The organism is Amycolatopsis sp. EV170708-02-1 (assembly GCF_022479115.1).
Classification (GTDB): domain Bacteria; phylum Actinomycetota; class Actinomycetes; order Mycobacteriales; family Pseudonocardiaceae; genus Amycolatopsis.
In genome coordinates, this window is the sequence record NZ_CP092497.1 from 9,559,993 (window position 1) to 9,615,356 (window position 55,364).

The 55,364-nt window shown below is 68.7% G+C and carries 54 protein-coding genes and 1 pseudogene (2 of these 55 only partly in view); 38 read left to right on the plus strand and 17 right to left on the minus strand.

What is annotated here, in order from left to right; genetic code table 11:
• A protein-coding gene (locus tag MJQ72_RS44045) for a DNA polymerase III subunit gamma and tau (protein ID WP_240596846.1) crosses the window boundary here: on the plus strand, positions 1–440 show its 3' portion. The gene continues 1,591 nt to the left of window position 1, outside the view; 440 of the gene's 2,031 nt are visible here — the last part of the coding sequence; its start codon lies beyond the left edge, outside the window; its stop codon occupies positions 438–440.
• Between the two features lie 58 nt (positions 441–498).
• On the opposite strand, the gene MJQ72_RS44050 is transcribed toward MJQ72_RS44045, so the two are convergent.
• Both MJQ72_RS44050 and MJQ72_RS44055 read right to left on the minus strand, forming a co-directional pair.
• Entirely contained in the window at positions 499–1,260 is a 762-nt protein-coding gene (locus MJQ72_RS44050) for an endonuclease/exonuclease/phosphatase family protein (protein WP_240596848.1), read from the minus strand.
• Complete coding sequence (locus MJQ72_RS44055; protein WP_240596850.1) at positions 1,257–2,237, minus strand: helix-turn-helix transcriptional regulator; 981 nt, start codon at positions 2,235–2,237, stop codon at positions 1,257–1,259. The genes MJQ72_RS44050 and MJQ72_RS44055 overlap by 4 nt, the downstream gene beginning before the upstream one ends.
• A 249-nt stretch (positions 2,238–2,486) precedes the next feature.
• On the opposite strand from MJQ72_RS44055, the gene MJQ72_RS44060 reads away from it, so the two are divergent.
• Positions 2,487–4,046, plus strand: coding sequence for a helix-turn-helix domain-containing protein (locus MJQ72_RS44060; protein ID WP_240596852.1), 1,560 nt, complete (start codon positions 2,487–2,489; stop codon positions 4,044–4,046).
• A 130-nt stretch (positions 4,047–4,176) separates the two neighbouring features.
• Here MJQ72_RS44060 and MJQ72_RS44065 read toward each other — a convergent pair whose 3' ends face one another.
• Positions 4,177–5,013 carry an N-acetylmuramoyl-L-alanine amidase gene (locus MJQ72_RS44065; RefSeq protein ID WP_240601591.1) on the minus strand — a complete coding sequence of 279 codons (837 nt, stop codon included), beginning with the start codon at positions 5,011–5,013 and terminating at the stop codon, positions 4,177–4,179.
• An 89-nt stretch (positions 5,014–5,102) separates the two neighbouring features.
• On the opposite strand from MJQ72_RS44065, the gene MJQ72_RS44070 reads away from it, so the two are divergent.
• Both MJQ72_RS44070 and recR read left to right on the plus strand, forming a co-directional pair.
• Positions 5,103–5,459, plus strand: coding sequence for a YbaB/EbfC family nucleoid-associated protein (locus MJQ72_RS44070; protein WP_007035126.1), 357 nt, complete (start codon positions 5,103–5,105; stop codon positions 5,457–5,459).
• 1 nt (position 5,460) lies between these two features.
• On the plus strand, positions 5,461–6,057 hold the full coding sequence (gene recR / locus MJQ72_RS44075) for a recombination mediator RecR (RefSeq protein WP_005166260.1): 597 nt from the start codon (positions 5,461–5,463) through the stop codon (positions 6,055–6,057).
• Between the two features lie 151 nt (positions 6,058–6,208).
• On the opposite strand, the gene MJQ72_RS44080 is transcribed toward recR, so the two are convergent.
• On the minus strand, positions 6,209–7,321 hold the full coding sequence (locus MJQ72_RS44080) for a UDP-N-acetylglucosamine 2-epimerase (RefSeq protein ID WP_039924333.1): 1,113 nt from the start codon (positions 7,319–7,321) through the stop codon (positions 6,209–6,211).
• A 61-nt stretch (positions 7,322–7,382) separates the two neighbouring features.
• On the opposite strand from MJQ72_RS44080, the gene MJQ72_RS44085 reads away from it, so the two are divergent.
• The 12 genes from MJQ72_RS44085 to MJQ72_RS44140 all read left to right on the plus strand — a co-directional run bounded on the left by MJQ72_RS44085 (position 7,383) and on the right by MJQ72_RS44140 (position 20,900).
• Positions 7,383–8,399, plus strand: a complete 1,017-nt coding sequence (locus MJQ72_RS44085; RefSeq protein ID WP_240596853.1) for a glycosyltransferase family 2 protein — start codon at positions 7,383–7,385, stop codon at positions 8,397–8,399.
• Complete coding sequence (locus MJQ72_RS44090) at positions 8,396–9,694, plus strand: hypothetical protein (RefSeq protein ID WP_240596854.1); 1,299 nt, start codon at positions 8,396–8,398, stop codon at positions 9,692–9,694. The genes MJQ72_RS44085 and MJQ72_RS44090 overlap by 4 nt, the downstream gene beginning before the upstream one ends.
• 72 nt (positions 9,695–9,766) lie before the next feature.
• Positions 9,767–11,743 carry a DUF6541 family protein gene (locus tag MJQ72_RS44095; RefSeq protein ID WP_240596855.1) on the plus strand — a complete coding sequence of 659 codons (1,977 nt, stop codon included), beginning with the start codon at positions 9,767–9,769 and terminating at the stop codon, positions 11,741–11,743.
• Positions 11,744–11,802: 59 nt separating this feature from the next.
• Complete coding sequence (locus MJQ72_RS44100) at positions 11,803–12,504, plus strand: glycosyltransferase family 2 protein (protein WP_240601592.1); 702 nt, start codon at positions 11,803–11,805, stop codon at positions 12,502–12,504.
• Positions 12,505–12,516: 12 nt separating this feature from the next.
• A complete protein-coding gene (locus tag MJQ72_RS44105) occupies positions 12,517–12,954 on the plus strand; it encodes a DUF2304 domain-containing protein (RefSeq protein ID WP_240596856.1) in 438 nt (145 codons plus the stop codon).
• Complete coding sequence (locus MJQ72_RS44110; protein WP_240601593.1) at positions 12,951–13,499, plus strand: uridine kinase; 549 nt, start codon at positions 12,951–12,953, stop codon at positions 13,497–13,499. The genes MJQ72_RS44105 and MJQ72_RS44110 overlap by 4 nt, the downstream gene beginning before the upstream one ends.
• A gap of 713 nt (positions 13,500–14,212) precedes the next feature.
• The gene (locus MJQ72_RS44115; RefSeq protein WP_240601594.1) at positions 14,213–15,754 is read left to right on the plus strand and encodes an ABC transporter substrate-binding protein; all 1,542 of its coding nucleotides are present in this window, start codon (positions 14,213–14,215) and stop codon (positions 15,752–15,754) included.
• Between the two features lie 86 nt (positions 15,755–15,840).
• Positions 15,841–16,842, plus strand: a complete 1,002-nt coding sequence (locus MJQ72_RS44120) for an ABC transporter permease (protein WP_240596857.1) — start codon at positions 15,841–15,843, stop codon at positions 16,840–16,842.
• Entirely contained in the window at positions 16,839–17,774 is a 936-nt protein-coding gene (locus tag MJQ72_RS44125) for an ABC transporter permease (protein ID WP_073845730.1), read from the plus strand. The genes MJQ72_RS44120 and MJQ72_RS44125 overlap by 4 nt, the downstream gene beginning before the upstream one ends.
• A 7-nt stretch (positions 17,775–17,781) precedes the next feature.
• A complete protein-coding gene (locus MJQ72_RS44130) occupies positions 17,782–18,777 on the plus strand; it encodes an ABC transporter ATP-binding protein (protein ID WP_240596858.1) in 996 nt (331 codons plus the stop codon).
• Positions 18,774–19,892, plus strand: coding sequence for an ABC transporter ATP-binding protein (locus tag MJQ72_RS44135; protein WP_240596859.1), 1,119 nt, complete (start codon positions 18,774–18,776; stop codon positions 19,890–19,892). The genes MJQ72_RS44130 and MJQ72_RS44135 overlap by 4 nt, the downstream gene beginning before the upstream one ends.
• A gap of 366 nt (positions 19,893–20,258) precedes the next feature.
• Positions 20,259–20,900, plus strand: a complete 642-nt coding sequence (locus tag MJQ72_RS44140) for an SDR family oxidoreductase (RefSeq protein ID WP_240596860.1) — start codon at positions 20,259–20,261, stop codon at positions 20,898–20,900.
• On the opposite strand, the gene MJQ72_RS44145 is transcribed toward MJQ72_RS44140, so the two are convergent.
• Positions 20,869–21,456 carry a CGNR zinc finger domain-containing protein gene (locus tag MJQ72_RS44145; protein ID WP_240596861.1) on the minus strand — a complete coding sequence of 196 codons (588 nt, stop codon included), beginning with the start codon at positions 21,454–21,456 and terminating at the stop codon, positions 20,869–20,871. The two genes, MJQ72_RS44140 and MJQ72_RS44145, sit on opposite strands and share 32 nt — an antisense overlap.
• 87 nt (positions 21,457–21,543) lie before the next feature.
• Between MJQ72_RS44145 and MJQ72_RS44150 the strand changes: the two genes are divergently transcribed.
• Both MJQ72_RS44150 and erm read left to right on the plus strand, forming a co-directional pair.
• Positions 21,544–22,242, plus strand: a complete 699-nt coding sequence (locus tag MJQ72_RS44150; protein ID WP_240596862.1) for an SDR family oxidoreductase — start codon at positions 21,544–21,546, stop codon at positions 22,240–22,242.
• A gap of 183 nt (positions 22,243–22,425) precedes the next feature.
• Positions 22,426–23,160, plus strand: coding sequence for a 23S ribosomal RNA methyltransferase Erm (gene erm / locus MJQ72_RS44155; RefSeq protein ID WP_240596863.1), 735 nt, complete (start codon positions 22,426–22,428; stop codon positions 23,158–23,160).
• Here the strand turns inward: erm and MJQ72_RS44160 are convergent.
• Positions 23,063–23,986, minus strand: a complete 924-nt coding sequence (locus MJQ72_RS44160; RefSeq protein ID WP_037334961.1) for an EamA family transporter — start codon at positions 23,984–23,986, stop codon at positions 23,063–23,065. The genes erm and MJQ72_RS44160 overlap by 98 nt on opposite strands.
• Positions 23,987–24,073: 87 nt before the next feature.
• Between MJQ72_RS44160 and MJQ72_RS44165 the strand changes: the two genes are divergently transcribed.
• The gene (locus tag MJQ72_RS44165; RefSeq protein WP_240596864.1) at positions 24,074–25,033 is read left to right on the plus strand and encodes a LysR family transcriptional regulator; all 960 of its coding nucleotides are present in this window, start codon (positions 24,074–24,076) and stop codon (positions 25,031–25,033) included.
• On the opposite strand, the gene MJQ72_RS44170 is transcribed toward MJQ72_RS44165, so the two are convergent.
• Entirely contained in the window at positions 24,969–25,574 is a 606-nt protein-coding gene (locus MJQ72_RS44170) for a TetR/AcrR family transcriptional regulator (protein WP_396426916.1), read from the minus strand. The genes MJQ72_RS44165 and MJQ72_RS44170 overlap by 65 nt on opposite strands.
• Positions 25,575–25,632: 58 nt before the next feature.
• Between MJQ72_RS44170 and MJQ72_RS44175 the strand changes: the two genes are divergently transcribed.
• Positions 25,633–26,271 (plus strand): peroxiredoxin-like family protein, encoded by a 639-nt coding sequence (locus MJQ72_RS44175; protein ID WP_240596865.1) that lies wholly within the window; start codon positions 25,633–25,635, stop codon positions 26,269–26,271.
• Between the two features lie 160 nt (positions 26,272–26,431).
• On the opposite strand, the gene leuA is transcribed toward MJQ72_RS44175, so the two are convergent.
• Positions 26,432–28,189 carry a 2-isopropylmalate synthase gene (gene leuA / locus MJQ72_RS44180; RefSeq protein ID WP_240596866.1) on the minus strand — a complete coding sequence of 586 codons (1,758 nt, stop codon included), beginning with the start codon at positions 28,187–28,189 and terminating at the stop codon, positions 26,432–26,434.
• 244 nt (positions 28,190–28,433) lie between these two features.
• Here leuA and MJQ72_RS44185 point away from each other — a divergent pair, with 244 nt between their 5' ends.
• The 3 genes from MJQ72_RS44185 to MJQ72_RS44195 are packed head-to-tail and all read left to right on the plus strand — an operon-like array spanning position 28,434 to position 31,257.
• Positions 28,434–28,799, plus strand: a complete 366-nt coding sequence (locus tag MJQ72_RS44185) for a hypothetical protein (RefSeq protein WP_240596867.1) — start codon at positions 28,434–28,436, stop codon at positions 28,797–28,799.
• Between the two features lie 23 nt (positions 28,800–28,822).
• Entirely contained in the window at positions 28,823–29,416 is a 594-nt protein-coding gene (locus MJQ72_RS44190; RefSeq protein ID WP_240596868.1) for a chemotaxis protein CheB, read from the plus strand.
• Positions 29,413–31,257 carry a CheR family methyltransferase gene (locus MJQ72_RS44195; protein ID WP_240596869.1) on the plus strand — a complete coding sequence of 615 codons (1,845 nt, stop codon included), beginning with the start codon at positions 29,413–29,415 and terminating at the stop codon, positions 31,255–31,257. The genes MJQ72_RS44190 and MJQ72_RS44195 overlap by 4 nt, the downstream gene beginning before the upstream one ends.
• On the opposite strand, the gene MJQ72_RS44200 is transcribed toward MJQ72_RS44195, so the two are convergent.
• Entirely contained in the window at positions 31,190–31,966 is a 777-nt protein-coding gene (locus MJQ72_RS44200; protein ID WP_240596870.1) for an ANTAR domain-containing protein, read from the minus strand. The genes MJQ72_RS44195 and MJQ72_RS44200 overlap by 68 nt on opposite strands.
• 117 nt (positions 31,967–32,083) lie before the next feature.
• Here MJQ72_RS44200 and MJQ72_RS44205 point away from each other — a divergent pair, with 117 nt between their 5' ends.
• Positions 32,084–32,977, plus strand: coding sequence for an ANTAR domain-containing protein (locus tag MJQ72_RS44205; RefSeq protein ID WP_240596871.1), 894 nt, complete (start codon positions 32,084–32,086; stop codon positions 32,975–32,977).
• Here the strand turns inward: MJQ72_RS44205 and MJQ72_RS44210 are convergent.
• Both MJQ72_RS44210 and MJQ72_RS44215 read right to left on the minus strand, forming a co-directional pair.
• The gene (locus MJQ72_RS44210) at positions 32,970–33,563 is read right to left on the minus strand and encodes a hypothetical protein (RefSeq protein ID WP_240596872.1); all 594 of its coding nucleotides are present in this window, start codon (positions 33,561–33,563) and stop codon (positions 32,970–32,972) included. The two genes, MJQ72_RS44205 and MJQ72_RS44210, sit on opposite strands and share 8 nt — an antisense overlap.
• 9 nt (positions 33,564–33,572) lie before the next feature.
• Positions 33,573–34,412: a helix-turn-helix transcriptional regulator gene (locus tag MJQ72_RS44215; RefSeq protein WP_240596873.1), complete on the minus strand. Its 840-nt coding sequence runs from the start codon at positions 34,410–34,412 to the stop codon at positions 33,573–33,575.
• Positions 34,413–34,515: 103 nt separating this feature from the next.
• Between MJQ72_RS44215 and MJQ72_RS44220 the strand changes: the two genes are divergently transcribed.
• A complete protein-coding gene (locus MJQ72_RS44220) occupies positions 34,516–35,976 on the plus strand; it encodes an MFS transporter (RefSeq protein WP_240596874.1) in 1,461 nt (486 codons plus the stop codon).
• Here MJQ72_RS44220 and MJQ72_RS44225 read toward each other — a convergent pair.
• Complete coding sequence (locus tag MJQ72_RS44225) at positions 35,937–36,533, minus strand: nitroreductase family protein (protein ID WP_240596875.1); 597 nt, start codon at positions 36,531–36,533, stop codon at positions 35,937–35,939. The two genes, MJQ72_RS44220 and MJQ72_RS44225, sit on opposite strands and share 40 nt — an antisense overlap.
• 281 nt (positions 36,534–36,814) lie before the next feature.
• Here MJQ72_RS44225 and MJQ72_RS44230 point away from each other — a divergent pair, with 281 nt between their 5' ends.
• Together MJQ72_RS44230 and MJQ72_RS44235 are read left to right on the plus strand one after the other, a co-directional pair.
• A complete protein-coding gene (locus tag MJQ72_RS44230; protein WP_240596876.1) occupies positions 36,815–38,080 on the plus strand; it encodes an aspartate kinase in 1,266 nt (421 codons plus the stop codon).
• The gene (locus MJQ72_RS44235; protein WP_240596877.1) at positions 38,080–39,120 is read left to right on the plus strand and encodes an aspartate-semialdehyde dehydrogenase; all 1,041 of its coding nucleotides are present in this window, start codon (positions 38,080–38,082) and stop codon (positions 39,118–39,120) included. The genes MJQ72_RS44230 and MJQ72_RS44235 overlap by 1 nt, the downstream gene beginning before the upstream one ends.
• A gap of 305 nt (positions 39,121–39,425) precedes the next feature.
• Here the strand turns inward: MJQ72_RS44235 and MJQ72_RS44240 are convergent, their stop codons facing one another.
• Together MJQ72_RS44240 and MJQ72_RS44245 are read right to left on the minus strand one after the other, a co-directional pair.
• The gene (locus MJQ72_RS44240) at positions 39,426–40,526 is read right to left on the minus strand and encodes a DUF4034 domain-containing protein (protein WP_240596878.1); all 1,101 of its coding nucleotides are present in this window, start codon (positions 40,524–40,526) and stop codon (positions 39,426–39,428) included.
• 9 nt (positions 40,527–40,535) lie between these two features.
• Positions 40,536–42,035 (minus strand): M48 family metallopeptidase, encoded by a 1,500-nt coding sequence (locus MJQ72_RS44245; protein ID WP_240596879.1) that lies wholly within the window; start codon positions 42,033–42,035, stop codon positions 40,536–40,538.
• Positions 42,036–42,275: 240 nt separating this feature from the next.
• Between MJQ72_RS44245 and MJQ72_RS44250 the strand changes: the two genes are divergently transcribed.
• Both MJQ72_RS44250 and MJQ72_RS44255 read left to right on the plus strand, forming a co-directional pair.
• Positions 42,276–43,466: an RtcB family protein gene (locus MJQ72_RS44250; RefSeq protein WP_038521118.1), complete on the plus strand. Its 1,191-nt coding sequence runs from the start codon at positions 42,276–42,278 to the stop codon at positions 43,464–43,466.
• A 115-nt stretch (positions 43,467–43,581) separates the two neighbouring features.
• Positions 43,582–43,953: a hypothetical protein gene (locus MJQ72_RS44255; protein ID WP_240596880.1), complete on the plus strand. Its 372-nt coding sequence runs from the start codon at positions 43,582–43,584 to the stop codon at positions 43,951–43,953.
• Positions 43,954–44,038: 85 nt separating this feature from the next.
• Here MJQ72_RS44255 and MJQ72_RS44260 read toward each other — a convergent pair whose 3' ends face one another.
• Entirely contained in the window at positions 44,039–45,181 is a 1,143-nt protein-coding gene (locus tag MJQ72_RS44260; protein WP_240601596.1) for an MFS transporter, read from the minus strand.
• 208 nt (positions 45,182–45,389) lie between these two features.
• Here MJQ72_RS44260 and MJQ72_RS44265 point away from each other — a divergent pair, with 208 nt between their 5' ends.
• Both MJQ72_RS44265 and MJQ72_RS44270 read left to right on the plus strand, forming a co-directional pair.
• Entirely contained in the window at positions 45,390–46,832 is a 1,443-nt protein-coding gene (locus MJQ72_RS44265) for a catalase (RefSeq protein ID WP_240596881.1), read from the plus strand.
• A 433-nt stretch (positions 46,833–47,265) separates the two neighbouring features.
• Positions 47,266–47,796 (plus strand): hypothetical protein, encoded by a 531-nt coding sequence (locus MJQ72_RS44270; RefSeq protein ID WP_240596882.1) that lies wholly within the window; start codon positions 47,266–47,268, stop codon positions 47,794–47,796.
• A gap of 102 nt (positions 47,797–47,898) precedes the next feature.
• On the opposite strand, the gene MJQ72_RS44275 is transcribed toward MJQ72_RS44270, so the two are convergent.
• Positions 47,899–48,945 (minus strand): alpha/beta hydrolase, encoded by a 1,047-nt coding sequence (locus tag MJQ72_RS44275; protein WP_240596883.1) that lies wholly within the window; start codon positions 48,943–48,945, stop codon positions 47,899–47,901.
• A gap of 147 nt (positions 48,946–49,092) precedes the next feature.
• Between MJQ72_RS44275 and MJQ72_RS44280 the strand changes: the two genes are divergently transcribed.
• The 6 genes and pseudogenes from MJQ72_RS44280 to MJQ72_RS44305 all read left to right on the plus strand — a co-directional run bounded on the left by MJQ72_RS44280 (position 49,093) and on the right by MJQ72_RS44305 (position 53,116).
• Positions 49,093–49,668 (plus strand): NADPH-dependent FMN reductase, encoded by a 576-nt coding sequence (locus tag MJQ72_RS44280; RefSeq protein WP_240596884.1) that lies wholly within the window; start codon positions 49,093–49,095, stop codon positions 49,666–49,668.
• A gap of 138 nt (positions 49,669–49,806) precedes the next feature.
• Positions 49,807–50,229 carry an organic hydroperoxide resistance protein gene (locus tag MJQ72_RS44285; protein WP_240596885.1) on the plus strand — a complete coding sequence of 141 codons (423 nt, stop codon included), beginning with the start codon at positions 49,807–49,809 and terminating at the stop codon, positions 50,227–50,229.
• 57 nt (positions 50,230–50,286) lie between these two features.
• Positions 50,287–50,763: a Dps family protein gene (locus tag MJQ72_RS44290; protein ID WP_240596886.1), complete on the plus strand. Its 477-nt coding sequence runs from the start codon at positions 50,287–50,289 to the stop codon at positions 50,761–50,763.
• Between the two features lie 71 nt (positions 50,764–50,834).
• The gene (locus MJQ72_RS44295; RefSeq protein WP_240596887.1) at positions 50,835–52,232 is read left to right on the plus strand and encodes a glutamate decarboxylase; all 1,398 of its coding nucleotides are present in this window, start codon (positions 50,835–50,837) and stop codon (positions 52,230–52,232) included.
• A 62-nt stretch (positions 52,233–52,294) separates the two neighbouring features.
• Positions 52,295–52,920 (plus strand): annotated as a pseudogene (locus MJQ72_RS44300) (TIGR03085 family metal-binding protein).
• A gap of 10 nt (positions 52,921–52,930) precedes the next feature.
• Complete coding sequence (locus MJQ72_RS44305; RefSeq protein ID WP_101611157.1) at positions 52,931–53,116, plus strand: 2-hydroxymuconate tautomerase; 186 nt, start codon at positions 52,931–52,933, stop codon at positions 53,114–53,116.
• A 15-nt stretch (positions 53,117–53,131) separates the two neighbouring features.
• Here the strand turns inward: MJQ72_RS44305 and MJQ72_RS44310 are convergent, their stop codons facing one another.
• Positions 53,132–54,976, minus strand: a complete 1,845-nt coding sequence (locus MJQ72_RS44310) for a prolyl oligopeptidase family serine peptidase (protein ID WP_240596888.1) — start codon at positions 54,974–54,976, stop codon at positions 53,132–53,134.
• Between the two features lie 39 nt (positions 54,977–55,015).
• On the opposite strand from MJQ72_RS44310, the gene MJQ72_RS44315 reads away from it, so the two are divergent.
• A protein-coding gene (locus MJQ72_RS44315) for a methyltransferase domain-containing protein (RefSeq protein ID WP_240596889.1) crosses the window boundary here: on the plus strand, positions 55,016–55,364 show its 5' portion. The gene runs 332 nt beyond the window's last position; only the first 349 of its 681 coding nucleotides appear in the window; its start codon is at positions 55,016–55,018; the stop codon falls past the right edge of the window.

Below are 55,364 nucleotides of genomic sequence, written 5' to 3' on the forward strand. Positions count from 1 at the left end.
CGGAGCCGCTGGCTCGCCGGCTTTCCGAACCGCACAACGCGGAGCGGGTCGCGGCCGCGTTCAAGGAGGTCTTCGGCGGCGATTGGCAGGTGCGCTGCGTCCACGGCGCCGCGCAGGCCCGGCAGGCCGCAGCTCCGAAGGCCGCGCCGCCACCACCCGCGCCTGAGCGATCCTTCACCCGGCGGTCCGCCGAAGCGCCCAGTGCCCCTCCGGCGGCTCCCACGCCGAAGCCGGAGCCTCAGCGGCCGAAGGTGACGACGAGCGAGCCGGACATCCCGCTCCCGCCCGAGCCGGTCGAGGAGGACGAGGACCTCTACAACGAGGACGCGAGCCCCGCGCCGCCGCCTCCGCCGCTCCCGCCCGAGCAGGATCCGGAAGAGATCGCCCGGAAGCTGCTCGCCGACCACCTCAACGCCCGTCCGCTCGACGAGCGCAAGTAGTCCTCTGGATGCGGTAATTGCATGCGCAAGTACCGCATTCAGAGGACGAAACGCGGGGTCAGCGGGTCAGGGCGACCCGCCAGGCCGGGTGGTCGGTGCCGGGGATCGACGTCTTCCCGGAGCTCCCGAAGCCGAAGGCGCCGCCGGCGATGATGTGCTGCACGCTGCCGTCGCCCTTGCGGAACGAGCCAGCCGGAACGCACGCCTGCGCGCTCGGATCGCCCGGATAACGCAGGTTCAGATCGCCGCCGAACACCGTGCCGGTGCCGTACTTCGCCAGCAGCCCCTTCAGGTCCCGGCACTGCTGCTCGACCGCGGGCCGTTTCGTCGAGAGGTGCGTGGTGCACGCGTTCACCGTGCCGAATTTCGCGCACAGATAGGCACGCTGTTCCGCGCCGCCGTCCTGAGGCCCGTAATAGCCGCCTTCGCGTGCCTTCACCGCTCCGAGGTCCTGCCTGGCCAGCACCGCGATGCCGTACTCGCCGCGCCCTGACGTGCACGGATACGGGGTCGTCCGGCCGTTCTCCTTCTTGCCGACGGGCTGCCACACGACCGTGTACGCCCGGCCCGACTGCGCCTTGACGTCGGCAGCCAGCTTCGTCGTCTCCGACGAACAGGCCTCGTTCAGCGTCACGACGGCCGGGTTCACCGAGACGATCGTGCTCGCCGCCTTCGCCATCGGGTTCGTCCCGCCCTGGTTGAAGCAGTTCGCGATCCCGCTGCGGCAGAGGTTCATCTGCAACACCGGGAAATCCGTCGCCGCGACGGCGGGTGCGGCCGTGCCCAGGAGCAGAGCGGCGGCGGCGAGTACCGATTTCATGGAGCGGTCCCTTCGTCGAGTTCCCCGGTGAGCAGCGCGGTGCCGAGCCGGGTGAGGTGGTGCAGGATGGCGCTGCCGTGCCGGACGCTGGTGACGAGCCCGGCCTCGCGCAGCACGGCGGCCTGTTTGCTGGCCGTGCCGATCGAGGTGCCGAGGCATGAGGCCAGCTTGCTGGTCGTGCGCGGGACGCGCAGCGCGCCGAGGCTTTCGGCGCGGGTCCGGCCGAGGAGCGCCACCAGTTCGGGGGACACGTCCACCGGGCGGGCGCTGGTCACACTGGCGGGGTACAGCAGCACGGGCGGCAGCGCCGGATCGATGAAGGTGACCGGCGTGTTCGCGCAGAACCGGCTCGGGATCAAGGTCAGTCCCCGGCCGTCGAGATGGACGGTCCGCTGCCGGGGGTAGGCGATCTCCAGCACCTCGCCGTCCCAGCCGCGGACGCCGGGGATGCCGCGCATCATCGCCCCCGCCCCCTCGGTGGCCAGCGTGCGGACCCGCCGGGCCCGGTCGGCGGCGACGGTCTCGCGCATGCTGTGCCAGAACGGCTCGATCATCAGGTCGTACGCGTCGCGCAGCGCGCCGACGACCCCGTGGACCTCGTCGCGGTCGCCGTCGGCGAGCCGTTTCACCCAGGTCGGGGCCGGGCCGGTGAACACGGTCCGGAGATCGGCGCACAGCCGTCCGCGAGGGGTGCACGCCACCGCTTCGAGCCCGCTTTCGAAGGAGCCCGCCGACGTGGGCGGGGTCAGGAAGTCGGGAAAGTTCCCCTTCGGCGGAACGAGGGTGAACAGCGTCTTCAGCGACCGTGTCGCGCCTTCGTTCTGACGCAGGTTCAGCCGGACCCGGTGCCGCCAGGCCGACGTGCGGTCCTCCCTCAGCTGATGCGATCCGAGGACCAGCTCCCACAGCGGATCCGGTGCTTCGGCTATCCGGATCCCCTGGAGATCCTTGCGATCGAAGATCATGCGCAGAGTCATGCCTCGTCCCCCTCAAGACGGCATTTTCTTCTCCGGCGGTAACTCAAACGCGCCGGACGCGCTGAGACAAGCCGATCGGACTAATCCGGGAGGGTGGGACGGCGAACCGGCGCTGACCTGCGGGGACGCGGCCGCGTGAGACGTTTCGGAGACGCTCGGGGGCGGTGGTGTTTTCGCTGGGACGAAAAGGGGTGTCCCGCGCGCGGGCGATCGGTGACGCTTCGTGGGCAACACCCGGGGGAGGGACCCATGGCAGGAGGAGAACACGGCCGGGCCTTGGCGGAACTGCTCGAAGGGCTGAAACGGCGTAGCGGGCACAGCTACGAACGGATCGGCGCCAAGGCGCATCTGAGCCGATCGACCGTCCACCGCTACTGCAGCGGTGTCAGCGTGCCGGCCGCGTTCGGCCCGCTGGAACGGATCGCGACGGTCTGCGAGGCCGAGCGTGACGAACTGTCGAAGCTCTTCCGGCTGTGGGAACGCGCGGACGCGGCACGGGGAGAGGTCGCGTCCGCGCCTCCCGCCCCGCGTCCGGTGCCCGAGCCGAGGAGCCGGAACCGGATCGGCTGGTGGCCGTTGCTGGCCTCGCTGGTCATGGTCACCGTGGTCGGGGCGAGCGCGGTGCCCGCGGCGGAACCGGCCGCGCCGGCACTCCACGCCCCGATGTGGACCGAGTTCCCGTCCCCTGTGGACAGTGCGTTCTTCGGGGTGACGGCGAACAGCGAGACCGGGCTGATGCCGACGTTCGGCGTCGGTGCCGTCCGGCTCTGGGATTCGGAAACCCGCTGGCAGAACCTCGAACCGGACCGCGGCAGGCCGGTCTGGTCCACTTTGGACAGGCTGGTCGACGGCGCGAACCGGGCGCGGCTCCCGGTGCTGTACGTCTTCGGCGGCACCCCTGGCTGGGCGGCGCCGGGCGGACCGCCGTCGGCCTACCCGGACGGCTCCCGGGCGGCGCCGCCCGACGACCTCGCGGACTGGGACGCGTTCGTCGGGAAGGTGGTCGAGCGGTATCGCGGCCGGATCGAGTCCTACGAGCTGTGGGATATGGCCAACCACCCCAAGTACTTCACCGGTCCGGTCGAACGGCTGGTGGAGATGGTCCGGCGGGCGAGCCGGATCATCAAGGCGGGTGATCCCGGCGCGATCGTGGTCTGCCCGTCGATGGGGCACCTCACCGATCCCGCGTACCGGCGGGTGCTGGAACGGTTCGGCGAACTCCGCGGCTACGAGAGCTGCGACGCCGCCGCGGTCAAACTGCATCCGGGCAGGATGGCGGACCCGCCGGAGACCATGCTCGCCGTCGCGGACGAGATCCAGCGGAGCTTCCACCGCACCAACGGGCACGCGAACCTGTGGAGCACCGGCCCCGATTTCGACGTCCCGCTGCAGCCGCCGGTCGATCCCGCCGTCGCCGCGGACCACGCCGCCCGCTTCTTCCTGACCGGCCTCTACGCGCGCTTCAAGCGGATGTACTTCTACAACTGGGGAAGCGACCGCGTGCCGATCGTGCTCCAGCCGGCGGGCGGACCGCCGACCCGCGCCGCCGCCCACGTCGAACGGCTCGGCCGCTGGCTCGACGGCGCGAAGATCCGGTCCTGCGGCGAGGGCACGCGCGCGGGGCTGCCGGAGAACCTGTGGCGTTGCCGCTTCACGCGGAACGGCATGGAATTCCGGGTCGCGTGGGCCCCTTCGGGCACCGCGAGGCTGTCCGCGCCGGGCAGCGCGGAACGCCTCGACGGGACACGGCCGGAGATCGAGTCGGGCTCCGTCGAGGTCGACGGCAGCCCGGTGTTGCTCAAGCCTTAACCCTGTTGGCGTGTCGCGAAAGCCACTTTCAGGACATCAGACGTGGGCGGGGTCGGGGTGGGCTGAAAGCTCCCTTCGCCGCGTCTAATGCGACGAAAGGAGCCTTCAGCCCGGCGGCGAGGCTCAAGCCTCAACCCGCGAGGTAGTCCTCGATCGCCTTCGCGATGACGGCGGCGTACTGCTGACGGCCCTCTTCGCTCGCCATCGCCGCGGCTTCGGCGGCGTTGCGCATGTTCCCGCATTCGACGAGCGCGGCGGGGCGGGTCGAGAGATTGAGCCCGCCGAGGTCGGCGCGCGGGGCGAGCCCGTTCGAACCGAGGTACGTCGAGATCGGGAAGCCGCCCGCGCGGAGGCCGTCCCGCAACGCGGTCGCGAGTTTCACCGAGGGCTCACCCTGCTGGGCGTTCAGCGGCGGCGCCGAGTAGGCGACGTGGAAACCGTGCGCTCCGGCGGAATTCGAGCCGTCCGCGTGGATCGACACGACCGCGTCCGCCGCGGCGTCGTTCCCGATCGCGGCGCGCTCGTTGACGCACGGCCCGACGCCGGTGTCGTTCTGCCGGGTGAGGATGACGCGGATTCCCTTGGCCGCCAACGTCTGCGAGATCCGCTGGGAGACGTCCCAGGTGAACGCGTGCTCGGTGTAGCCGGAGTTCGTCGAGGTTCCGGTGGTGTTGCACGGTTTCGTCTTGCCCCGCCCTGCCGGGACCTGCTTGTTGATCTCGCCCGGCTTGCCGGAGTTGCCGCCGTTGTGACCGGGATCCAGCACGACGACCTTGCCGGTCTTCGGCGGCCGCGTGCTCGAAGACGGCGCGCTCGAAGGCGGAGCGCTCGTCGTGGGGCTCGGCTCCGGAAGGGTGGTGAGGACCGTGGTGGTGCCGGGCGGGGGCGGGCTCGACGGCGACGACACGGGGGTGTCCACCCCGCACGCCGTGAACAGCGTCAATCCGATCGCCACCACAAGGCCCATCCGTCGTCGCACGGCGCCCACGGTGCCACACGGGTGACGGCTAGGCTGGTAGGCGGCACGGGATTTTCCAGGAGAGGACCGATCGGATCATGGTGCAACCCGGTGGCGGCTTCGACCTGTCGCAGATCATGCAGCAGGCACAGCAGATGCAGCAGAAGCTGGTCGAGGCCCAGGAAGAGCTGGCCAACACGGAGGTGACCGGTACTTCCGGCGGCGGCCTGGTCACCGCGACCGTGTCCGGCGACAGCCAGCTCAAGTCGCTTTCCATCGACCCCAAGGTGGTCGACCCGGACGACGTCGAGACCCTGTCCGACCTGGTCGTCGCGGCGGTCCGGGACGCGTCGGCCAACGCGCAGAAGCTCACCGAGCAGAAGCTCGGCCCGCTCGCCGGCGGCCTCGGCGGCGGCATGCCGGACCTCGGCGGCTTCCCCGGGCTCGGCGGCTAGCTTGTACGAGGGTGTCGTCCAGGATCTGATCGACGAGCTCGGGCGGTTGCCCGGCGTCGGTCCCAAAAGCGCGCAACGGATCGCCTTCCACCTGCTGGCCGCCGATCCCGCGGATATCGCGCGTTTGCAGGAAGTGCTCGGCAAGGTCAAGGAAGGCGTGCAGTTCTGCGAGGTCTGCGGCAACGTCTCGGAGCAGGAGACCTGCCGGATCTGCCGCGACACCCGCCGCGACCTCACGGTCATCTGCGTGGTCGAGGAGCCGAAGGACGTGCTCGCGGTCGAGCGGACGCGCGAGTTCAAGGGCCGCTACCACGTGCTCGGCGGCGCGCTGGACCCGTTGTCCGGCATCGGGCCCGAGCAGCTGCGCATGCGTGAACTGCTCGCCAGGATCGGCGGCGCGGAGATCAGCGAGATCATCATCGCGACCGACCCGAACACCGAAGGCGAGGCGACCGCGACGTACCTCGTGCGGATGCTGCGCGACTTCCCCGGCCTGACCGTGACGCGGCTGGCGTCGGGGCTGCCGATGGGCGGTGACCTGGAGTTCGCGGACGAGCTGACGCTGGGGCGCGCCCTCTCCGGACGGCGGGCTCTCTGAGAAGTACATGAAGGCCCCTTCCTTGCGCCAGGCGCAAGGAAGGGGGCCTTCATGTACTTGGGCCGCGACACGGTCGTCGGGCTAGCCGGCGCTAGAAGGTCCCGATGCAAGGAACGGCCCGTTCATAGCGTTCAGAAGCGAGCGAGAAGCGTCAGCAGTAACCCAGCCGGGCGAGCGTGTCGACGATGATCTCCGACGGGTGGAACTTGTCGACCCAGGACTCGCCACGGCGGTTCTGGTAGGTGTCGAGGAAGTTCTGCAGCTTGTCCCCACGCATCTCGGTCAGCACGACGGTCTCGCCGAGGTGCTGCGGCGTCTCGGTGCGCTCGCGGTGCACGGCGCACGGCAGGCCGAGGTAGTAGCACTCGGCCGACAGGCCGCCCGAGTCGGTGACGACGTACTCGGCGCGCGCGACCAGCGGCAGGAACTTCAGGTACCGCATCTTCGGCTGGATGATGAAGTTCTTCTCGTCGAACAGGTTCGCCAGCCCCAGCGAGCGGATCTTCTCGCGCTCGGGCGCGCCCGCCATGTAGAGGATCGGCATCTGCTTGCTCTGCTCGCGCAGGATCTCCAGTGCCTCGCGGTACTTGTCCGCGCGCGAGACCAGCTCGAAGCGGTGCAGGGTGGCGAGGCCGAACTTCTCCGGCAGGCCCTCGACGTCGAGCGGACCGTTGATGGCCATCCGCATGGCGTCGATCGCGGTGTTCGCCTCGGTGTCGACGACGACGCCGCGGGCGTTGCGGAGGTTGTTCACCTCACGCGCACTGGGCGCGAAGTGCATGTCGACGATCTTCGCGGCGATCTTCCGGTTCAGCTCCTCCGGCAGCGGCGACATGATGCTGCCCGATCGCGCGCCCGCCTCGACGTGCCCGACCCGCGACTTGAGGATCCGCTTCCCGATGAGCGAGCCGTACGGCGTGGTGAAGGTGTCGCCGTGCACCAGCACCAGCGGCGGACGCCCGTCCTCGACCAGCGCGGCCTTCAGCTCGGCCCGGCGGCTCCACGCGGTCCGCAGCACCTGCGCGGCCCAGCCCGGCACCTGCGCGGGCGACTCCAGGTTGTGCGCCTTCTCCTTCGGCACGAGCCAGACGTCGGGCTCCGGGAGGTTCAGGTCGGCGAGAACGTCCGAGACCTCGTCGACGTGCTGCGCGGTGAACCAGATCTTCGGCCGGACCCCGCGTTCGAGGATGCCGTGGTAGACCGGCGCGATTTTGATCAGTTCCGCCGTGGTGCCGAGAATGAAGGAAATCACCGGAAGAGCCATTCTGTCGGGGTCTGCGGTGCCCGAAGGATACTGGTGGGCCGCGCAAGGTAGCCTCGCCGGGGTGAGTGCGAATTCGCTCCTCCCAGCCCTGTCCGTCGTGATCCCGGTCTACAACGAGCAGGACTGGATCGACCGCAGTGTCGGCGCGCTGATCGCGTCGGCACAGGTGGCGAACTGGCCGGTCGAGGTCGTCGTGGTCGACGACGGCAGCACCGACGGCACCGGCGCCAAGCTCGCCAAGCTGCAGGAGCTGTACGGCATCACCGTCCTCACCCAGCCGAACAGCGGCCGGTTCGAGGCCCGCCGCGCGGGGATCGCGAAGGCGTCGGGGCGGCAGATCCTGCTGCTCGACAGCCGCGTGATCGTGGACTCCGGTTCGCTCACCTTCCTCCGCGACCAGCTCGTCGACCACCCCGAGCGCACGGTGTGGAACGGTCACATCAACGTCGCGTCCGAACACAATCCGTACGCGGGATTCATGGCCGGGCTGGTCAAGATCCCGTGGCGCCGTTATTGCGCGAACCCGAGGTTGATGTCGTTCGGTATCGACGAGTTCGACGTCTTCCCGAAAGGCACCGGATTCTTTTCCGCGCCGAAGGACGTTCTCGAGGATTCGTCCAACGCGTTCGAGTCGCTCTTCGAAGACGTCCGTTTCGCCAGTGACGACACGGGAGTTCTGCGCTGGATCGCGGAACGCCACCGCATCTTCCTCGCCCCGGACTTCTCCGCGACCTACCACGGCCGCGATTCGTTCAAGAAGTTCGTCGGGCAGTCGTATTTCCGTGGCACCACGTTCGTCGATTCGTATCTCGCGTCGCCAGGGCCCGCGCGCAACGGCCTGTTCGCCGCGATGGCCGTCGGCGTGCTCGGCCTCGGCGTCGCCGCGAAGCGCCCGAAAACCGCCGTCGCGCTGGCCGCCGCGGGGTCGACGGCCGCCGGGTTCGCGGTGACGAAGTTCGGCGCGACCAAGGCCGAGGCCAAGGCCGTCGCCCAGCTCACCCCGGTCTTCGCCGCCGGTTTCGGGGCCGGGGCGCTCCGCGGCCTGTTCATGGCGCTGCGGGCCCGGCTGCGTAAATGAGCACCAAGGTGAGCAGCGAAAAACTGGCCAAGGACACCGGGAAATCCGCCGGTCGTATCGGTGTCTACCTGCTGATCGCCATCGCGCTCGGCTACGTCCTCACCGTGGTCTGGGGCCGGACGCTGTCGCCTGCCGACAACGCCGTCCTGTTCTCCTTCTGGGGCATGCTGATGGGGCTGGGCGCCGCCCTGTCCCCGCTCGAACAGGAGATCTCGCGCCAGTCCGCGCACGCCGCGCTCGAAGGCCGCAAGGCGGGCCGTCCCGCGGTGATCGCCTTCGTCACCAGCCTGGTCGCGGTCGCCGTCGCGGCGCTGTTCACGCTGATCCCGGCGGTGACCGGCAAGGTCTACGGCGGCCAGTTCGCGCTCGCCGTGATCGTGCTCGCGGGCGGGCTGTCGTTCGCCTTCCAGTTCGCCGCGCGCGGTCTGCTGATCGGCCAGGACCACGTCCGGTCCTACTCGTGGCTGATCCTGGTCGAGGCCGCGGTGCGGATCCTCGTGGTCGCCGCGCTGGTGGTCGCCGGGCTCACCCAGCTGTACTGGTTCGCCATCGCCGCCGCGACCGGCTCGTTCGCCTGGCTGCTGTTCGCCCGCGGCGCCGCCAAGCTGGTGGACCCGAAGCTCGAAGCCGACGTGCCCGCGAAGCCGGTCGTCACGAACATGCTGATGCTGCTGGCGGGCGCGGGGCTCACCGCCAGCGTCATCACCGGCTACCCGGCGCTGGTCAGCCTGCTCGCGCCCGGCGGTGACAAGGACGCGCTCGGCGTGCTCTTCCTCGCCCTGTTCGTGGCCAGGACGCCGCTGACGCTGATGGCGCCGGTCCAGGCCCTCGCGGTCCCGACCGTGGTGCGCCTGTCCAGCACCGAGGAGGGCAAGCACCGGCTGCGGAAGCTGCTTGCGCTCGGGTCGATGGGGGCATTGGCGCTCGGGGCGCTCGGCGCGCTGATCGGCTGGCTGATCGGCCCGTGGGTGGTGCGCCTGGTCTACGGCGCCAATAACGATCCCGAGGCCTGGTGGATGGCCGGGCTGGTCTGGTCGTCGGTGCTGCTGGCCGCGATGCAGCTGCTCGCCGCCGTCCTCGTCGCGCAGGCCAAGGCCACGAAGGTGCTGATCACCTGGGCCGCCGTGGTCGTCGCGACCGCGCTGGTCCTGTTGTTCTTCCCCGGCGACACGGTCGTGCGCGCCGTGGTCGGGCTCGCCGCCGGACCGACCGTCGGGCTGCTGGTCGTGATGGCGTTCGTGGTGCGCGGCACGCCCGAGCCGGGCAACGCACGACCATCCGAAACGTCTCGATAGTGTGGCCGCGCCATCGCGCGCCGCGAACGGGGTGGCGTTCCTAACGCCGAATAGGGTTGGACAGCGAATTCGATGAACGTTCTTTTGGTCTTGCTGGCGTTCTGGCTGCCGGGGCTCGTCTTCGGCGCCGCGATCAGGCTGCGCGGCTGGACCCTCGCCGCCGCGGCCCCGCTGCTCACCTTCGGCCTCGTCGCCATCGGCATCCCGATCCTCGGCCGCTTCGGCATCCGCTGGACGATGCTGAACGTCGGCCTGTGGGTGCTGCTGCTGTCCGTCGTCGGGTTCGCCCTCTCGTTCCTCGTGCTCCGCTTCACCGCGAAGCGGCACCCGGACTGGGCCGAGGACGAAGACGACGACGAGTCGAAGCGTTCCCTTCGCGATCACCTGCTGATCGGTGCCGGTGTCCTGGTCGGACTCGGCGTCGGCACGGTGACCTTCCTGCGCGGCTCGCATTCACTGGAGAACGTCCAGCAGGGCTGGGACGCCCCGTTCCACGGCAACCTGGTGCGCTGGATCGCCGAACACGGCGACGCGCGCGCGTCGACCGTCGGCACCATCGCGAACCTGCCGAACCAGCACGACTACTTCTACCCGGACACCTACCACGCGCTGCTCGCCCTGGTCTTCGGCAAGGGCGGCCTGACGATGATGCCGACGCTGAACCTGGCGGCGCTCATGGTCGTGCTGACCGTCCCGGTCGGGGTCGCGGCGATGTGCCGCGCCTGGCGGATGCCGGTCCTCGCGACCGCGGCCGCGGCGGCCGTGTCCACCTGGTTCACCGCGTTCCCGTACGACTCGCTGTGGCGCGGCCCGCTGTGGCCGTACGTCGCCGGGGTGGCGCTCGTGCCCGCGATGCTCGCGCTCGCCCGCCTGCTGCTCAAGCCGAACGGCGTCGCCGGACCGCTCGCGATCGGCGTCGGTGTCGCCGGGCTGGCCGGCCTGCACACCAGCCTGATCTTCGTGATCATGGTCTACTTCCTGCTGATCCTGCTCGCGGTGCTGTTCCGCTTCGAGAAGATCGGCTGGCGCCGCAGCGCCGCCTCGCTGGTGGCCACGATCGTGATGGCGGTCGTACTCGGCGTGCCTCAGGTCCTTCCGGCGCTCTACAACGCCGGCGGCGTGACCAGCGCGTTCTGGGCCTCGGAGACCAGCGTGTCCGGCGCGCTCGGGCAGACGATCACGTTCTCGCCGATGGCGTCGTTCCCCCAGTGGTGGATCGGCATCCCGGCGATCATCGGCGTGTTCTTCCTGGTCAAGCACCGGCGGATGCTCTGGATGGTCGGCGCGTACGTCGTGCTCGGCGGCCTGTTCGCCGCGACGATCTCGCTGGAGACCCCGCTCATCCACACCCTGACCGGCGTGTTCTACAACGACCACTGGCGCATCGGCGCGCTCGTGCCGCTGGCCGGCGCCGTCGCGTTCGGCGAGTTCGTGCACACCGCGTCGGGCAAGTTCGCCGAGAAGCTCGGCCGGCGCAAACCGAACCTGAACCCGGTCACCGCGGCCATCGCGGGCGCGCTGGTGGTCGGCCTGGTGGTCACCGTGCTGAGCCGGGGCGGCTACATCGGCCGCAACTCCGCGCGGCTCGCGATGAACTACGGCGAGGGTCCCTCGGTCAGCAAGGGCGAGGAAGAGGCCTACGCCTGGCTCGGGAAGCACGTCGTGCCGGGCGAGCGCGTGATGAACGACAAGGCCGACGGCTCGGTGTGGATGTACGCCCTCGCGGGGGTCCAGCCGGTCGAGTGGACCAACTACGGCGCCGAGTTCACCACCAAGCCCGGCTGGCTCAGCGTGTTCCTCAACGACATCAACCGCGATCCGCGGGTGCGCGAGGCGCTCACCGACCTCAAGGTGCGCTACGTGCTGGTCGGCAAGGGCAAGGTGGCCCCCAACGCGCAGTCCGCGGTGGGTCTCCAGCGGCTCGACATCACTCCGGGTTTCAAACGCGTCTTCCACAACCTCGACGCGTCGGTTTACGAAATCGAAGGTCAGCAAGGTGTGGTCGCCGACGGCGCCCCCGCCGGGTCCGACACCGCTCACGGCCAGTAAGAAGATAGAGTGATCCAGTGTCCAGTACGTCCGTGACCACCCGTCGCGTACTCATCGTGATGCCTGCCTTGAACGAGCAGGCCAGTGTCGGCGCGGTCATTTCCCAGGTCAAGCAGTCCTTGCCCGGCATGGACGTGCTGGTGGTCGACGACGGCTCGTCCGACGACACGGCCAAGCTCGCCCGCGCGGCGGGCGCGGAGGTGGCCCGTCTGGCGGTGAACCTCGGCGTCGGCGGGGCCATGCGCACCGGCTTCCGGTACGCGGCCGCCCGCGGCTACGACGTCGTCGTCCAGGTGGACGCGGACGGTCAGCACGATCCCGACGAGGTCGCCGCCCTGCTGGACGCGCTCGACGACGCCGACATCGCGATCGGCTCGCGGTTCGCGGGCAAGGGTTCGTACAAGGCGAGCGGCCCCCGGAAATACGCGATGGTCGCGCTCTCGGTCGTTTTCTCCCGGCTCGGGAAGACCAAGCTCACCGACGTGACCTCAGGGTTCAAGGCGATGGGCCCGCGCGCGATCAAACTGTTCGCCGCGTACTACCCGGCCGAATACCTCGGCGACACGGTCGAATCGCTGGTGCTGGCGATCCGCGCCGAACTGAAGATCAAGGAAATCCCGGTGATCATGCGGGAACGGGCGGGCGGGACGCCGAGCCATTCACCGGTGAAATCGGCCGTCTACCTCGGCCGCGCCGGACTCGCCCTGCTGCTGGCGCTGGTGCGCCGCCGCCCCGCCGTCGACTCGTCGGATTCGGCGTAGAAGGAGCTGATTATGGACGGCTGGCGCGTTCTCAGCATCGTCGTCGCCTGTCTGGTGCTGTTCGTCGTCCTCGAGATGATGCGGCGGCGGAAACTGCGCGAGAAGTACGCGGGTGTGTGGCTCGTCCTCGCCATCGGCGTGATGGTGCTCGCGCTCGTTCCGCAGGCCGCCGACTTCATGGCGCGGATAACCGGCGTGCAGACGCCGTCGAACTTCGTATTCCTCTTGGCCGGTGTCGTGCTGGCGCTGGTCGCTTTGCATTTGTCGACCGAGGTCGGTCACCTCGAAGAAGAGGTCCGGACCTCCGTCGAGGAGATCGCGCTGCTCCGCTGCGAACTCGCCGACGCCCAGCGTGACCTGGAAGAACGCGTCGCGGCCCTCGAAGCCAAGACCGCGGCTCCCGACAACGTCGACGGGCTCCCCGAAGTGAGCCCCGCACGCGCACGCTGATCGACGCCCTTTTCGCGGCCCCGCCGAGGTTGGGAGCCGTCCGCGTGCTCGCCGTCGACGGTCCTTCCGGCTCCGGGAAGTCCACGCTGGCCGGGAAGATCGTGGCCGAACTGGCCGGTCGCGGTGCCCGGGTGGCGCTGGTGAGCACCGACGAGTTCGCCACCTGGGACGAACCCGTTTCGTGGTGGCCGCGGCTGGAGACCGGCGTGCTGGAACCGCTGCGCGCGGGCAGGCCAGGGCGCTATCGGCGAGTGGACTGGTCCAGTGGCGGCCCGCTGCCTGGTGCAGAGGTCGAGATCCCCGTCCCCGAGGTCCTGGTGCTGGAAGGCGTTTCCAGTGGCCGCGCGCGGATGCGGCCCTCGTTGTCCCTGCTGACCTGGCTCGACGGCGGCAGCGAGGCCGAACGTCTCGACCGCGCCGCCGAGCGGGACGGCGAAGGGTCCCGGGCGGACCTGCGGCGCTGGCAGCTGTTCGAACGAGGGTGGTTCGCCGTCGATGGGACCCGGGCGGCGGCGGATCGTGTGGTCCCGTCTCGTGAGTGGTAAGGACGGTTAGAACCGTCGTTACCACTCACGAGACGGGACCGAGACGGCCGCTTCGCGTGATCGGCTGGACGGCACACGTGATCCGATGGACGACACACGTGACCGGGTGGACGACACACTCGCGAGCGGCGCCGGCCGCGAGCCGTCCGACCAGGCACGCTTGGCGTCCATCGGATCACGCGAGCCGTCCGCCGGAGCACGCTTGGCGTCCATCGGATCACGCTGGACCCGGCCCCGTATCGGTTCCCCGGGACTTTCGGCTTAGCACTCACGAGAGCGGTCCCGATACCCGCGAATGTCCTGTTTTGTCAGTGACCCATTGGTTGTAGTGGTGGACACCCATTTGAGTCAGTGACCCGGCACTCTGCGCGTTAGTGGTCCGGAATTGATTACACTCCGTCCGGAATTGCGGACACTTTGCGGTCGTATTGGCCGTCGTGTAGCGCGATCGTAACCTCGCGTGCTTAAGTGCGGGCTGAGTTCCCGCTAGTGTCGGCGGGCACACCGATCGTCCGTGGAGTTCGAGTTTCCGACCGACCGGACGGTGCCTAAACACCGAAAATCTCCTCAAGGGGTGCCAGATGCAGCAACTGCGGGTGACCCGAGCACGCCGTGTGGCCCTGATCGGGCTTGCCGGCGCACTCGCGGTCTCCATTTCCGCCTGTGCCGAATCGAAGCGTGAAGAAGGCGCAGGGGGTGGCTCGGGAGGCACCATGGTCTTCGGCGCCGCCGGTAACCCGAAGACGTTCGACCCGCTCTTCAACGACGACGGTGAGACCTTCCGCATCATCCGCCAGATGATGGACACCCTGATCATGAACAAGCCGGGGACCGCGGACCTCGAGCCCGGCCTGGCGGAGAAGTGGGAAGGCAGCAACGAAGGCAAGACCTGGACCTTCACCCTGAAGAAGGGCGTGAAGTTCCACGACGGCACCCCGTTCAACGCCGAAGCGGTCTGCTTCAACTTCAACCGCATGTTCAACATGAAGGGCGCCGCCGCCCAGAGCCAGATGATCTACTACGGCGACGTCTTCGAGGGCTTCGCCAAGAACGAGGGTGACGCCTCCGGCGCCCCGGTGTTCAAGGACTGCCAGGCCAAGGACGAGTCGACCGCCGTCCTGAACCTGAACAAGGCCAAGGGCGCCTTCCCGGCGGCCTTCACGCTGCCGTCGTTCTCGATCCAGAGCCCGGACGCGCTGAAGAAGTACAACGCCGACGCCGTCACCCAGAGCGGTGACTCGTTCTCCTACCCGGAGTACGCGCTGAAGCACCCGACCGGCACCGGCCCGTTCAAGTTCGAGAGCTGGGACCAGGCCAAGGGTGAGATCACGCTGGTCAAGGCCACCGACTCGCCGACCCAGACGGCCAAGCTCGACAAGCTGGTCTTCAAGGTCATCCCGGACGAGAACGCCCGTAAGCAGGCGCTCAAGGCCGGCGACATCCAGGGCTACGACTACCCGTCGCCCGCGGACTACGGCCTGCTGCGCAACGACGGCGAGCAGGTGCTCATCCGCCCGTCGTTCAACATCCTGTACCTGGGCATCAACCAGAAGAACAACCCGAAGCTGAAGGACCTCAAGGTCCGCCAGGCGCTGGCCTACGGTCTCAACCGCGACCAGTTCGTCAAGTCGAAGCTCCCCGAGGGCGCCGAGACCGCGTCGCAGTTCGTGCCGAAGGCGATCGACGGCTACAACGAGAACGTCACCAAGTACGACTACAACCTTCAGAAGGCGAAAGACCTGCTGAAGGAAGCCGGCGCCGAGGGCATGACCCTGAAGTTCTATTACCCGACCGAGGTCACCCGGCCGTACATGCCGAACCCGGCCGACATCTTCACCTCGCTGTCCGAGGACATGAAGGCCATGGGCATCAAGGTCGAGCCGATCGCCAAGCCGTGGAACGGTGGCTACAAGGACGACGTCCAGAAGGCGGGCAAGCACGACGTGCACCTGCTCGGCTGGACCGGTGACTACAACGACGCCGGTAACTTCGTCGGCACCTTCTTCGGTCGCGAGAAGCCGGAATTCGGCTTCACCAACGCGGAGCTCTTCTCGGCCATTTCCGCCGCGGACGCCGCGCCCGCCGGTGAGGCGCACACCAAGGCGTACCAGGAAGTGAACCAGAAGATCATGGAGTACCTGCCCGCCATCCCGATCTCCTACGGCCCCCCGGCGATCGTCGTCGGCCCGAAGGTGAAGGGTCTGGTGGCCAGCCCGCTGACCGACGAGCGCTTCTACACCGTCACGGTCAACTGATCTACCACCACTAAGCCACCAGGGGGTGGGCGCTACCGCGCCCGCCCCCTGTGGCCCATTCCCGGGCTGGCAACAAAGGAACGCACGTGCTCCGTTTTCTCGTGCGTCGGCTGCTACAAGCGATACCGACGCTCTTGATCCTGTCCATTTTGATCTTCGCCTGGCTCCGGTCCCTGCCCGGTGGCCCCGCCGGCGCCCTCCTGGGTGACAAGGCGACCCCGGAGAAGATCGCCGACCTGAACAAGCTTCTCGGCCTCGACGATCCGATCTTCGTCCAATACTTCAAGTTCCTCGGCCGGGCGATCACCGGCGACTTCGGCAACTCGCTGGTCTCCGCCCAGCCGGTCATGTCGGAGATCGGGAACTTCCTCCCCGCCACGATCGAGCTCGGTTTCTGCGCGATGCTCATCGCGGTGGGCCTCGGCATCCCGTTCGGTTACCTGTCCGCGCGGTTCCGCGGCGGTGCCGTCGACAACGTCATCATCGTGCTGAGCCTGGTCGGCGTCGCCGTGCCGGTGTTCTTCCTCGGCTACATGATGCAGGACGCGCTGGCCGCTCCGCTGGGACTTCCGTCGCAGGGCCGTCAGATGGCGGGCCTCGACGCCACCACCGTCACCGGTTTCGCGGTCTTCGACGGCATCATCACCCAGGAATGGGACGCCGCCTGGGACGCGATCACCCACCTGATCCTTCCCGCGTTCGCGCTCGCCACCATCCCGCTCGCGGTGATCGTCCGGATCACCCGCGCGTCGGTGCTGGACGTGCTGAACGAGGACTTCATCCGCACCGCCAACTCGAAGGGCCTGACCCAGCCGATCGTCCGGCGCCGTCACGTGCTCCGCAACGGGCTCCTGCCGGTGGTCACCGTCATCGGCCTGCAGACCGGCGCACTGCTCGGTGGCGCCGTGCTGACCGAGCGGGTGTTCAACTTCCGCGGCCTGGGCTTCCTGCTCGCCGAGGGCATCGAACGGCGTGACTACCCGCGTCTGCAAGCGCTGCTGCTGTTCGGCGCGCTGGTCTACGTGCTGGTGAACACGCTGGTCGACATCTCGTACGGGCTCATCGACCCGAGGGTGCGTGTCCGATGAACACATTGCTGAACAAGAAGAAGGAACCGATCGACAAGCTCGCCGCGACGTCGGCGAAGGGGCACAGCCTCGGTGGCGAGGCGGTCCGCCGCATGCTGCGGAGCCCGGTGGCGATCACCGGTGGCGTGATCACCCTGCTGTTCCTGCTGCTGGCGATCCTGGCGCCGTTCATCGCGCCGAAGGACCCGTACGAGCGGTACCTGCAGAGCGAGGTCATCCTCGGCCAGGGCATCATCCCCGGCGCGCAGGCCGGTTTCCCGCTCGGTGTCGACGACTTCGGTCGCGACTATCTTTCGCGGCTGCTGGTCGGCGCGCAGAACACGCTGCTGGTCGGTGTGCTCGCGACGATCATCGGCGTCGTGGTCGGCATGATCATCGGCGGCCTCGCCGGTGCCTTCGGCGGCTGGGTCGACACGGTGCTGATGCGCCTCGTCGACGTCATGCTGTCCGTGCCGTCGCTGCTGCTGGCGATCTCGGTCGCCGCGCTGTTCCAGAAGCCGAGCCAGTGGACCGTGATCGTGGCCGTGTCGATGGTCGGCGTGCCGATCTTCGCGCGGTTGCTGCGCGGTTCGATGCTCGCGCAGAGAAACAGCGACCACGTGCTCGCGGCGACGTCGCTCGGCGTCAAACGCGGGGCGATCGTGTTGCGGCACATGCTGCCCAACTCGCTCGGCCCGGTCATCGTGCAGGCGACGCTGACGCTGGCCACCGCGATCCTCGAGGCGGCGGCGCTGTCGTTCCTCGGTCTCGGCGACCCGGACCCGAACCGGGCGGAATGGGGCATCATGCTGAGCCGCAGCGCTCGGCAGTTCCTCGACATCCGCCCCGAGCTGGCGTACTACCCGGCCATCGCGATCATCATCGTCGCGCTCGGGTTCACGCTGCTCGGCGAGTCCCTGCGGGAAGCCCTCGATCCGAAGAACAGGCGGTGATTTTCTGATGGCACTCCTCGAAGTACGCGACCTCAAGGTCGTTTTCTCCCGGCGCGGCGAGAAGCCGTTCACCGCGGTGGACGAGGTCAGTTTCGACGTCGAACCCGGCCAGACGGTCGGTCTCGTCGGTGAGTCCGGTTGCGGCAAATCCGTGACCTCGCTGGCGATCATGCGGCTGCTCGCGAAGCGCGGCAACCAGGTCAGCGGTTCGGTTTCGTTCGAAGGCACGGATCTGCTTCGCCTGTCGGATAGGGAAATGCGGGACCGCCGTGGCCGTGACCTCGGCATGGTGTTCCAGGATCCGCTGTCCTCGCTGAACCCGGTCATCCCGATCGGGCTGCAGATCACCGAGGTGCTGGAGCGGCATCGTGGGATGTCGCGCAAGGCGGCGTCGGTGGAGGCGGCGGAACTGCTGGACAAGGTCGGCATCCCCGACCCGGCGCGGCGGCTTTCCGAGTACCCGCACCAGCTTTCCGGCGGGATGCGGCAGCGTGCGCTGATCGCGATCGCGCTGGCGTGCCGTCCCCGGCTGCTCATCGCCGACGAACCGACCACCGCGCTCGACGTGACGATCCAGGCGCAGATCCTCGCGCTGCTGCGGGAACTGGTGCAGGACACCGGGACCGCGCTGATCATGATCACGCACGACCTCGGTGTCGTCGCCGGTCTCTGCGACCAGGTCAACGTGCTCTACGGCGGCAAGATCGTCGAGCGCGCCGAGCGGCACGCGTTGTTCGCCGAGCCGCGGCATCCCTACACGCACGGCCTGCTCGCCTCGATCCCGCGTCTCGACGCGGGCCGCGGCGAGAAACTGATCCCCATCAAGGGATCCGTCGCCGACAACATCCCGTGGGACGGCGGCTGCGCGTTCGCGCCCCGCTGCCCGAACGCTCTCGGCGTGTGCCGGGAGGTTTCACCGCAGCTGACCCCGGATCGCAACGGGCTGCTGCGCTGCCACAACCCGGTGATCCCGGCCGTGGCCGCACGAGGAGGGGCCCGATGACCCACACGGTACCGCCGCAGGACGTGCTACTGGAGGTCGACGACCTCAAGGTGCACTTCCCGATCAAACGCGGCATCGTGGTCGACCGCACGGTCGGGCACGTGTTCGCCGTCGACGGCGTCGATCTGGCCATCCGCCGTGGTGAGACCTACGGCCTGGTCGGGGAATCCGGCTGCGGTAAGTCCACTTTGGGCAGGGCGATCCTCCGGCTGACCGAGCTGACCGACGGCAAGGTCGTCTTCGACGGCACCGACGTCGCCGGGCTCAAGGGCGAGGAACTGCGCAAGGCCCGCCGCCGGATGCAGATGGTGTTCCAGGACCCGATGTCCTCTTTGGACCCTCGGCAGTCGGTGGAATCCATTCTGACCGAAGGGATGAAGGCGCACGGCCTCGCCGACGACAAGGAGACGACGGCCAAGCGGCTGCGCGAACTCCTTGCCGCCGTCGGTCTTCCGGAGTCCTCGCTGCGGAAGTACCCGCACGAGTTCTCGGGCGGTCAGCGTCAGCGCATCGGCATCGCGCGGGCACTGGCGGTGGAGCCGGACCTGATCGTCGCCGACGAACCGGTGTCCGCGCTGGACGTCTCGGTGCAGGCTCAGGTGGTCAACCTCCTGGAGGATCTGCAGGAGAAGCTCGGGCTGACGTACCTGGTGATCGCGCACGACCTCGCGGTGGTGCGCCACATCTCCGACCGCATCGGCGTGATGTACCTCGGCTCGCTGGTCGAAGAGGCCGACGCCGACACGCTGTACGAGGACCCCCTGCACCCGTACACGCGGGCGCTGCTCTCGGCGATCCCCGTGCCGGACCCGACGGTGGAGGACAGCCGCGAGCAGATCCTGCTCGCCGGTGACCTGCCCTCGCCGGCGCGGCCGCCGTCCGGCTGCCGGTTCCACACGCGGTGCCCGTGGAAGCAGCAGAGCCTGTGCGACACCGACCGCCCGCAGCTGCGGGAGATCGGCGCCGGGCACCGGGTCGCGTGCCACTACGCGGAGGACATCCGCGACGGGCGGATCAAACCGCACGAGGTCAAGGCGGAACTCGTCGAGGCCGGGGAGCTGAACCCCGACGTCGGCGGACTGCCGGACGTCGGCTCGGCGGCGGAAATCCTCTAGTTCGTTCCGAACGCGCGTGAAGGCCCCCTTCCCTCGGCTCAGCCGAGGGAAGGGGGCCTTCACGCGCTTCGGCCGCATTTAGAGGAGGAAATGCGGAGGTCGTGAGTGGTAAAGACGGTTAGAACGATCATTGCCACTCACGACCTCGGTGCAAAGCGCTCAAATCGGGCATCGAACGAGTCCTGGTGTCCCTTGTGGACGGTTTAGGCGTGCCCGGCCGTGTTGCGAAAGCCACTTTCGCAACACTCAAGGTTGCGAAAGTGGCTTTCGCAACACGCGGCGCATCGGCGAGCGGACCCCGCCTGCCGCATTTAGAGGACGAAATGCGGCAGGCGCGGAAGGCCGGTTTCGGGCAGACTCGGTGTCATGCGGGTCACAGTGCTGGGTGCGACGGGGCGGACGGGGATCCATGTGGTCCGGCTCCTGCGGGGGCGGGGACATCAGGTGCGGGCGGGCCTGCGCAGCCGCCGCCGCGCCGAGCAGGTCGCCGGGCTCGGCGCCGAAACCGTGGTCGCGGACGTGACGGCCGACGCGGAAGACCTCGTCGAGGCGCTCGCAGGTTCCGAAGTGGTGATCAGCGCGATCGGCGCGCCCGATCCGGACCAGGCCTCGGTCGACCTGGTCGACCGTGACGGCGTGATCACCGCCATCCGCGCGGCGGAGAAGGCGGGGGTCTCGCGATTCGTGCAGCTTTCCGCGCAGTTCGCGGATTCGCCGGATCAGGGCGATCGCCTGGTGCGGTCGATCCTGATGGCGAAGCAGATCTCCGACAGCGTCCTGCGCCGTTCGAGCCTGAACTGGACGATCGTCCGGCCCGGCACGCTCACCGACGACCAGCCCACCGGCCACGTCAAGATCGCCGGTCACCTCGAACCGGGCCGCGTCTCCCGCGCGGACGTCGCCGCCGTCCTGGTCGCCACGCTGGAAGAACCGCTCGCCGAGAATCAGGGTTTCGACGTCATCGGTGGCGAGATCCCTATTCCGTCGGCGCTGGCGTCGTTGGGTTGAGCGCCTTCTTCCGCTCCCGCGCGGCCCGCAGGTTCGCGACGTTCCCGCAGGTGCGCACGTCGTGCCAGACGCCGCTGTTGTTGCGCGAGACGTCGTAGAAGGCCGAACGGCAGCCGTCGAGACGGCACAGTTTCAGCCGCGGCCAGATCCCCGCCTGCTGCGCGAGCAGCGTCTCCGTCCACAGCGCCGAAACGAGCCACTGCCGTCCGGTGCCGGAGGGGAACAGCCGGACGACGCCGTCGCGCAGGGCCAAATCCGCCTTGATCGGCTTGCCGAGGTCCGTGGCGTCGCCGTCCACGAGCGAAACGAACGACGCGCGAAGGTCGCGAAGCGCGCGAAGGTCGCCTGGCCCGAGTGTGATCTCGGGCGCTTCGGAGTCCCGGGCTCGTGACCATTCCGTCAGCGCCTCGGCGGCCCAAGGCCGCGCCAGGTCGGCGTCGCTCAGCAGGTCGAGGCCGTACGTCTGGATCGCCTTGGTGTTGAGGAAGTCCTGAACGAGCGCCAGCCCCGAGGGGGCGGTGCGTAACCGGTACCGGTCCGTCGCGGTCCATGACATAGGTCAAGCGTACTTGACTCTGTCGTCCCGCGTCGCCATGCTGGCGACAGAGGCAAAAGCCGAACACTTCTGTCAAGGGAGCAAGTCATGACCTCCATCGAAGGCGCCGTCGCCCTGGTCACCGGCGGGCAGCGCGGACTCGGCAAGGCGTTCGTCGCCGAACTGCTCGACCGCGGCGCCGCCAAGGTCTACGCGACCGCCAGGTCGCCGCGTGCGGACGCCGATCCGCGGATCGTCCCGCTCCCGCTCGACGTCACCGACCCGGAATCCGTCCGCGCGCTGGCGGAGAAGGCGAGCGACGCCACGATCGTCTTCAACAACGCCGGCACCTTGGGGCTCGGCTCGCTGTTGACCGAGGACGTCGACGCGCACCGCCCCGTCTTCGAGACGAACGTCTTCGGCGCACTGCGCATCGCGCAAGCGTTTGCGTCGCGGCTCAAGGACGGCGGGGCGCTGGTCAACGTGCACTCGATCCTGTCGTGGGCGGCGGGCTCAGGTTCCTACGGCGCGTCGAAGGCGGCCTTCTGGTCGCTGACCAATTCGCTCCGCATCGAGTTCGCCGAGCAGGGCACCCAGGTCGTCGGCGTGCACCTCGCCTACACCGACACCGACATGACCCAGGGCCTCGACGTCCCCAAGAACGACCCGCGCGACGTCGCCCGCCAGGTCGTCGACGGCCTCGAAAAGGGCGAGACCGAGGTGCTCACCGACGACCTCACCCGCCAGGTCAAGGCCGCGCTCTCCGGGCCGGTCGAACACCTCGGCACCAGCCGGATCGGCGCGTAGAAAACGGTTGGCGGGAGCCGTCCCGCCCGAGGTAGTTTCGCCGCCATGTGTGCTTCCGCGTTCACCAGGACCCGCCGCGCCTAGCGGCGGATCCCCGGCTTCCGGCAAGGAACCGCCGCCCGAGCGAGTCATCGCCGGGCAGGCCTCGTGCTGCCCGGCTCACCTCGAAGCCGCGGAGATCCCTTGCGCACACACCGTCCTGGCCGTCACGAACTCGGCCAGAACTTCCTCATCGACCGGAACGTCATCGAGAACCTGGTGAAGCTCGTCGACGGCACGGACGGGCCGATCATCGAATTCGGCACCGGCGACGGCGCCCTGACGCGGGCGCTGGAACGGCTCGGCAGGCCGCTGACCGGCATCGAGATCGACGACCGCCGCGCCGCCCGGCTGGCGGGCCGCGTCCGGCCGTCCACGGAGATCGTCACCGCGGACTTCCTGCGGTTCCCCTTGCCGAAGACACCCTGCGTCCTGGTCGGCAATCTGCCGTTCCACCTGACCACCGCGACCCTGCGCCACGTCCTCGCCGCTCCCGGCTGGACGGACGCCGTGTTGCTCGTGCAGTGGGAGGTGGCGCGCCGCCGGGCCGGGGTCGGTGGCGCGACCATGATGACCGCGCAGTGGTGGCCGTGGTTCGACTTCCGGCTGGCGGGCCGGGTGCCGGCGGCGGCGTTCCGGCCGAGGCCCGGCGTCGACGGCGGACTGCTCACCATGACCCGCCGCGAGCGGCCGCTCGTCGACGACGCGGATCGTCAGCGCTACCAGGACTTCGTGCGGCAGGTGTTCACCCGGCCCGGCAAGAGGGTCGTGCCCAAACGCCTCACCGCACACCAGTGGGCTGAGGCGTTTCGGCTTCGGCGAGGAAGTCCGGTTCGCGCACGCGGCGTTTCGTCGAACCGAACAGGACGCCGCCGATGACGACGGCCGCCGCGACGATCTCCACCGGCGAAGGCCGCTCGTCGAGGACCAGGAACGCCATCGACAGCCCGACCACCGGCACCAGCAGCGAGAACGGCGCGACCACGCCCGCCGGGTTGCGGCGCATCAGCGACGTCCAGATGCCGGAACCGACGATCGTGCCGAACAACACGACGTAGGCGAGGCCCCCGAGGCCGATCAGCCCGGTCGTGGTGCCCAGCGTGCTCAGCGAGTGCCCGATCTCGGCGGGACCCTCCATGACCAGCGACAGCGCGAACATCGGCAGCGGCGGCACCACGGACATCCAGAGGACGAAGTTCAGCGGGTTGTCCGGTGCCGCCTGCCGCGTGCTGAGGTTGCCGAACGCCCAGCTCAGCGCGCCGAGCAGGGTCAGGATCACCGGCAGCAGGGCGGCGTTCCCGGCCTGCTGCCAGGCGATCGTCGCCATCCCGGCGACGGCGAGCAGGATCCCGGCGAGCTGGCGTCCGGACACGCGTTCACGCAGGAAGACGGCGCCGAGCAGCACGGTGAACGGGGCCGAGGCCTGCAGCACCAGCGACGCGAGCCCGGTCGGCATGCCGGTGTCCATCGCGATGAAGAGGAACACGAACTGCCCGGTGCCGAAGCCCAGGCCGTAACCGAGCAGGTGGCGGATCTTCACCTTCGGCCACGGGACGAACAGGATCGTCGGGATCGCGATGACCGCGAAGCGCAGCCCGCCGGCGAACACGGGCGGGAACTGGCCGAGGGTGGCGTGGATGGCGAGGAAGTTGCAGCCCCAGAGGACGGCGACGAACAGGGCGAGCAGACGATCGCGGGCGGGCATGTCTTCACTCTTACGTGGCGCGACCGTTTAGGACCAGCGAGAATATTTGCAGCGATCGTTCAGTTCGGCTTCACATATGCTGGCGGTATGGACATCGGCCGGTTGCGGACCCTGCGGGAATTCGCCGATCGCGGCAGCGTGACGGCGGCCGCGAAGGCGTTGCACTGCACGCCGTCCGCGGTTTCCCAGCAGCTGCGCGCCTTGCAGAGTGACGTCGGTCTCGCGCTCACCGAACCCGCCGGACGAGGCCTGCGGCTGACCGACGCGGGCCGCGCGCTGGTCGCCCGCGCGGACGACGTGCTCGCCGCCCTCGACCGCGCGGAGTCCGAATTGGACACCTACCGCAGCGCCCCGCGCGGCCTGGTCCGGGTGGCGATCTTCCAGTCCGCCGGGCTGATGCTGCTGCCCGGGCTCCTGCACCGGACGGCGGAATTCGACGGCCTGGACGTCATCGTGCGCGACGTCGACATGACCCCGCCGGAGGTCCCCGGGCTCGTCGCGGACTACGACATCGTGGTGGCGCACCGGGACGAGCACGCGCCATCGCTCGGCTCGGACCGGCTGGAGACGCGGCATCTGCTGCGAGAACCGCTCGACGTCGCGCTCCCCGCCGGGCATCGGCTCGCGAAGCGGCGCCGCATCGAGCTGGCCGAACTGGCCGACGAGCGCTGGATCAGCGTCAACGCCGGCTTCCCGGTGGACGACATCCTCCAGTCGCTGATCATCCGCACCGGGGTGCGGCCGCAGGTGGTCCAGCGCATCAACGATTTCCGCATCACCGAACGGCTCGTCGCCGCCGGGCACGGGATCGCGCTGCTTCCCCGGTACACAATGGACACTCGGCGCGGCAGCGGTCTCGTCTGCCGCCCGCTCGCCGGGATCAAGGCGGCCCGGCACGTGGAGGCGGTCTACCGGCTCGGGGCGTCTTCGCGGCCCGCGGTGGCGAAAGTGCTCGACGCGCTCGCGGACGAGGTCGCCGCGCTCACGGGCGAGCGTGACTCTTCAGGTGGTCCAGCGCGATCTCGAGCGCGTCGGCGATCGGCGTGATGTCATGGCGCAGGTGGGCCATCAGCAGGCCGCCCTGCACACAGGTCATCGCGGCCTGCGCCAGCCTCGCCGGGTCGGCGTCCTCGGCCAGCTTTCCCTGTTCCCGCAACGATTCCAGGCCGCGCTGGAGATGTGATTCCCATTCGCGGTAGGCCTTGTCCAGCAGCGGCGCCATCTTGGGGTCGTCCCCGAGTTCGCCGGTGAGGTTGCCCAGCGGGCAGGCGATCGGCCCCTTAGGCGTGGTCTGGATGGCCAGGATCTCCCGGGCCCACTGATCGAAATCGGCCCAGTCGTGCAGCTCGAAGATGGTCGGCTGGTTGCCGAGGATGTTTTCGAGGAAGCGGGTGATGACCGCTTCGACGAGCTGATCCTTGTTCTTGAAGTAGTGGTACATCTGCGATTTCCCGGCGCCGCTCGCCGCGAGCACCTTGTCGACGCTCGTCCCGGCGACGCCGTGGACGTACATCAGCTCCGCCGCCGCGTCGACGATCGCGTCCCTCGTCATCCGCCCCTGCGGGGTCTTCGCGGGTTGACCACTCATGTACCGAATAGTACAGTCGGCCTCACTGTACCGATCAGTACAACCAAAGGAGCTGACCATGGGGGATCTCAACACCGACCTCGCCGAGCTGCGCGAATCCGTCGCGAGCCACGTTCCGGCGGAGGTCGCCGAGGTGCTCAAGGCCGACCGCGCGAAGTTCGTCGGGGTGGTCGCCGAGGCGGCCGCGAAACCGGGAACGCCGATGCCGGACCTCGTGCTGCCGGATGCCGGCGGCGATCGGGTCCGGGTCGCGGACGGGCCCGCGGTCGTGGTGTTCTACCGCGGCGCGTGGTGTCCGTACTGCAACCTGGCGCTGCGCACGTATCAGCAGGAGCTGTTGCCGGAGCTGGAGAAGCTGGGCGTGAAGCTGGTCGCGGTCAGCCCGCAGCTCCCGGACGGCTCGCTGTCCACGAAGGACCTGGAGTTCGCCGTGCTGTCCGATGTGGACAACGAGCTCGGCCGCGCGCTCGGCATCACGTTCCGGCTGGCCCCGGAGACGAAGCCGGCTTTCGACACGCTCATCGGCGACGTCGAGAAGATCAACGGGGCGGCGGAATGGGAGCTGCCGTATCCGACCGTCCTGGTCGTGGACGGCGAGGGCGTCATCCGGTACATCGATGTGCACCCGGACTACACCACACGCACCGACCCGGCCGACGTCCTGGCCGCGGTGAAAACAGCGATCACGCGTGCTTGAAGGCGTAACTCACGTGCTTAAGGCCGTAACTCGCGAGATACGCCTTCAAGCACGCGAGTTACGGCTTCGAGCACGCGAGTTACGGCAAAGCCTGAAAGCCGTGAAGGCCTCCTTCCCTACCCTCAAGGTAGTGAAGGAGGCCTTCACGGAACACGGGAAACTACCGGTGGGCCCGATTCACGGCCGACACGACGGCCCGCAGCGAAGCGGTCACGATCGACGGGTCGATCCCGATGCCCCAGTACACCCGGTCGGAGATCGCGCACTCGATGTACGACGCCGCCCGCGCGTCGTCGCCCGGCGAGAGCGTGTGCTCGCTGTAGTCCAGCAGCCGCAGGTCGAACCCGACGGTCGACAGCGCGTCGAAGAACGCCGCGATCGGGCCGTTCCCGCGGCCGGTGACCTCGTGCTCGTCGCCCTCGACCCGCACGGTCGCGGTGATGTCGTACTCGCCGTCGCCGTTGTCCCGGACGTGCTGGCGTACCAGCTCCAGCGGCGTCTTCAGCTCCAGGTATTCGGCCGAGAACGCGTTCCACATCGTGGCCGGGTCGACCTCGCCGCCCTCGGTGTCGGTGTGGCGCTGGACGACCTTCGAGAACTCGATCTGCAGGCGCCGCGGCAGGTCGAGCTGGTGCTCGGCCTTCATGATGTAGGCGACGCCGCCCTTGCCGGACTGCGAGTTCACCCGGATCACGGCCTCGTAGTTCCGGCCGATGTCCTTCGGGTCGATCGGCAGGTACGGGACCTCCCACGGGTGCTCGTCGACCGGCGTCCCGGCCTTGTCGGCGGCGGCCTTCAGCGCGTCGAGCCCCTTGTTGATCGCGTCCTGGTGGCTGCCGGAGAACGCGGTGAACACCAGGTCGCCCGCCCACGGGCTGCGTTCGTGCACCGGCAGCTGGTTGCAGTATTCGACCGTCCGCTTGATCTCGTCCATGTCGGAGAAGTCGATCTGCGGGTCGACGCCCTGGCTGTACAGGTTCATGCCCAGCGCGACGAGGTCGACGTTGCCGGTGCGCTCGCCGTTGCCGAACAGGCAGCCTTCGATCCGGTCCGCGCCGGCCTGGAAGCCCAGCTCGGCGGCGGCGATACCGGTGCCGCGGTCGTTGTGCGGGTGCAGCGACAGGATCACCGAGTCGCGGCGGTCCAGGTTGCGGTGCATCCACTCGATCGAGTCGGCGTAGACGTTCGGCGACGCCATCTCGACGGTGGCGGGCAGGTTCAGGATCACCGGCTTCTCCGGCGTCGGCTGCCAGATCTCCGTGATGGTGTTGCAGACCTCGAGCGCGTACGACAGCTCGGTGCCGGTGTAGGACTCCGGCGAGTACTGGAAGCGGAAGTCGGTGTCCGGCTGCTTCGCCGCGTAGTCGACGACCAGCTCAGCGGCCTGCGAAGCGATCTTCGTGATGCCGATGCGCTCTTCGCGGAACACGACGCGACGCTGCAGGATCGAGGTCGAGTTGTAGATGTGGACGATCGCGCGCGGCGCGCCTTCGAGCGCCTTGAAGGTGCGCTCGATCAGCTCCGGACGGCACTGGGTCAGCACCTGGATGCTGACGTCGTCCGGGATGGCGCCCTCGTCGATGATCTCGCGGACGAAGTCGAAGTCCGTCTGCGAGGCCGCCGGGAAGCCGACCTCGATCTCCTTGTAGCCCATGCGGACCAGCAGGTCGAAGAACTTGCGCTTACGCGCGGGCGACATCGGGTCGATCAGGGCCTGGTTGCCGTCGCGCAGGTCGACGGCGCACCACAGCGGCGCGGTCTCGATGCGCTTGTCCGGCCAGGTGCGGTCCGGCAGCGAGATGTCCTCGACCAGGTCGTACCAGGGGCGATAGCGATGCACGGGCATCGAAGTGCCGCGCTGGGTGTTCCACGAAGCCTGCTCGGAAGGCGCAGGACGGGTGGGCTTGCGAATGCTCATGAGGGGACGGTTCTCCTGAAGAATCGGGTGCGACGACCGGCACCACGAAGCCCCGCGACGGGGAGCCGGTCCGATCAGGCCCCGTCGCGGCAGCGAAGCAGGAGAGCTCGAGCCACGAGGCCACCTTAACCGCGCGATCTCCCGAAGGGAAACCCGGGCCGCGATCGAACCGTGACCACAGTGGCGCCCATTCGGGTTACTCACGGGTAGCAATCGGACCAGGCGGCGTGCCACACTGCCCGGCATGGGCGAGCACGCTGAAGAGAAGGAAACCGCTGATCAGGAGACCCGGCGCAAGGTCGACTGGCGAGCGGGCGGCAGCCGCGCGGCCGGCGTCCTGGCGAGCGTCGTCCGCTGGGTGGGCCTGATCTTCGCGGCCATCCTGGTGCTGCACGTCGTCTTCGTGATCGGCGAGGCGAACCCCGACAACGGCATCGTGTCGTTCGTCCGCGGCTGGGCCGACGGCCTGCTGCTGGGCTTCAAGGATCTCTTCATGCCCGAAGACGCCAAGCTGCGCGTGCTGGTCAACTACGGCATCGCCGCGATCTTCTGGATGGTCGTCACCGGGATCCTCGCCAAGATCATCCGCCGCGTGGGCGGTTCCGCCTGACTTTCGAGCATTACGCTCGAAAGATGTTCGCGCGGGCGGTGCCCTACGAGATCGTCGCGATCGGGACTTCGGCCGGCGGGGTCAAGGCGCTCATCACGGTGCTCAAGGCCTTGCCCGCGGACTTCCCGGTTCCCTTGGTCATCGTCCAGCATCTCGATCCCCGGCACGACACGGTCCTCGCCGAGATCCTCGATCGGCGGTCACGATTGCGGGTCAAGCTGGCCGAGGCCGGTGACGTGGCCGAGCCCGGCGTCGCCTATCTCGCACCGCCGGACCGGCATCTCGTGATCGCCCCCGGTGGCGGGATGGACCTGTCGAAGAGCGACAAGGTGAGATTCGTGCGGCCGTCCGCCGACCGGCTCTTCGAATCCGTCGCGGTGGCCTACGGTCCCGCGGCGCTGGTCTGCGTGCTGACCGGAACCGGACGCGACGGCTCGACGGGGGCGAGGGCGGTCTCGTCCCGTGGCGGTACCGTCATCGCGGAAGATCCGAGTACCGCGGAATTCAAAGGCATGCCACAGGCCGCGGTGAACGCCGTGGCGGTCTACTTGACGCTGCCGCTGGAGAGGATCGCGGACGCGCTTGTGGCCCTGATCGAAGGAACGAGATCGCTGTGATCGCGCATGACGGCGAAGAAGAAGACGAGCGTGAGCTGGAATCCCTGCTGACGTTCATCAACGACTCCCGCGGATTCGATTTCACCGGCTACAAGCGCACCTCGCTCGGGCGCCGGATCCGCAAGCGGATGCAGACCGTGAACTTCGAGAAGTACGCGGATTACCGCGATTTCCTGGAGAGCAACGCCGACGAGTTCCAAGAGCTCTTCAACACCATTCTGATCAATGTCACCGGCTTCTTCCGCGATCCGGCGGCATGGGACTATCTGCGGACTGTCGTCGTCCCCGGCTTGATCGACGAGGTGGGCCCGGACCAGGACATCCGGATCTGGAGCGCCGGATGTTCGAGCGGGGAGGAGGCGTACACCCTCGCGATCATCTTCGCCGAGCATCTCGGTATCGAAGCCTGCACCAAACGGGTCAAGATCTACGGCACCGATGTCGACGAGGAGGCCCTGCGCGAGGCCAGGGCGGGGGTGTATTCCCTCAAGGCATTGGAAAAGCTTCCCGACGAGGTGAAGGCGAAGTATTTCGAACCGAACGGCGCTCTGTTCGCGTTTCGCCGCGACCTCCGCCGCAGGGTGATCTTCGGCAGGCACGACATCACCCGCGACGCCCCGATCTCGCGGGTCGATCTGCTCGTCTGCCGCAACACCCTGATGTATTTCAACGTCGAAGCGCAGACGAAGATCATCGAGCGATTCCATTTCGCGCTCAACGAAGGCGGTCACCTTTTCCTCGGCAAGGCCGAGATGCTGCTCGCCGACGGTTCCCGGTTCGAGGTCACGGACATGCGCAACCGCGTGTTCCGGATCCAATCCGGTGCGGGGGCGGCGAAGCCGGCGCGATCCGATCTCATGCCCGCTTCGGAGATGGGCCGGATCAACCGGCGTCAGGTGGTCGAACTGGCCTTGGCGTCCTCGCCGGATTCGGTGCTGGTGATCGACCGTGACGGCACGATCGTGTTGATCAACGGAGCGGCGAGGCTGCAGTTCGGGCTTTCCCCGGACAAGGTCGGCACGTCGTTCGGCGAGCTGGAGATCTCCTCGCGCCCGATCGACCTCGCGACCTTGGCAGGCCGGGCCCATTCCGAGCGCCGGAGCGTCCGGGTCGACGCCGTGCGGTGGGACAAAGGCGACGGCGAGGCACGGTACTTCGACGTCATCGTCAAACCCTTGCTCACCAGTGACGGCGAGGATCTCGGCGTCGCGATCACCCTCATCGACACCACCGAGGCCACCCGGCTCCAGCAAGAGGTCAAACGGGTGCAAGAGGACCTCGCGACGGCTTACGCGGAACTCCAGTCGACCAACGCGGAACTGGAGACCGTCAACGAGGAACTCCAGTCGAGCATCGAGGAACTCGAGACGACGAACGAGGAACTCCAGTCCACCAACGAAGAACTGGAGACCACCAACGAGGAACTCCAGTCGGGCAACGAAGAACTCGAAACCATGAACGAGGAACTGCGGATCCGCACCGCGGAGCTGGACGAGGCGCGCACCTTCCTCGAAGGGGTGCTGTCCAGCGTCGCCGCCGGAGTGGTCGTGCTCGACAGCGATCTCCTGGTGCGCAGCTGGAACCGCGGCGCCGAGGACCTGTGGGGGATGCGCGCGGACGAGGTCTACCGCACGGATTTCTTCACCCTCGATTTCGGCCTGCCGACCGACGGGCTTCGCGACATGGTCGAGATCTGCAACGAGACCGGGCATCGCGCCCTCCCGGTCGAGACCGACGCGGTGGACCGGAAGGGCAGGCCCTTCACCGCCTCCGTCAGCTGTTCGCCGTTGGGCGGGCCGGGAAGTGGCGTCGTGCTGCTGATGGAGAAGCGGCGGGAATGAGGTCGCCGCCTTGGGGGAGTAGGTCTGCGACCGTCAGCCGCCTGCTCATCAGCCGTTCGGCGAGGTCGCCGATCCGCATGTTGTGCCCGCGGGCGTATCGCCGCAGCACCCGGAACGCGGCCTCGGGGCTGACTTCCAGCCTGGCCGACAGCAATCCCTTGGCCTGCTCGATGATCACCCGGCTCGACAGCGCCCCCTGCAGTTGCCGTGAGGTCGTGGTCAGCCCGGCGATCGTCCGGTGGTTGAGCATGGCGATCGTCGCGACGTCGGCGAGCGCGCTCGCGATCTTCAGATCGGCCGACGGCAACGGTTCGGTTTCCGTGGTCAGGATCGTCACCGCGCCGAGCAGGTCTTCGCGGCGGCTGAACGGGAACGCGTGCGCCGACCGGTAGCCGAGGGAAAGCGCGGCGGGAGCCAGCCTGCTCCAGCGTGAGGTCGCTTCGTCGAGGCGCACGTTGACGACCGGCTCACGGCTTGCCCGGCTGTCGACGCCCGGTCCTTCCTCGGCGACGAGCTCGCCGAGCCGTTCGTCGGTGTCCACCACGACCGGACGGTCGCCGACGGTGGTCAGGTGCACCGACGACGAGTCGATCAGCTGGGTGTAGCGATCCGCCACACAGAGCCAATAACTCGCCGGATCGAGCGCGGGGGCGAGAGTGTCCGCCAGCTCCACCAACGTGTCGGCGACCCATTTTTCGCGGTTCCGCATCGAAATCGGCCTTCCTCGGGGCAGCCAACGCTAGTCCTCTCGATGCGGTCACGGAAGCCGCGCCACTCAGCCATCCGGGTCACATCCGCGGGGCCGCGGCGGGCGTACGCTCGCCTCATGTGGGACGGCACCGGTGGCCGGTACGACCAGTCGGCTCTGCGCAAACTGGTCGACGCCGCGCGAGGACGTGCGGATCGCGCGGCGGCGGTGGCCCTGCGGCACGAAATCCTGATGGAAACGGCCAGTGAGACCATGCGTCCGTTCCACCGGAGGATGGCGGAGCTGCACCGCGCCACCGAGAGCAGGCATCGTGCCACGGCCGATCTGCACGCGAGCTACGCCGCCGCGGTGAAAAACTGGGCGGCCGAGCCCAAAGGGCGGGAGGACATCCCGCCGCCGTTCATGACCGCGGTGGCCGAGACGTCCGGCGCCCGAAGCCTCGCGGTGACCTTGTTCGACGGCCCGGAGAGCGCGGCGGCGGTCGTCGTGTCCGATCCCGTCGCGGCGAAGGCGAACGACCTGGAGTACCTCTTCGGTGAGGGGCCGTCCTGGCGGACGTCCGGCGAGCCGGGCGTCTGCGGCGGGCGAGAGCTGTCGAGCAGGTGGCCCCGGTTCGGCCCCGCCGCACGGGAAATCGGTGTCCGGGCGGTGGTTTCGGCCAGGCTGGGACCGCGCGACGCGCCGCTGGGCACTCTCACCGCGTATCGGCCCGAGCCCGAACCGGACGCCGAGGTCGCCCGTTCGACGGAGCTGGTCGCCGAAGCCCTCACCGACACCGCGTTGCATCCGAGCACGCTGCTCGACGCCGACGACGGGCTTCCCGTCCATCCGTTGTTCGGCGACGTGGACCGCCAGTGCGTGGTGCATCAGGCCACGGGAATGGTGATGACCACCCACGACTGCACCGCCCCGGACGCGCTCGCCCTCATCCGCGCGCATGCCTACACCCTGGACGAGAGCGTCTTCGAAGTCGCCAGGACCATTGTGAACCGGACGTCGACGCTCAGCTGACGCCGAGCCTTTCGTACGCCTCGACGGCGGCTTTCGGGTCGTCCGCCTGGAACTTCACGACGCGGACGGTCTCGGTCGCGCCGAGCGGCCGGGTCACCGTGATCGGCTCGCGCAGTTCGGCGATCAGGTTCGTCTCGTAGAAGTTGTCGTGGCTGAGCCAGGTTCCGTCGCGGAACTTCTGTGCCTTGCGCGGGTCGTGGCTCTCCTTCACCTGCCGCAGCGCGGCGATGTTCTCCCTCGGGATCCGCACGTCGTAGAACGAGCTGTAGCGCACCCGCACCTCGCGCGAGGAGATCACATGCGGCCGGACGACGGTGCCGGCGTAGATCCCGAACACCAGCAGCGCCGAGTACACGCCGAGGACGAGCAGCAGGACGTCGACGACGATGCCGAAGTCGATCAGCCAGAAGAGCCCGGCTTCGACGGCGCTCACCACCGCCAAGACGACGAAGATCGGCTTGCCTCCGGAGCCGTACGGCACCGCGACGGCGTCCCCGTCGATTCCGTCCGTCCGGCGGCTGCAGTACAGCCAGAGGCCGGCCATCGTGCGTGATTCGTTGCGGATCAGCGCGCGAAATGCCCCCATGTCCCCAGGTTAGCGATCGAACCCGGTCAGCAGCTTCACCGCGTCGGCGGATCCCGGGTCCTTCGGGGTGTAGATCTCCAGCCGGTGGTCGGGACTGTCGGGCTGGAGCCACACCTGGTAGTCGACGCCGAGCGTGCCGACCGTCGGATGCCGCAACCACAGGGCGCCGACGGTGCAGTCGGCGACGTCGCCGGTCGCCCAGAGCCTCGCGAATTCGTCGCTGCGCATGGTCAATTCGCCGATGAGTGCGGCGAGGCGCGCGTCGGTGGGGTAGCGACCGGCGGTCAACCGCAGATAGGCGACATGGATCGGGGCCAGTTCGGCACGGTTCCGGTGCAGCTCGCGGGTGAGCGGGTCGAGGAAGAACATCCGGGGCAGCGACGGCCGCCGTTCCGGATCCTTCGGCGCGTCGAAGTCGAGATGTTCGGCCATGAGCGAGTGCCCGCCGTGGTTCCACGCGAGCACGTCGCCGCGACGGCCGAAGACGAGCGCGGGCACGGTCTCGCCGAGGTTCTCCAGCAGCGCGAGCACCCGGGGATGCGGTTCTTCCGGGCCTGGGTCGGACATCTTCGGAAGCGAGGACCGCCGGGCGAGGTTGTGCAGGTGCGTGGTTTCGACGTCGTCGAGCCGCAGCGCGCGGGCGAGCGCGTCGAGCACCTGCTGTGAAGCGGTCTCGGCCAGGCCCTGTTCAAGCCGCGTGTAGTACCCGGCGCTCACCCCGGCGAGCTGGGCGAGCTCCTCGCGGCGCAGCCCGGGCACGCGGCGGGAGGTGCCGTAGGTGCGCAGGCCGATCTCGGCGGGAGTCACCCGGTCACGACGGCTTTTGAGGTAAACGCCGAGGCTTTCCATGCCTCCGAGCCTAAGTACTTCGCCCGCCGCGTGGGTGTACCCGCGAGGTGTACCCATGGCACGGGGATGGCTGCTCCCTCGAAGCCGGTACAGCGTCGAGGGCATGACACGACAGCACACCCGGGCCTGGTTCGGCCTACTGGTGATCCTCTGCCCGGTGTTCCTGGTCTCGATGGACGGATCGATCCTGTTCCTCGCGATGCCCAGGATCGGCCAAGCGCTCACTCCCACGGCCGATCAGGCGTTGTGGATCCTGGACGTCTACGGTTTCGCGGTCGGCTCGCTGCTGATCGCGTTCGGCGCCATCGGCGACCGGTACGGACGGCTGAAGCTGCTGATGATCGGCTCCGCCGTGTTCGGCCTCGGCTCGGCGGGCGCGGCCTTCGCGCCGAATCCGGAAACGCTCGTCTTCTTCCGCGCGCTGATGGGGCTGGCGGGTGCGACGCTGCTGCCGTCCGCGCTCGCCGTGCTGAGCGAACTCTTCCCCGATCCGCGGCGGCGGGCGCGTGCCATCGGGATCTTCGCGGCCGCGTTCGCCGCCGGTTTCGCGATCGGCCCGGTCGTCGGCGGGGTCCTGCTGGAGCGATACCCGTGGGGCTCGGTCTTCCTGGTCAACCTGCCGGTGATCGCGGTGTTCCTGGCGCTCGCGCCGGTGCTGCTGCGCGAGGTGCGGGCGACCGGGAAAGGCCGGGTCGACGTGCTGAGCGTGGCGCTCTCCGCCGCCGGCCTCCTGCTGGCGATCTACGGGATCAAGCACGCGGCCGCCGACGGTCTCTCCGTGTTCGCGGTCTCCACCGGGATCACCGGCGCCGCGCTGCTGACGTGGTTCGTCCGGCGGCAGCGAGGGCTGGAGCAGCCGCTGATCGAGTTCTCCCTGTTCCGCGACCGTGTCTTCACGGTCGCGATCGTCACCGGGCTGGTGCCGCTCGCCGCGTGGTCGGCGGCCGCGTACCTGTCGGGTATCCACCTGCAGTCCGTGCTCGGACTGCCCGTCCTGCACGCGGCGCTGCTGGCGCTGCCCGGCGCGGCCGTCCTCACGATCATGTGCGTCGTCACGCCCGCGCTGGTCGACCGCGTCGGCAAGCGGACGGCGCTGGTCGCCTGCCATTTCTCCATCGCCGCCGGGCTGGCGCTGCTGCTGATGACCGGCGTCACCGGCGGGGCGGGCTGGTACGTCGCGTCGACGGTGGTCGCCGGGATCGGCTACGGCATCTCGTTCAGCGTGGTGGCCGACACGGCCGTCGCGGCGGTGCCCTCCGAACGGGCGGGAGCCGCGGGCGCCATCGCCGAGACGAGCAACGAGATCGGCAACGCGCTGGGGATCGCGCTCATGGGCTCGCTCGCCGCGCTGGTGTTCCGCCTGACGGGCCCGGACGTCGCGCCCACCCTCGGCGAAACCCTCGATATCGCGCCTGCGGCCGCTCTTGACGCGAAGGAGGCTTTCGTCGCCGGCCTGCACACCGCCGTCGCGGTGCTCAGCCTGCTGCACGTCGGGCTAGGGGCTCTCGCTCTGCGATGGCTCCCTCACTCGGAGAAGGCGCTCGTGCCCCAGGCGTCGGCGTAGGCGAATTCAGCCAGGGGAACCCGCTCGCGCGGTGCCTTCTCGCGCTCGATCCGCCAGTCCTCTTCGAGCACCGACGGGTCCGCGGGGTGGCCGACCGCGATGGCGACCTTGGGGACGACGTCGTCGGGGAGACCGAAGAAGTCCTTCGCCGCCTCGGCGGAGAAGCCTGCCATCTGGTGCGCGATCAGGCCGAGGTCGACGGCCTGGAGCACGAGGTTCTCGCTCGCCAGCCCCAGCCCGTACTCGGCGTACGGGACGTCGCCCTTCTCGTTCGTGGTCACCATCACGCCGATCAGCAGCAGCCCGGCGCGATGGGCCCACGCGCGGTTGCCCGAGTTGAGCGTCGAGAGGATGCGGTCGAACGACGGCGTGCCCCGAAGGCCGACCAGGTAGCGGGCGGGCTGGGTGTTGCCGAACGACGGCGCCCAGCGCGCCGCTTCGAGCAGCGCGCGGAGCTGGTCTTCGGACACCGTGGCGGCCTCGTCGTAGGCGCGCGGGCTCCAGCGGTGGGCCAGGATCGACGCGATCGGGGTACTTGTGTCGGCTGGTTTGTGCACGGCTAGGGAAGATACAGCGGAGCGAAGCTCCTCGTTTGAGGGTGGCGGCGGGGGCATGGATGGATAACAAGGGGTGCTCTCCGTCACTAAAGTGAAAGGCCTCCGACTATTTCGTTGGTGTTAAGGAAGATTTACTTCCAGGAGTCCTCGAAGTGGTGGTCAGGACCACTTACGAGGGTGGCGGGCGTGCGTGACCCCGGTAGGCTTTCGCCCAAATAAGGGACGCGGGGGCTCCTCGGTGCCCACGAGGAGCACGCCCGGCCCGTCGAGGAGGTTCGGGCGTGGCCCTCGTGGTCCAGAAGTACGGCGGTTCGTCGCTGGAAAGTGCCGACCGGATCAAACGCGTCGCGGAACGCATCGTCGCCACCAAGAAGGCGGGCAACGACGTGGTCGTCGTCTGCTCCGCCATGGGCGACACGACGGACGAGCTGCTCGACCTGGCTCAGCAGGTCAACCCGGCTCCGCCGGAGCGCGAGATGGACATGCTGCTCACCGCGGGTGAGCGCATCTCCAACTCGCTGGTGGCGATGGCGATCTCGGCGCACGGCGCGGAGGCCTGGTCGTTCACCGGCTCGCAGGCCGGTGTGGTGACGACGTCGGTGCACGGCAACGCGCGGATCATCGACGTCAGCCCCAGCCGCGTGACGGAGGCCCTCGACCAGGGCTACATCGCGCTGGTGGCCGGGTTCCAGGGCGTGTCGCAGGACACCAAGGACATCACCACCCTCGGCCGCGGCGGTTCGGACACCACCGCCGTCGCGCTGGCCGCGGCGCTGAACGCCGACGTCTGCGAGATCTATTCCGATGTGGACGGTGTGTACACCGCCGACCCGCGGGTCGTCTCCGACGCCCGCAAGCTCGACACCATCGCCTACGAGGAGATGCTGGAGCTCGCCGCGAGCGGATCGAAGATCCTGCACCTGCGCTCGGTGGAGTACGCGCGCCGCTACGGCGTCCCGATCCGAGTCCGTTCTTCCTACAGTGACAAGCCGGGCACCACGGTGACCGGTTCTATCGAGGAGATCCCCGTGGAACAAGCGTTGATCACCGGTGTGGCGCACGACCGCTCCGAAGCCAAGATCACGGTGACCGGAGTGCCGGACCACGCCGGTGCCGCCGCCAGGATCTTCCGGGTGATCGCCGACGACGAGATCGACATCGACATGGTGCTGCAGAACGTGTCCAGCACCGTCTCCGGCCGCACCGACATCACCTTCACGCTGTCGAAGGCCAACGGGGCCAAGGCCGTGCAGTCGCTGGAGAAGATCAAGGACGAGATCGGCTTCGAGTCCGTCCTCTACGACGACCATGTCGGCAAGGTGTCGCTCGTCGGCGCGGGGATGCGTTCGCACCCCGGTGTCACGGCGACGTTCTGCGAGGCGCTCGCGCAGTCGGGCGTCAACATCGAAATCATCAACACCTCGGAGATCCGGATCTCGGTGCTCATCCGGGACGCGCAGCTCGACGACGCGGTGCGCGCGATCCACGAGGCGTTCGAACTCGGCGGCGACGAAGAAGCCGTCGTCTACGCGGGGAGTGGTCGCTGATGTCGGAAGGTTTGCGGGTAGGTGTGGTCGGGGCGACCGGTCAGGTCGGCGGCGTGATGCGCCGTCTGCTGGCCGAACGGGGTTTCCCGGTCGCCGAAATGCGGTACTTCGCTTCGGCGCGGTCCGCCGGTTCGAAGCTTCCTTGGCGTGACGGGGAAATCGTCATCGAGGACGCGACGACCGCGGATCCGTCCGGTTTGGACATCGCGCTGTTCTCCGCCGGTGGCTCGACCTCCAAGGCCCAGGCGGAACGGTTCGCCGCCGCCGGTGCCACGGTGATCGACAACTCGTCGGCGTGGCGGATGGACCCGGACGTCCCGCTGATCGTCAGCGAGGTCAACCCGGAGGCGGTCAAGGAGGCGCGCAAGGGGATCATCGCGAACCCCAACTGCACCACCATGGCCGCGATGCCGGTGCTCAAGCCGTTGCACGCCGAAGCCGGCCTGGTGCGGCTGGTCGCCAGCACCTACCAGGCGGTGTCCGGCAGCGGGCTCGCCGGCGTCGAGGAGCTGGAAGGCCAGCTCGCCGCCGCGGCGGCGAACGCGGGCGCCCTGACTCACGACGGCGCGGCGGTGACCTTCCCCGAGCCGAAGAAGTACGCGCGGCCCATCGCGCACAACGTCCTCCCGCTGGCCGGGTCCATTGTGGACGATGGCGAGTTCGAGACGGACGAGGAGAAGAAGTTCCGCAACGAGAGCCGCAAGATCCTGAGCATCCCGGAGCTGCTGGTCTCGTGCACCTGTGTGCGGGTGCCGGTGTTCTCGGGGCACTCGATCTCGATCAACGCCGAGTTCGCGCAGCCGCTTTCCGTCGCCCGTGCGACCGAGCTGCTGACCGGCGCGCCCGGCGTGGAGCTGTCGGACATCCCGACCCCGCTGCAGGCCGCCGGCCAGGACCCGTCGTACGTCGGCCGGCTGCGGACGGATCCGGGCGTCGACGGCGGTCGCGGCCTGGTGCTGTTCCTGTCGAACGACAACCTGCGGAAGGGCGCGGCGCTCAACGCCGTGCAGATCGCGGAACTGGTCGCCGCGAACTCCTGACCCGGCGTGCAAGGAACGGTCCTTTCCTCGCGAATTTCGCAAGGAACGGACCGTTCGTTGCGTCCGCTGGTCCTCTGACACCCGCGTTCAGGGGCAGCGCCGACCGTGTCCCAGGTGCCTTCAGACGGACGGCACGCGTGACTGCCGGGACGACGCGCGTGATCAGACGGACGACACGTGTGTCCAGGCGGACGACTCGCGGCGGAGCGGCCGCGCACGTGTGCCGTCCGTCCAGTCACGTGTGCCGTCCGTCTGATCACACGTGCCGTCCACCCAGTCACGCGACGGGGCGGCTCCTGAACGCCTCAGGGCTTAGTCGCACCCGCACAAGCCGCGTACCGCGTGGCCAGGAACTCGGCCCGAGGATCCGCGCTGTAGGACCACACCCCGCCGTCCGCCCGCGTCCCCAGCTGCCGGAACTGCTCGACGGCCTCGTCGAAGCGCCCGTTCTCCACGAGCGCCTTCGCCAGGTACGCCCGGTCTCCTCGTTTCTCCGGGTAGTCCTCGCCGTCGAGCAGCGCCAGGATCCCGTCGAGCGCGCCGGACACCCGCGGCGAACGCCACGCGGGCACGTCCTGGAACTCGGCTTCGTGCGCGGCGCGCAGCAGCAGCGGGGCCAGGTCCGGCGACTTCGCCGCGGCGGTCTCGGCGAACTCCCACATCAGCTCGTTCGAGCCGAACCACTTCTGGCACCAGTACTGCAAGGCCCGCGAGTGCGCGCCGCGATGCCGCGGGTCGCGGGCGACGAGTTCCGCCCAGACCTTCCGGTACTGGTCGTTCTCGTACTGCCGCCCCATCGCGATCGTGAGCGCGGTCACCCACGGCGTCGGGTCTTCGGGAGCCAGCTCCGCCGCCTCGTGCACGGCCTCCTCGGCCTGCTCCAGCACTCGGAAGAAGGCTGCGAACTGCTCCTGCGTGACGTGCTTCGCCTGGTGTGAACTGCGCACCTCCCAAGCCACGCTCACCAGTGAATCCGCGTTGACGAGCGCCGCGCCAGGGTCGCCGGGGCGGGCCTTCCGCCACGCCCGCAGCCACTCGTCGTCCTTCGCGGCGGCGTCACCGAGCACGCCGGTCACCTGATCGCGGCGAGCCCAGTTCCCGCGGGTCGACGCCAGCAGCGCGGCGGCCCCTTCCCACTCCCCGCGGGCGGTCGATTCCTGTACGGCGAGGATCTCCTCGTCGGTCCAGTACTCCTTGGCCGACACCTCGCCGTCGGCCGGGAGACCCCAGCGCGTGACGTCCGGGATCCTGCCCTTGAACTTGGGCTTCTCCGGCGGTAGCAGCGCGGCGAACTCTTCCGGCGTCAGCTGGTCGTTGAGTTCGTCGATGCTGACGCCGCGTCGCTTCGCCTCCTTCATCACGGCGAAGACGGCCTTGCGTTGACGGGACTTGAACAGCCAAAGCACGGAAACTCCTTAAGAACGAACAAGAGTGAGGGCCGGCCGGTAGCCGGCGGGCACTCCGGCGGCGGTCAGCAGCGCGCGCAGTGGCGCGGTGTCGGATTCGGCCGCGGTGGCCTGGTCGAGGGCGGGCGCCAGCCGGTCTTCCAGCGGCTCGTCCACGGTGAACGGCGCCGGCCCGGACCACGAAAGCGACCATCGCCCCGCGCCGACGTCGGTGAGCGCCGCGTGGACGACGACCGCCAGCCGCCGTCGGACCGAGACGGCGGCGAACTCGCGGCGGGCCCGCTGCCCGGCTCCGGCGGGCGGCGCCGCGCCGGGATCGGCCAGCTCCTCGTGCCTGCCCGCGTCGAGCAGGTCCAGCGCCATGTCCAGGGTGCGTTCGCCCAGGATCTCGGCGGCCGCTTCGGCGGCGGCGTGACGATGGCCGATGGCGACCAGCGACTGCCAGTCCGTCCGCCGTTTCGTGTGCGCCTCGTCGGAGAAGACGGTGAACAGCGCCTCGTCGAGCATCTTCTCGGCGCCGGTCAGCAGTTCGGTCGCCGGACGTTCGCCGCCGGGACGGACCGGGATCACGGTGCCCGCTTCGAGCGTCGCGACGCGGTCCCGGGTGGCCGGATGCGAGTCCCATCGCGAGGTCTCGCCCTCCGGCGGGTTCCGGCGCATCTCCTCCATCTGCTCCGCGCGGGCCGGGTCGGTGAGCAGCGCGCGGTAGCCCTCGCCGAACCGGTCCGGGAGATATCCCGCGTCCCAGCCGATCGCGGCGTAGTTGTTCATGAAGAACCGCCAGGTGACGGCCAGCGCTTCGATCTCGCGCAGGGCCGAGGTCGCCGCGTCGGTGCCCGCGAGCCGTGCCGAGACGGCGTCGGCCGCGAGCTCCTGAGCCCGGCAGACACTCATCGAGACGACGAAATACAGCTTCGCGTACTGCTTGAAGAGCCAGCCGACGAAGCGCTCGAAATAGCCGTCGCGGTCGAGGCCTTCGACCACTCGCGCGATCGACTTGCGCCCGCGATAGGTCAGGGCGGCGAAGCGGGTGTCCTTGTTGCTGTAATGCCCGAGTTCGTGCGCGAGCACGGCGCGGAACTGGTCCTGGCGCAGCCCCATGATCAGCGGCACACCGATGATCATGCGACGGCGCAGCACCCGCAGCCCGAGCCACGAGGTGCGCTCGGTGACCGCGGCGTTGACGTCCGGATCGAGGTAGATCTCGTCCGGCGGACGGGTGCCCGCCTCGGCCGCCAGCTCCCGGACCAGCGCCCAGAGCGCGGGTTGGGACTCCGGCGTCACCTGGACGCCGGGTACGTCGTCGTCGGTCACCCGCTCGACCGTGAGCAGGGTCTTGAGCAGGATCCAGCCGACCGGCACGGTGATGATGCCGAGCTTGATCGCCGCCATGACGTTGTGCTGCAAAGCCAGTACTTCGAGTGTCACGATCCCGCCGACGAACGCGAGCACCAGCAGCGGGAACCCCGCCAGCAGGACGGCAGCGAGCAGCCCACGAAAAGACTTCACTGTGAAACGGACCTTCCCCAGAGTTGGTGTACCCCCGACACCGAGCGCTCATTGTGCCCGAAGCGCCTCGCGCGGCCGATCACTTTTCGAATACGATCGAAGACTTCGCGATGAACATCACCCCGGGGCAGACATGTCGCATGTGGACTGTCCATTGTGGAGCTGGGTAATTGCCTTGTCCGGTTCGCCCGATCGGTGCATTCTCAACGGCGACAAAACGTTTTCCACGAAGGGGAAGTCATGTACACGGCGGTCGAAGGCTCGCGGGTTCCGATCCGGATGTGGGCGGACCCCGCATCGGTCGAGGACCAGGCCATGCGGCAGCTGCACAACGTCGCCAACCTGCCGTGGGTGCACGGCGTCGCGGTCATGCCCGACGTCCACTACGGCAAGGGCGCGACCGTCGGCAGCGTGATCGCGATGCGCGACGCGGTGTCCCCGGCCGCCGTCGGCGTGGACATCGGCTGCGGGATGAGCGCGGTGCGGACCTCGCTCACCGCCGCCGACCTGCCCGACGACCTGCTGAAGCTCCGCCGCCGGATCGAATCGGCCGTCCCGGTCGGGTTCGGCCTGCACAAGACCCCGGTGAACCCGGCGAAGGTGCACGGTGTCGGTGGCTGGGACGCCTTCTGGAAGTCCTTCGGCGACCTGCACCCCGGCGTCCAGGAACTGCACGACCGCGCGTCGCGCCAGATCGGGAGCCTCGGCGGCGGTAACCACTTCATCGAGGTCTGCCTCGAACAGGGCGGCGAGGACGAAGGCCGCGTATGGCTGATGCTGCACTCCGGTTCGCGCAACATCGGCAAGGAGCTCGCGGAGCGGCATATGGCCGTCGCGCGGAAGCTGCCGCACAACGCGGATCTGCCGGATCCGGACCTCGCGGTGTTCGTCGCGGGCACGCCGGAGATGCAGGCGTACCGGCGCGACCTCTTCTGGGCGCAGGACTACGCGGCGCGCAACCGCGCCACCATGGTCGCGCTCGTGAAGCAGGCGCTGAAGGACGTCGTGCCGCAGACGACGTTCGACGACGCGATCAGCTGCCATCACAACTACGTCGCCGAGGAGACCTACGACGGCGTCGACCTGCTGGTGACCCGCAAGGGCGCGATCCGCGCGGGTTCGGGTGACCTCGGGATCATCCCGGGCAGCATGGGCACCGGTTCGTACATCGTGCGCGGCCTCGGGAACGCGTCGTCCTTCCAGTCCGCGTCGCACGGGGCGGGCCGCCGGATGTCGCGGAACAAGGCCAAGAAGCTGTACACCGCCGAAGACCTCGCCGCGCAGACCGCCGGCGTGGAATGCCGCAAGGACTCCGGTGTGGTGGACGAGATCCCGGCCGCGTACAAGGACATCGAAACGGTGATCAAGGCGCAGACGGACCTCGTCGAGGTGGTCGCGCACCTCAAGCAGGTCGTCTGCGTGAAGGGCTGAAACGTGGGTGGTGCGCCGGGGAACCCGACATACCACCCACGTTTCTCGCTACCCGGACCCCGCCCCACCACGGCCCTCAACTGACAGGCTTCGCCTGGCTGGCTACATTCGACTCATGAAGAGGTTGGGAATCGCGGCGCTACTGGCGGCCGCCGGGCTCGTGCTTGCGGGCTGCAGCGAGGTCACGAACGCCGTCGATCAGACGAACAAGGCCGCGACGAAGGTCGGCGCCTGCGCCGAGGCGCTCAGCCTCGCCGACCTCAATCCGGACCCGGCGACGATCAAGGAGCGCGCCGCGGACAAGGAGAAGCGCCTGCGTGAGCTGGCGAACAGCGTCGGCGAGCAGAACGTCGCGAGCGCGCTCACCGGCATGGCCGACTCGTATCTGCAGGTGCAGAAGGAGAACATCCAGGACGCGGGCAAGGTCGCGGACTGGACCAAGCGCAACCTCGACCAGATCGAGGCCCTCCGCAAGGTCTGCGCCTAGCCGGAGCTGAAGGCCTTTCCCCGCATGACGCCACGAAAGGGCCCTTCACCGCGTCGCATGCGGTGAAGGGCCCTCTCGGCTCACTTCAGGAGGAGGAGAGCGCGGGCACCTGGGCGGGCGTCCGGGACCGGCGCCAGAACAGGCCGACCGAGGCGATCGCCAGCGCGCCCAGCGCCGACGCCGCGAACCCCCAGCCCGGGCTCGAATGGTCGATCACGAACCCGATGATCGGGCTCCCGATGGCCAGCCCGATCCGGCTGGCCGCGTCCAGCAGTCCCATCGCCTCACCGCGCACCCGCGGCGGGGCCGCCGCGCTGACCGTCTCCGTACTCGCCGCGAGCGTCGGCGCGCACAGCACGTTGCTCGGGAAGAGCACGATCGCCAGCAGCCACCACGGCTCCGAGATCAGCCCGACCGGCAGCGTCAGCACCGCGAGCAGCACCATCAGCGTGCCCTGCGAAAGCGACCGCCGGACCGCGCCGTGGATCGCCCCGCCGAGGACGGACGCGACGCACATCAGCGTGATCAACAGGCCCGACCAGGCGATGTCACCGCTCGCGCGCAGCGTCGCCAGCGCGGCGAGCTCCATGCCGACCAGGCAGAACAGCGCGCCCGCGGCGATGAACATCGCCATCACGAGCCGTCCGGTGAGCCAGCTCCGCACGGGCGGCCGCTCCCCGGTGAACACCTCGGCGTCGGCCTCGGCGCGGATCGGCGGGTTCTGCCGGTAGATCAGCGTCGCCGAAAGCGCGAAGCAGACCCCGATACCGGTGAGCGCGTAAACCGCGGGGAGCTGCGTGATCGCCATGATCCCGGCCGACGGCCCGATCATGAACGACGCCTCCACCAGGATCGTGTCCAGCGAATAGGCCGCTCGCCGCTGCTCCAGCGGCACGAGCGCGGTGAGCACCAGCCGCGCGAGCGTTCCGGCCGGCACCGACAGCACCCCCGCGGGGAGCGCGACCGCGAGCAGCACCTGATACGGCAGATGTGGCGCGCTGATCCAGAACGTCGACGAGGCGAGCCCGCAGATCGCGACGACCGGCCGCAGCCCGTAGCGGTCGACGTACCTGCCGACGAGTGGTGCCCCGATCGCGCTGCCGAGCGTGGTGGCGGCGCCGATCAGCCCGGCCGCGCCGTAGCCGCGGCCGAGATCGTTGACCACGTACAGCGTCATCGTCACGCCCATGGCCGTCATCGGGAGCCGGGCCAGGAACATCAGCAGCATCGAGCTGGGAACTCCGGGCACGGCTAACACGCGACGATACGGAGCGAGGGCCATATGACCGATGAGAACGTAACTTGGTACGCACGTGCAAGTTTTTTTCGGGGAGGCACGGGTCACCCGGTCCGGGGTGGTTTCTTGACTGATTCCAGATTAGCCGGGAGGGTGGTGGTGACTGACCGCTCACCACCACGAACCAGGAGGCACCGGCGTGACCCTGCCGACCACGAACAACGTGGGCATCCCCGTCGCGAGCGACAACGACTCCCTGACGGTAGGCGCCAACGGCCCGATCCTGCTGCAGGACCACTACCTGATCGAGAAGAACGCCCAGTTCAACCGCGAACGTGTGCCGGAGCGCGTCGTCCACGCCAAGGGCGGCGGCGCGCACGGCTTCCTCGAGGTCACGGAGGACGTCAGTCAGTTCACGAAGGCCGCGTTGTTCCAGCCCGGCGTGCGCACCGAGAGCCTGGTCCGGTTCTCGTCGGTCGCCGGCGAGAACGGCTCGCCCGACACGTGGCGCGACCCGCGCGGCTTCGCGGTGAAGTTCTACACCTCCGAAGGCAACTACGACCTCGTCGGCAACAACACCCCGGTGTTCTTCATCCGCGACCCGATCAAGTTCCCCGACTTCATCCACTCGCAGAAGCGCCGCGCCGACAACCACCTGCGCGACCACGACATCCAGTGGGACTTCTGGACGCTTCGGCCCGAGTCCGCGCACCAGGTCACCTGGCTGATGGGCGACCGCGGCATCCCGTCGAACTGGCGGGAGATGGACGGCTTCGGCTCGCACACCTACCTGTGGGAGAACGCCGGCGGCGAGAAGTTCTGGGTCAAGTACCACTTCAAGACCGACCAGGGCATCGGCTACCTGCCGCAGGCCGACGCGGACCGGATCGCGGGCGAGGACTCCGACTACTACATCCGCGACCTGTTCAAGAACATCAAGCAGGGCAACCACCCCAGCTGGACGCTGTACGTCCAGGTGATGCCGTACGCCGAGGCCGCGGACTACCGGTTCAACCCGTTCGACCTGACCAAGGTGTGGCCGAAGGGCGACTACCCGCTGATCAAGGTCGGCCGCTGGGTGCTCGACCGCAATCCGGCGAACTACTTCGCGGAGATCGAGCAGGCCGCGTTCGAGCCGTCCAACCTGGTGCCGGGGATCGGCCCGTCGCCCGACAAGATGCTGCAGGGCCGTCTGTTCGCGTACCCGGACGCGCACCGCTACCGGATCGGCGCGAACTACACGCAGCTGCCGGTCAACGCGCCGAAGTCCCCGGTGAACAGCTACTCGCGTGACGGCGCGATGCGCTACAACAACCCGGGCGACCCGGTGTACGCGCCGAACTCCTACGGCGGCCCGCACGCGAGCGCGGAGATCGCCTCCGAGACCGCTTCGGGCTACGGCGTGGAGGACGAGGTCATCCGGTCGGCGTACAAGCTCCACGCCGAGGACGACGACTTCGGCCAGCCGGGCACGCTCGTGCGCGACGTGATGGACGACGCGCAGCGTCAGCGGCTCGCGGACAACATCATCGGCCACGCTTCGAACGACGTCTCCCAGCCGGTGCTGGAGCGCGTCTTCGAGTACTGGCGGAACGTCGACAAGGACCTCGGCGACAAGGTCGCGGACGCTTTCCGCAAGTAGAGGACCTCTCTTCGAGAGGCTGCTCCCACCACCGAACGCCCCCGGTGCGCGCACCGGGGGCGTTTCCATGTCCCCACTCGCATGTGAAACCAGAAGTGGGCGTGGCGTGCGTGGGGGACAACCCGAGTGGAGCAGTGCGACACGCCTGTCCGACGGAGTGATGAAGCCAAACGATCACCGTTTACACCGGTGTGGGTGAACGAGCCGTTCCACGGTGTCGGCCGGTCACTGCTGGTCATAAATCGGCGGCGAAAGGATGATCTTCAGGGGGAAGCACAAGATTTCGACGTTAATCAATTGCGGGGGTCTTCCCCGGGAATGAATCCGGCACGTAAGGGTTAGAAATCGGTTCCAACCGGTGATCGGGTGGTGTTCGGCCGATACGGCGGGTATCGATTTACCTCGTCAGGTCCCAGAGGCCAGGAGGTAAGGAATGAAAGGCAACATTGCCCGGATGATTGCCGTGGTCGCCACCGGCAGTCTGTTGGCGGTGGCCTCGGCCGGCGCCGCGACGGCTGGTACCGATGGTGGAAAGGGTTCGTCGAACACGCAGGCGCTCGCCGCGCAGGTGCTGCAGATGCGGGACGGCCTCACCAAGGTGGCCTACGCCGGTGACGTCGCCAAGACGCGGGCGGACTTGGACAAGCTGAGCCCCGTCCTCGGTGACATCGCCACGGGCAAGCGCTACCAGATCCAGACCGAAACGCAGAAGCTCGGCGATCTGGCCCAGGGCCGGTCCGTCGAGTCCAGCAGGCTGCTGGCCGACCCGACCGCCAAGGCACGTCAGCTGCCGCCGCTGCCGGTGCCGATCCCGTCGCTCCCGGACCTTCCCGGACCGCTGAAGATCGTCAGCGACCTGGTGAAAGCCCTGCTCGCGGCCGTGACCGGCATTCTCGGCGGCCTGCTCGGCGGGCTCCCTGTCCCGCCGCTTCCGGTACCGCCTGTGCCACTCCCCACGCCCTAGGAGACCAAGGGAGTCGTCCGGTTCCGCCGTGCAGGGCGGCGGGCCACGAAATGGGGGCCGGGGCCCGAGTGGGGACATTTCTCCCCACTCGGGCTCTGGCCGTCACCGGGGCGCGAGGCCCACCCGCAGGGCTCCCGCCGCCTCGGCCGTCGCCTCGCGGAACCGCCGTCCGACGCCGAGGAAGTTGAGATACCCGTGGATCAGGTCCGGCTGGCGGCTGAGCGCCACCGGAACACCCGCTTTCCGCAATTTCTCCGCGTAAGCCTCGCCCTCGTCGCGCAACGGATCGAATCCGGCCGTCGCGATATAGGCGGGCGGTAATCCGGAAACATCGCCGTGCAACGGGGAGAGTTTCGGGTTGTACAGATCGGTGCCCTTCGGCACGTAATGTCCTTCGAACCAGGTCATATCCGAATCGGTGAGGAACAGGTCCTCCGCGAACAATTCCCGGGAGCGGCGGCGCACGGTGAAATCGGTCGCCGGATAGAACAGCAGCTGGAACGCGGGCACCCCGCCGCCGCGTTTCACCGCCTGCTGCGCGGTCACCGCCGCGAGGTTCCCGCCCGCGCTGTCGCCGCCGACGGCGATGCGCGCCGGGTCCGCGCCCAGATCCCTCGCTTTCGCGTAGGCGTACTCGAACGCCGCGATCGCGTCTTCGGTGGCGCCGGGGAACCGCGTCTCCGGCGCGAGCCGGTATTCCACCGAAAGAACCCGCACTCCCGCCTGTTTCGCCAGGTAGCGGACGCTGTTGTCGTGGGAGGCGCGGCTGCCGACCACCCAGCCGCCGCCGTGGAAGAACACGAGCAGCCCGGACGGGTCGGGCAGCCCGGCCGGTGTGTAGAGCGTTGCAGGCACGTCGCCGTCACCCGTGGGGATGAGCAGTTCCCTGGTGGCGACCGGTTCGATCGTCGGCCCGCTCACCAGATGCCTGCTGGCCAGGAGCATGCTGCGCGACTCTTCGACGCTTCCCCGCACCAGCGACGCCTTCGCCAGTTTCTGCAGGCGGAGCAGGAGCTGGGCGTCCAACGCCAGTTCCTGTCCGTCCAGGCGTAGCGGCGGCCCGGCGATGGCCCGTCTGACCGGCCTCGGGAGCCAGAACGCCAGCTGCGAAAACGCGGCCTCGGCACGGATCTGGAGCGGTATCGCCATGCTTCCTCCTGGGGGCTTCCCGCCAGGTTACTTTCGAGTAGGTATGCCGTCCAGCGGGAACGCGGCCGTTGCGGCGAACGGGTGTGACGCAGGCCTCCGTTCCAGATCCTGGTCCTCCACTTAAGTAGAGGGGTTAGCCTCGAAAGCGTGACTTCGACGAACTCGGTGCATGTCCTCGGTATCGGCGGCTCTCTGCGGGAGGGTTCGCAATCCGAGCGCGCGCTGCGGATCGCGCTCGGCGCCGCGGCCGAGGCCGGAGTCACCACGGAGCTGATCTCCGGGCCCGAACTGGTGTTGCCGTTCTACGACACCGCGCTTGCCGAGCGGCACGAGCGCGCCACCCGGCTGGTCGAAGCGATCCGCCGCGCCGACGGGATCATCGTCGTCTCGCCCGGCTACCACGGCGCGCTGTCCGGCCTGGTCAAGAACGCCCTGGACTACGTCGAAGACCTGCGCGACGACGCCCGCCCGTATCTCGACGGCCGCGCGGTCGGCCTCGCCGCCGTCGCCTATGGCTGGCAGGCCGCCGTCACCACGCTGGAGCAGCTGCGCACGATCACGCACGCGCTGCGCGGCTGGGCCACCCCTTTGGGTGGTTCGATCAACACCGCGGAGACCAAATTCGACGAAGCCGGCGGCGCCTCGGACGAGAAGAGCGTCCGCACGCTCCGCCTGATCGGAAGCCAGGTCGCCGAGTTCGCGCTGAGTCACGCTGATCACTAGTCGTTTGCTCCGGTCATCGTCCGGGTAATTCCCGGAAGTGATGCCTGCCATGGGGTGGCAAGGTTTCGCGGTTGCGGGACGTTGACACCGAAGAGACGCTCAACGGGGCGTGTCTTGAGACCAGAAGGTAGGCGAAGAATGGCTGAGGCTCTGTACACCGCTGTGGCCACCGCTCGCGGCGACGGCCGCAACGGTGAGGTCACGTCCTCCGACGGCGTCATCGACGAGTCGCTGGCGATCCCGAAGGAGATGGGCGGGCCCGGCGGGGACAAGACGAACCCCGAGCAGCTCTTCGCCGCCGGCTACTCCGCCTGTTTCCACTCCGCGCTGCAGCTCGTCGCGCGCCAGGCGAAGGTGACGCTGGACGGCTCCACCGTCACCGCCGAGGTCAGCGTGCTCAAGCAGGGCGCGGGCTTCGGTCTCGGCGTGGCGCTCAAGGTTTCGCTGCCCGGCTTGGAGCAGGCGCAGGCCGATCAGCTCGTCGAGCAGGCGCACCAGGTGTGCCCCTACTCGAACGCGACCCGCGGCAACATCGAGGTCGCGCTGTCCGCGTCGGTCTGATCCCGCACGCGGCAGGTCCCATCCCGAACCGACTGATTTCTGAAAGGAAGACCGAAAATGGGCAAGTCTCCGATCCAGAGTCCGTTGAGCGAAGCCGACAAGGAGATCACCGGTAACGCCTTGCAGGCCACGCTGGTCGATCTGGTGGACCTGTCGCTGATCGCGAAGCAGGCCCACTGGAACGTCGTCGGCGCGAACTTCCGCAGCGCGCACCTGCAGCTCGACGAGCTGGTCGCCACCGCGCGCCAGTACGTCGACGAGGTCGCCGAGCGCGCCAACGCCATCGGTGTCTCGCCGAACGGCCAGGCGAAGGCCGTCGTGGAGAGCTCCGGCCTGCCGGACTACCCGGACAACTGGCAGTCCGTCGAGTCCACGGTCGCCGCGATCGTCGGCATCCTCGCGGCGCTGATCGAACGGCTGCGCAAGCGCATCGACGAGACCGACAAGAGCGACCTGGTCACCCAGGACCTCCTCATCGAGATCACCCAGGAGCTCGAAAAGGCGCACTGGATGTGGCAGGCGCAGCAGGCCTGACCCTCCCCCTCGTGAGTGGTAAGGACGGTTAGAACCGTCCTTGCCACTCACGAAACGCTACCGTTCGACTCATGGTGCTGCACAAGGGAACCGCGCCCGATCCGGCCTCCGATCGAGCCTCCGGCCAGGACCGCAAGGCCGGAACCAACCCGCTGTACGCCGGCGCGTATCCCGCGCTCGCCGCGAACATCCGTCTCCCGCACGACAGCCTCGCCGAAGACCCGCTCCCGCCCGACACCGCGCTCCAGCTGGTGCGCGACGAGCTGATGCTCGACGGGAACGCCCGGCTCAACCTCGCCACGTTCGTCACCACGTGGATGGAGCCGCAGGCCCGCGAGCTGATGGCCGAATGCGTCGACAAGAACATGATCGACAAGGACGAGTACCCGCAGACCGCGGAACTCGAGCGCCGCTGCGTCAACATCCTCGCCGATCTGTGGCACGCGCCCGATCCCACCGCGATCATGGGCTGCTCCACCACCGGTTCGTCGGAAGCCTGCATGCTCGCCGGCATGGCGTTGAAACGCCGCTGGTCGAAACTGGGCCGCACCGGGAAGCCGAATCTGGTGATGGGCGCGAACGTTCAGGTCTGCTGGGAGAAGTTCTGCGAATACTGGGAGGTCGAGCCGCGGCTGGTGCCGATGGACGGCGACCGCTTCCACCTCACCGCCGACGAGGCGATCGCCCGCTGCGACGAGAACACGATCGGCGTCGTCGCGATCCTCGGGTCCACTTTCGACGGCAGCTACGAGCCGGTCGCCGAGATCGCCGCCGCGCTCGACGGCCTGGCGGAGCGCTCCGGCTGGGACATCCCCGTGCACGTCGACGGCGCTTCGGGCGCGATGATCGCGCCGTTCCTCGACCCCGGGCTGAGCTGGGACTTCCGCCTGCCGCGAGTGGCGTCGATCAACACCTCCGGGCACAAGTACGGGCTGGTCTATCCCGGCGTCGGCTGGGTGGTGTGGCGCGACAAGGAGGCGTTGCCGGAAGAGCTGGTCTTCACCGTCAACTACCTCGGTGGCGACATGCCGACTTTCGCGCTGAACTTCTCCCGCCCCGGCGCCGAGGTGGCCGCGCAGTACTACACGTTCGTCCGGCTGGGCCGCGAAGGTTTCCGTGCCGTGCAACAGGCTTCGCGTGACGTCGCGACCCAGCTGGCGGACGGGATCGCCGAGCTCGGCCCGTTCGAACTGCTGACGCGTGGCGATCAGCTGCCCGTGTTCGCCTTCACGACGAAGCCGGACGTCGAAGGCTTCGACGTCTTCGACGTGTCACGGCGGCTTCGCGAACGCGGTTGGCTCGTCCCGGCGTACACGTTCCCGGAGAACCGGACCGATCTCGCGGTGCTGAGGATCGTGGTGCGCAACGGTTTCACCCACGACCTCGCCGATCTGCTGCTCGCCGATCTCCGGCGCCTGCTGCCCGAGCTCGATCACGGCCCACGACCGCGGACCGCGTTCCATCACTGAGCCGGGTGCCCTGCGTCACGCCGGATTTCCCCGGGCCCTACCGGCGCGTAACGTCGTGGGGTATGGGAGTCGCCGGAGACGAACGTCGTGCGTTGAGCGAGCTTTTCGAAGAGGTCGGCCCGGACGCGCCGACCCTGTGCGCGGGCTGGAAGACGCGGGATCTCGCGGCGCATCTGCTGGTCCGCGAGCGGCGGCCCGACGCGGCGCCCGGCATCCTGGTGCCCGCGCTCGCTTCGTACACGCAGCGCGTGCAGGACTCCTACGCCGCGCGGCCGTGGTCCGAGGTCGTCGGCAAGGTCCGGTCCGGCCCCGCCTGGTACTGGCCGACGTCGATCGGCGCGCTCGACGAGCTGGCGAACAGCGCGGAGTTCCTGATCCACCACGAGGACGTCCGCCGAGGGCAGCCCGGCTGGGAACCACGCCCGGCGGACTCCGCGCGTGACGCGGCGGCGTGGAAATCGGCGAAACAGGCCTCGAAGCTGAACCTGCGGAAATCACCGGTCGGCGTGATCCTGAAGACCCCGAAGGCCGCGAAGCGCGGGTGAAGGAAGGCCCGGACACGGTGACCGTGATCGGCGCGCCGATCGAGTTGCTGCTGTTCGTCTTCGGCCGCGACGCCGCCCGGATCACCTTCGAAGGCGACGCCTACGCGGTGGACAGGCTCCGGAAGCACGACCGCGGCCTTTAGAGTTCCGGTCATGCCGATGATCAGTGTTTCGATGTTCCCCGGCCGCACGGCCGAGCAGAAGCAGGCCCTCGTGCGGGAGGTGACCGACGCCTTCGTCCGCACCTGTGGCGGCAAAGCCGAAGGCGTCTGGGTGACGATCAACGAGATTCCCGCCGAACACTGGGCGTCCGGCGGGACTCTCTTCTCCGAACGCTGACCCCGATCGCCGGGCTCAGCGGAGCCCGACGGCTCGCTGCGCGAAGAACACCTCGATCGCGGTCTGCTTGATCGTCTCGGCGATCACCAGCGACCCGTGGCCGGCGTCGAACCGGTAGAACTCGAACGGGATCTCCCGCTTCGCGAGCCTGTCGAGGTAGTTCTCGACCTGCCGGATCGGGCAGCGCGGGTCGTTGTCCCCGGCGAGCACCAGCACCGGCGCCGTCACGGCCTCGACGTAGGTGATCGGCGAGCATTCCCGGTACACCGCCGGCACCGTCTCCGGCGAGCCGCCGAACAGCGCCCTGTCGAACGACCGGAGCTGCTCCATCTCGTCCTCGTACGCGGCGACGTAGTCCGCCACCGGCACTCCGGCGATCCCCGCCGCCCAGCGCGCCGGCTGGGTGCCCAAGGCCAGCAGGCTCAGGTACCCGCCCCACGAAGCGCCGTTCACCACGCACTTCTCCGGGTCCGAGAGTCCACTTTGGACTGCCCAGTCGTGCACGGCGGCGACGTCTTCGAGCTCGGTCAGGCCAGGGCGGCCTTCGATGGCGTCGCGCCAGGCCGAGCCGTAGCCGGTCGAGCCGCGGTAGTTGACCTCGACGACGGCGAATCCGGCGTCGAGCCAGACGGCACGGTACGCGGAGAAGCGGTCCTCGTCGGCCGAATGCGGCCCGCCGTGCAAGGAGAAGATCGTCGGAAGCGGGCCCTCGGGCGCACCGGCCGGACGTGAGACCAGCGCGTGGATCTGCCCGCCGATCCCGTCGACGAACGCGTCGGTGACCGGTGCGGACTCGGGGGCACGCTCGCCGGGCGGTTCGAGGAGCACGGAGTCCGCGCCGTCCGCCGTCCGCGCGCGTACGGCCGTCGGCTGCGCGGCGCTGGACCACGAGTACTCGACGGTGCCGTCGGGGCGCACTCCCGCGCCGCCGATCCGGCCGGGTGGCGTGTCCAAAGAGGACAGTTCGCCGGTCGTGAGGTCGTAGCGGTGCAGGGAACTGCGGCCTTGGTGGAAGTGGACGACGAGCAGTGCCCGCGCGTCGGGGTACCAGCCCGCGACGACCTCGCCGGGCAGATCCAGTTCGATCTCCTGCTCGGTGTCCGCGGCGGTGTCCCAGATCAAGAGCTCTTCGCGACCGCGCCGCTCGTGCAGCACCAGCAACCGCTGATCGCCGGCGACCGGCGAGTACTCGAGCGCGCCGAGGCCTTTGCCCTCGCCGTCCCATTTGTCGGCAATGGTGGTGAAGCCGTCCGTCGACAGGACGCGGAGCGCGGGGTGTCGTGAATCACCGTGTTCCGAGTGGGAGATCGCGAGCAGCGACTCGTCGCGCGAAAGCGAGGCGATCCCGGCGTCGTCTTCGTGCTTGTAGAAGCTGGTGGTCTCGCCGTCGATATGGGCGAAGAGTTCGCTGCCGTCGTCGGTCGAGACGCCGACCGCGATCACCCGCGTGCCGATCTCGAGCCCGGCGGGGTAGCCGTCGTGGACGTCCGGCACCGCGCGCTCGGCGGCGGCGCCCGGCGCGAACGGTTCGCGGACCCAGGAGCCGAATTCGTCGCCGTCGGTGTCGTTGAACCACCAGATCCAGCGGCCGTCGGGGGACGGGGTCGCGTGCATGGTGCCGTTGGGCCGATCGGTGACGCGGCGGTGCTCACCGGTCGACCGGTCCCAGGAGTAGACCTCCCAGACGCCGCTGGCGTTGGAGACGTAGACGTTCGCGCTGGGGGCGTCGATGGCCCACTCGGGGACCGAGATGCGCGGCGCGTGGAAGCGGGCCCGCCACCTGGTCTCGGCTTCGGAGTCGTCGAACAGGCGGTCCGGGACCGCCGCGGACGGATATTCAGTGCCTGGCTGCGTGCTCACCCCTCGATCCTGCCACTGGAGAGCCGTACTGTGTGCGGGGTGCTGGAGGGAAACGCGCCGCGCGCGCGGTCCGCGCGCCAGGCGGTCGAACGGGCCGTGTTCGCGCAACCGCTGTTCGGGCCGGGGATGGGGTGCGTCGACGTCGGCTGCGGGCCGGGTTCGATCACCCTCGGTATCGACAGCGGGTACAGAAAGTCCACAGTGGACTTCTTGGTGGCGGAGGCGTGCGCGCTGCCGTTCGCCGAGGATTCCGTGGACGTGCTCTTCGCGCACGCCGTTTTCGAGCATCTGAGAGAACCGGGTGCCGCGCTGGCGGAGTTCCGGCGTGTCCTCAAACCGGGCGGCACCCTCGCACTGTCCACATCGGACTGGAGTCGGGCGCGGCTGC

What these genes read in the sequence shown, in the direction of transcription:
- MJQ72_RS44050 (WP_240596848.1), bottom strand. Translation starts at nt 1,260, where the DNA reads ATGAAATCGGTACTCGCCGCCGCCGCTCTGCTCCTGGGCACGGCCGCA.
- MJQ72_RS44055 (WP_240596850.1), bottom strand. Translation starts at nt 2,237, where the DNA reads ATGACTCTGCGCATGATCTTCGATCGCAAGGATCTCCAGGGGATCCGG.
- MJQ72_RS44060 (WP_240596852.1), top strand. Translation starts at nt 2,487, where the DNA reads ATGGCAGGAGGAGAACACGGCCGGGCCTTGGCGGAACTGCTCGAAGGG.
- MJQ72_RS44065 (WP_240601591.1), bottom strand. Translation starts at nt 5,013, where the DNA reads ATGGGCCTTGTGGTGGCGATCGGATTGACGCTGTTCACGGCGTGCGGG.
- MJQ72_RS44070 (WP_007035126.1), top strand. Translation starts at nt 5,103, where the DNA reads ATGGTGCAACCCGGTGGCGGCTTCGACCTGTCGCAGATCATGCAGCAG.
- MJQ72_RS44080 (WP_039924333.1), bottom strand. Translation starts at nt 7,321, where the DNA reads ATGGCTCTTCCGGTGATTTCCTTCATTCTCGGCACCACGGCGGAACTG.
- MJQ72_RS44090 (WP_240596854.1), top strand. Translation starts at nt 8,396, where the DNA reads ATGAGCACCAAGGTGAGCAGCGAAAAACTGGCCAAGGACACCGGGAAA.
- MJQ72_RS44095 (WP_240596855.1), top strand. Translation starts at nt 9,767, where the DNA reads ATGAACGTTCTTTTGGTCTTGCTGGCGTTCTGGCTGCCGGGGCTCGTC.
- MJQ72_RS44100 (WP_240601592.1), top strand. Translation starts at nt 11,803, where the DNA reads ATGCCTGCCTTGAACGAGCAGGCCAGTGTCGGCGCGGTCATTTCCCAG.
- MJQ72_RS44105 (WP_240596856.1), top strand. Translation starts at nt 12,517, where the DNA reads ATGGACGGCTGGCGCGTTCTCAGCATCGTCGTCGCCTGTCTGGTGCTG.
- MJQ72_RS44115 (WP_240601594.1), top strand. Translation starts at nt 14,213, where the DNA reads ATGGTCTTCGGCGCCGCCGGTAACCCGAAGACGTTCGACCCGCTCTTC.
- MJQ72_RS44125 (WP_073845730.1), top strand. Translation starts at nt 16,839, where the DNA reads ATGAACACATTGCTGAACAAGAAGAAGGAACCGATCGACAAGCTCGCC.
- MJQ72_RS44130 (WP_240596858.1), top strand. Translation starts at nt 17,782, where the DNA reads ATGGCACTCCTCGAAGTACGCGACCTCAAGGTCGTTTTCTCCCGGCGC.
- MJQ72_RS44135 (WP_240596859.1), top strand. Translation starts at nt 18,774, where the DNA reads ATGACCCACACGGTACCGCCGCAGGACGTGCTACTGGAGGTCGACGAC.
- MJQ72_RS44140 (WP_240596860.1), top strand. Translation starts at nt 20,259, where the DNA reads ATGCGGGTCACAGTGCTGGGTGCGACGGGGCGGACGGGGATCCATGTG.
- MJQ72_RS44145 (WP_240596861.1), bottom strand. Translation starts at nt 21,456, where the DNA reads ATGTCATGGACCGCGACGGACCGGTACCGGTTACGCACCGCCCCCTCG.
- MJQ72_RS44150 (WP_240596862.1), top strand. Translation starts at nt 21,544, where the DNA reads ATGACCTCCATCGAAGGCGCCGTCGCCCTGGTCACCGGCGGGCAGCGC.
- MJQ72_RS44160 (WP_037334961.1), bottom strand. Translation starts at nt 23,986, where the DNA reads ATGCCCGCCCGCGATCGTCTGCTCGCCCTGTTCGTCGCCGTCCTCTGG.
- MJQ72_RS44165 (WP_240596864.1), top strand. Translation starts at nt 24,074, where the DNA reads ATGGACATCGGCCGGTTGCGGACCCTGCGGGAATTCGCCGATCGCGGC.
- MJQ72_RS44170 (WP_396426916.1), bottom strand. Translation starts at nt 25,574, where the DNA reads ATGAGTGGTCAACCCGCGAAGACCCCGCAGGGGCGGATGACGAGGGAC.
- MJQ72_RS44175 (WP_240596865.1), top strand. Translation starts at nt 25,633, where the DNA reads ATGGGGGATCTCAACACCGACCTCGCCGAGCTGCGCGAATCCGTCGCG.
- leuA (WP_240596866.1), bottom strand. Translation starts at nt 28,189, where the DNA reads ATGAGCATTCGCAAGCCCACCCGTCCTGCGCCTTCCGAGCAGGCTTCG.
- MJQ72_RS44185 (WP_240596867.1), top strand. Translation starts at nt 28,434, where the DNA reads ATGGGCGAGCACGCTGAAGAGAAGGAAACCGCTGATCAGGAGACCCGG.
- MJQ72_RS44190 (WP_240596868.1), top strand. Translation starts at nt 28,823, where the DNA reads ATGTTCGCGCGGGCGGTGCCCTACGAGATCGTCGCGATCGGGACTTCG.
- MJQ72_RS44200 (WP_240596870.1), bottom strand. Translation starts at nt 31,966, where the DNA reads ATGCGGAACCGCGAAAAATGGGTCGCCGACACGTTGGTGGAGCTGGCG.
- MJQ72_RS44205 (WP_240596871.1), top strand. Translation starts at nt 32,084, where the DNA reads ATGTGGGACGGCACCGGTGGCCGGTACGACCAGTCGGCTCTGCGCAAA.
- MJQ72_RS44210 (WP_240596872.1), bottom strand. Translation starts at nt 33,563, where the DNA reads ATGGGGGCATTTCGCGCGCTGATCCGCAACGAATCACGCACGATGGCC.
- MJQ72_RS44215 (WP_240596873.1), bottom strand. Translation starts at nt 34,412, where the DNA reads ATGGAAAGCCTCGGCGTTTACCTCAAAAGCCGTCGTGACCGGGTGACT.
- MJQ72_RS44220 (WP_240596874.1), top strand. Translation starts at nt 34,516, where the DNA reads ATGACACGACAGCACACCCGGGCCTGGTTCGGCCTACTGGTGATCCTC.
- MJQ72_RS44235 (WP_240596877.1), top strand. Translation starts at nt 38,080, where the DNA reads ATGTCGGAAGGTTTGCGGGTAGGTGTGGTCGGGGCGACCGGTCAGGTC.
- MJQ72_RS44250 (WP_038521118.1), top strand. Translation starts at nt 42,276, where the DNA reads ATGTACACGGCGGTCGAAGGCTCGCGGGTTCCGATCCGGATGTGGGCG.
- MJQ72_RS44255 (WP_240596880.1), top strand. Translation starts at nt 43,582, where the DNA reads ATGAAGAGGTTGGGAATCGCGGCGCTACTGGCGGCCGCCGGGCTCGTG.
- MJQ72_RS44260 (WP_240601596.1), bottom strand. Translation starts at nt 45,181, where the DNA reads ATGCTGCTGATGTTCCTGGCCCGGCTCCCGATGACGGCCATGGGCGTG.
- MJQ72_RS44270 (WP_240596882.1), top strand. Translation starts at nt 47,266, where the DNA reads ATGAAAGGCAACATTGCCCGGATGATTGCCGTGGTCGCCACCGGCAGT.
- MJQ72_RS44275 (WP_240596883.1), bottom strand. Translation starts at nt 48,945, where the DNA reads ATGGCGATACCGCTCCAGATCCGTGCCGAGGCCGCGTTTTCGCAGCTG.
- MJQ72_RS44285 (WP_240596885.1), top strand. Translation starts at nt 49,807, where the DNA reads ATGGCTGAGGCTCTGTACACCGCTGTGGCCACCGCTCGCGGCGACGGC.
- MJQ72_RS44290 (WP_240596886.1), top strand. Translation starts at nt 50,287, where the DNA reads ATGGGCAAGTCTCCGATCCAGAGTCCGTTGAGCGAAGCCGACAAGGAG.
- MJQ72_RS44295 (WP_240596887.1), top strand. Translation starts at nt 50,835, where the DNA reads ATGGTGCTGCACAAGGGAACCGCGCCCGATCCGGCCTCCGATCGAGCC.
- MJQ72_RS44305 (WP_101611157.1), top strand. Translation starts at nt 52,931, where the DNA reads ATGCCGATGATCAGTGTTTCGATGTTCCCCGGCCGCACGGCCGAGCAG.